The sequence below is a fragment of the Enterobacter sp. RHBSTW-00593 genome (assembly GCF_013784105.1).
In the GTDB taxonomy this organism is placed as follows: domain Bacteria; phylum Pseudomonadota; class Gammaproteobacteria; order Enterobacterales; family Enterobacteriaceae; genus Enterobacter; species Enterobacter ludwigii.
The window spans coordinates 4,640,798-4,698,468 of record NZ_CP056393.1 but is presented as its reverse complement, the minus strand read 5'-3'; the positions used below and the strand labels follow the sequence as shown (position 1 = coordinate 4,698,468).

40 protein-coding genes, 2 tRNA genes and 3 rRNA genes (2 of these 45 running past the window's edge) are annotated in these 57,671 nt (G+C 55.3%); 30 read left to right on the top strand and 15 right to left on the bottom strand.

Features of this window, described 5'->3' with window-relative positions; translation table 11 throughout:
• Window positions 1–600, top strand: the 3' portion of a protein-coding gene (gene tatD / locus HV242_RS22570) for a 3'-5' ssDNA/RNA exonuclease TatD (RefSeq protein WP_041162905.1). The gene continues 183 nt to the left of window position 1, outside the view; only the last 600 of its 783 coding nucleotides appear in the window; its start codon lies off the left edge, out of view; the stop codon is at window positions 598–600.
• Here the strand turns inward: tatD and rfaH are convergent.
• Window positions 597–1,088, bottom strand: coding sequence for a transcription/translation regulatory transformer protein RfaH (gene rfaH / locus HV242_RS22565; protein WP_020882871.1), 492 nt, complete (start codon window positions 1,086–1,088; stop codon window positions 597–599). The two genes, tatD and rfaH, sit on opposite strands and share 4 nt — an antisense overlap.
• A 170-nt stretch (window positions 1,089–1,258) precedes the next feature.
• Here rfaH and ubiD point away from each other — a divergent pair, with 170 nt between their 5' ends.
• The gene (gene ubiD / locus HV242_RS22560; protein ID WP_014172107.1) at window positions 1,259–2,764 is read left to right on the top strand and encodes a 4-hydroxy-3-polyprenylbenzoate decarboxylase; all 1,506 of its coding nucleotides are present in this window, start codon (window positions 1,259–1,261) and stop codon (window positions 2,762–2,764) included.
• A gap of 30 nt (window positions 2,765–2,794) precedes the next feature.
• On the top strand, window positions 2,795–3,496 hold the full coding sequence (fre, locus tag HV242_RS22555; protein WP_014172106.1) for an NAD(P)H-flavin reductase: 702 nt from the start codon (window positions 2,795–2,797) through the stop codon (window positions 3,494–3,496).
• Between the two features lie 182 nt (window positions 3,497–3,678).
• Here the strand turns inward: fre and fadA are convergent, their stop codons facing one another.
• Window positions 3,679–4,842, bottom strand: coding sequence for an acetyl-CoA C-acyltransferase FadA (fadA, locus tag HV242_RS22550; protein WP_014172105.1), 1,164 nt, complete (start codon window positions 4,840–4,842; stop codon window positions 3,679–3,681).
• Between the two features lie 9 nt (window positions 4,843–4,851).
• Entirely contained in the window at window positions 4,852–7,041 is a 2,190-nt protein-coding gene (gene fadB / locus HV242_RS22545) for a fatty acid oxidation complex subunit alpha FadB (RefSeq protein ID WP_050737761.1), read from the bottom strand.
• Between the two features lie 190 nt (window positions 7,042–7,231).
• On the opposite strand from fadB, the gene pepQ reads away from it, so the two are divergent.
• The 12 genes from pepQ (at window position 7,232) to HV242_RS22485 (ending at window position 19,792) form a co-directional block, all read left to right on the top strand.
• On the top strand, window positions 7,232–8,563 hold the full coding sequence (gene pepQ, locus HV242_RS22540; RefSeq protein ID WP_025202792.1) for a Xaa-Pro dipeptidase: 1,332 nt from the start codon (window positions 7,232–7,234) through the stop codon (window positions 8,561–8,563).
• Complete coding sequence (locus HV242_RS22535) at window positions 8,563–9,177, top strand: IMPACT family protein (protein ID WP_020882868.1); 615 nt, start codon at window positions 8,563–8,565, stop codon at window positions 9,175–9,177. Before pepQ ends, HV242_RS22535 begins: the two co-directional genes overlap by 1 nt.
• Window positions 9,178–9,218: 41 nt before the next feature.
• Entirely contained in the window at window positions 9,219–10,670 is a 1,452-nt protein-coding gene (gene trkH / locus HV242_RS22530; protein ID WP_025202793.1) for a Trk system potassium transporter TrkH, read from the top strand.
• Between the two features lie 10 nt (window positions 10,671–10,680).
• Complete coding sequence (hemG, locus tag HV242_RS22525) at window positions 10,681–11,226, top strand: menaquinone-dependent protoporphyrinogen IX dehydrogenase (protein WP_050737760.1); 546 nt, start codon at window positions 10,681–10,683, stop codon at window positions 11,224–11,226.
• 376 nt (window positions 11,227–11,602) lie between these two features.
• Window positions 11,603–13,142, top strand: a 16S ribosomal RNA gene (locus HV242_RS22520).
• Between the two features lie 70 nt (window positions 13,143–13,212).
• Window positions 13,213–13,289, top strand: a tRNA-Ile gene (locus HV242_RS22515).
• Window positions 13,290–13,327: 38 nt separating this feature from the next.
• Window positions 13,328–13,403: transfer RNA gene (locus HV242_RS22510), tRNA-Ala, on the top strand.
• A 180-nt stretch (window positions 13,404–13,583) separates the two neighbouring features.
• Window positions 13,584–16,489 (top strand): 23S ribosomal RNA (locus HV242_RS22505).
• A gap of 63 nt (window positions 16,490–16,552) precedes the next feature.
• A 5S ribosomal RNA gene (gene rrf / locus HV242_RS22500) occupies window positions 16,553–16,668 on the top strand.
• Together the 16S, 23S and 5S rRNA genes with 2 tRNA genes alongside form the textbook arrangement of a ribosomal RNA operon.
• Before the next feature lie 134 nt (window positions 16,669–16,802).
• A complete protein-coding gene (gene murB, locus HV242_RS22495) occupies window positions 16,803–17,831 on the top strand; it encodes a UDP-N-acetylmuramate dehydrogenase (RefSeq protein WP_050737721.1) in 1,029 nt (342 codons plus the stop codon).
• Window positions 17,828–18,790: a bifunctional biotin--[acetyl-CoA-carboxylase] ligase/biotin operon repressor BirA gene (birA, locus tag HV242_RS22490; protein ID WP_050737720.1), complete on the top strand. Its 963-nt coding sequence runs from the start codon at window positions 17,828–17,830 to the stop codon at window positions 18,788–18,790. The genes murB and birA overlap by 4 nt, the downstream gene beginning before the upstream one ends.
• A gap of 6 nt (window positions 18,791–18,796) precedes the next feature.
• Window positions 18,797–19,792: a glycosyl hydrolase family 8 gene (locus tag HV242_RS22485; RefSeq protein WP_050737719.1), complete on the top strand. Its 996-nt coding sequence runs from the start codon at window positions 18,797–18,799 to the stop codon at window positions 19,790–19,792.
• A gap of 45 nt (window positions 19,793–19,837) precedes the next feature.
• Here the strand turns inward: HV242_RS22485 and bcsG are convergent, their stop codons facing one another.
• The 3 genes from bcsG to bcsE are packed head-to-tail and all read right to left on the bottom strand — an operon-like array spanning window position 19,838 to window position 23,263.
• A complete protein-coding gene (bcsG, locus tag HV242_RS22480; protein ID WP_020884479.1) occupies window positions 19,838–21,517 on the bottom strand; it encodes a cellulose biosynthesis protein BcsG in 1,680 nt (559 codons plus the stop codon).
• A complete protein-coding gene (gene bcsF, locus HV242_RS22475) occupies window positions 21,510–21,707 on the bottom strand; it encodes a cellulose biosynthesis protein BcsF (RefSeq protein ID WP_025202797.1) in 198 nt (65 codons plus the stop codon). The genes bcsG and bcsF overlap by 8 nt, the downstream gene beginning before the upstream one ends.
• Window positions 21,701–23,263, bottom strand: a complete 1,563-nt coding sequence (gene bcsE, locus HV242_RS22470) for a cellulose biosynthesis c-di-GMP-binding protein BcsE (RefSeq protein ID WP_020884480.1) — start codon at window positions 23,261–23,263, stop codon at window positions 21,701–21,703. The genes bcsF and bcsE overlap by 7 nt, the downstream gene beginning before the upstream one ends.
• Window positions 23,264–23,436: 173 nt before the next feature.
• Between bcsE and bcsR the strand changes: the two genes are divergently transcribed.
• The 9 genes from bcsR to HV242_RS22425 all read left to right on the top strand — a co-directional run bounded on the left by bcsR (window position 23,437) and on the right by HV242_RS22425 (window position 39,300).
• Window positions 23,437–23,625 carry a cellulose biosynthesis protein BcsR gene (gene bcsR, locus HV242_RS22465; protein ID WP_020884481.1) on the top strand — a complete coding sequence of 63 codons (189 nt, stop codon included), beginning with the start codon at window positions 23,437–23,439 and terminating at the stop codon, window positions 23,623–23,625.
• 11 nt (window positions 23,626–23,636) lie between these two features.
• Complete coding sequence (gene bcsQ / locus HV242_RS22460; protein ID WP_025202798.1) at window positions 23,637–24,389, top strand: cellulose biosynthesis protein BcsQ; 753 nt, start codon at window positions 23,637–23,639, stop codon at window positions 24,387–24,389.
• A complete protein-coding gene (gene bcsA, locus HV242_RS22455; protein WP_047355815.1) occupies window positions 24,386–27,001 on the top strand; it encodes a UDP-forming cellulose synthase catalytic subunit in 2,616 nt (871 codons plus the stop codon). Before bcsQ ends, bcsA begins: the two co-directional genes overlap by 4 nt.
• Window positions 27,002–27,011: 10 nt before the next feature.
• On the top strand, window positions 27,012–29,432 hold the full coding sequence (gene bcsB, locus HV242_RS22450) for a cellulose biosynthesis cyclic di-GMP-binding regulatory protein BcsB (protein WP_032670490.1): 2,421 nt from the start codon (window positions 27,012–27,014) through the stop codon (window positions 29,430–29,432).
• Window positions 29,433–29,438: 6 nt separating this feature from the next.
• Complete coding sequence (gene bcsZ / locus HV242_RS22445) at window positions 29,439–30,545, top strand: cellulose synthase complex periplasmic endoglucanase BcsZ (RefSeq protein WP_020884485.1); 1,107 nt, start codon at window positions 29,439–29,441, stop codon at window positions 30,543–30,545.
• Window positions 30,527–34,009, top strand: coding sequence for a cellulose synthase complex outer membrane protein BcsC (bcsC, locus tag HV242_RS22440; protein ID WP_050737718.1), 3,483 nt, complete (start codon window positions 30,527–30,529; stop codon window positions 34,007–34,009). Before bcsZ ends, bcsC begins: the two co-directional genes overlap by 19 nt.
• A 119-nt stretch (window positions 34,010–34,128) precedes the next feature.
• A complete protein-coding gene (hmsP, locus tag HV242_RS22435) occupies window positions 34,129–36,135 on the top strand; it encodes a biofilm formation regulator HmsP (protein WP_025202803.1) in 2,007 nt (668 codons plus the stop codon).
• Window positions 36,136–36,294: 159 nt separating this feature from the next.
• Window positions 36,295–37,581 (top strand): dicarboxylate/amino acid:cation symporter, encoded by a 1,287-nt coding sequence (locus HV242_RS22430; RefSeq protein WP_014172087.1) that lies wholly within the window; start codon window positions 36,295–36,297, stop codon window positions 37,579–37,581.
• A gap of 225 nt (window positions 37,582–37,806) precedes the next feature.
• Complete coding sequence (locus tag HV242_RS22425) at window positions 37,807–39,300, top strand: M16 family metallopeptidase (RefSeq protein WP_025202804.1); 1,494 nt, start codon at window positions 37,807–37,809, stop codon at window positions 39,298–39,300.
• Window positions 39,301–39,343: 43 nt separating this feature from the next.
• Here HV242_RS22425 and kdgK read toward each other — a convergent pair whose 3' ends face one another.
• Window positions 39,344–40,273 (bottom strand): 2-dehydro-3-deoxygluconokinase, encoded by a 930-nt coding sequence (kdgK, locus tag HV242_RS22420; protein WP_050737717.1) that lies wholly within the window; start codon window positions 40,271–40,273, stop codon window positions 39,344–39,346.
• Between the two features lie 228 nt (window positions 40,274–40,501).
• Between kdgK and pdeH the strand changes: the two genes are divergently transcribed.
• Window positions 40,502–41,275 (top strand): cyclic-guanylate-specific phosphodiesterase, encoded by a 774-nt coding sequence (gene pdeH, locus HV242_RS22415; RefSeq protein ID WP_032679195.1) that lies wholly within the window; start codon window positions 40,502–40,504, stop codon window positions 41,273–41,275.
• Window positions 41,276–41,340: 65 nt separating this feature from the next.
• Window positions 41,341–43,383 carry an AsmA family protein gene (locus HV242_RS22410; protein WP_044867314.1) on the top strand — a complete coding sequence of 681 codons (2,043 nt, stop codon included), beginning with the start codon at window positions 41,341–41,343 and terminating at the stop codon, window positions 43,381–43,383.
• A gap of 60 nt (window positions 43,384–43,443) precedes the next feature.
• On the opposite strand, the gene HV242_RS22405 is transcribed toward HV242_RS22410, so the two are convergent.
• The 3 genes from HV242_RS22405 to HV242_RS22395 all read right to left on the bottom strand — a co-directional run bounded on the left by HV242_RS22405 (window position 43,444) and on the right by HV242_RS22395 (window position 47,003).
• Complete coding sequence (locus tag HV242_RS22405) at window positions 43,444–44,766, bottom strand: MFS transporter (RefSeq protein WP_014172082.1); 1,323 nt, start codon at window positions 44,764–44,766, stop codon at window positions 43,444–43,446.
• A 261-nt stretch (window positions 44,767–45,027) separates the two neighbouring features.
• Window positions 45,028–46,053 carry an inner membrane protein YhjD gene (gene yhjD / locus HV242_RS22400; RefSeq protein WP_020884492.1) on the bottom strand — a complete coding sequence of 342 codons (1,026 nt, stop codon included), beginning with the start codon at window positions 46,051–46,053 and terminating at the stop codon, window positions 45,028–45,030.
• Between the two features lie 50 nt (window positions 46,054–46,103).
• Entirely contained in the window at window positions 46,104–47,003 is a 900-nt protein-coding gene (locus tag HV242_RS22395; RefSeq protein WP_014172080.1) for a LysR family transcriptional regulator, read from the bottom strand.
• 119 nt (window positions 47,004–47,122) lie between these two features.
• Between HV242_RS22395 and HV242_RS22390 the strand changes: the two genes are divergently transcribed.
• Window positions 47,123–47,881 carry an SDR family NAD(P)-dependent oxidoreductase gene (locus HV242_RS22390; RefSeq protein ID WP_050737716.1) on the top strand — a complete coding sequence of 253 codons (759 nt, stop codon included), beginning with the start codon at window positions 47,123–47,125 and terminating at the stop codon, window positions 47,879–47,881.
• Between the two features lie 173 nt (window positions 47,882–48,054).
• Window positions 48,055–48,657, top strand: coding sequence for a response regulator transcription factor (locus HV242_RS22385; RefSeq protein ID WP_041162899.1), 603 nt, complete (start codon window positions 48,055–48,057; stop codon window positions 48,655–48,657).
• Here HV242_RS22385 and HV242_RS22380 read toward each other — a convergent pair.
• On the bottom strand, window positions 48,636–48,974 hold the full coding sequence (locus HV242_RS22380) for a lysozyme (RefSeq protein WP_014172077.1): 339 nt from the start codon (window positions 48,972–48,974) through the stop codon (window positions 48,636–48,638). The two genes, HV242_RS22385 and HV242_RS22380, sit on opposite strands and share 22 nt — an antisense overlap.
• Window positions 48,975–49,045: 71 nt before the next feature.
• Entirely contained in the window at window positions 49,046–49,585 is a 540-nt protein-coding gene (locus HV242_RS22375) for a GNAT family N-acetyltransferase (RefSeq protein ID WP_050737715.1), read from the bottom strand.
• 148 nt (window positions 49,586–49,733) lie between these two features.
• Between HV242_RS22375 and HV242_RS22370 the strand changes: the two genes are divergently transcribed.
• Entirely contained in the window at window positions 49,734–51,323 is a 1,590-nt protein-coding gene (locus HV242_RS22370) for an STY4199 family HEPN domain-containing protein (protein WP_032679187.1), read from the top strand.
• 60 nt (window positions 51,324–51,383) lie between these two features.
• Here the strand turns inward: HV242_RS22370 and HV242_RS22365 are convergent, their stop codons facing one another.
• The 3 genes from HV242_RS22365 to HV242_RS22355 form a co-directional block, all read right to left on the bottom strand.
• Window positions 51,384–53,033 (bottom strand): alpha,alpha-trehalase, encoded by a 1,650-nt coding sequence (locus tag HV242_RS22365; protein ID WP_020884498.1) that lies wholly within the window; start codon window positions 53,031–53,033, stop codon window positions 51,384–51,386.
• 271 nt (window positions 53,034–53,304) lie between these two features.
• Complete coding sequence (gorA, locus tag HV242_RS22360; protein ID WP_014172073.1) at window positions 53,305–54,657, bottom strand: glutathione-disulfide reductase; 1,353 nt, start codon at window positions 54,655–54,657, stop codon at window positions 53,305–53,307.
• 71 nt (window positions 54,658–54,728) lie between these two features.
• Window positions 54,729–55,571 (bottom strand): 23S rRNA (adenine(2030)-N(6))-methyltransferase RlmJ, encoded by an 843-nt coding sequence (locus HV242_RS22355; RefSeq protein WP_032679166.1) that lies wholly within the window; start codon window positions 55,569–55,571, stop codon window positions 54,729–54,731.
• Between the two features lie 214 nt (window positions 55,572–55,785).
• Here HV242_RS22355 and prlC point away from each other — a divergent pair, with 214 nt between their 5' ends.
• Window positions 55,786–57,671: the 5' portion of an oligopeptidase A gene (gene prlC, locus HV242_RS22350; RefSeq protein ID WP_063858529.1), read on the top strand. 157 nt of this gene lie beyond the right edge of the window; 1,886 of the gene's 2,043 nt are visible here — the first part of the coding sequence; its start codon is at window positions 55,786–55,788; its stop codon lies off the right edge, out of view.

Below are 57,671 nucleotides of genomic sequence, written 5' to 3'. Positions count from 1 at the left end.
CATCCTCATGACAGCAGCCAGTGGACGCCGCAGAGCGCTGAAATCATACACAGGCTGGCGAAAACCCCTGAAGTCGTGGCCATTGGCGAATGTGGTCTCGATTTCAACCGTAACTTTTCCACACCAGCCGAACAGGAAAACGCCTTCACCGCCCAGCTCGCCCTGGCGGCGGAGCTTGGAATGCCTGTGTTTATGCACTGCCGTGACGCGCATGAGCGCTTCCTCGCCTTACTGGAACCCTGGCTCGATAAACTGCCCGGTGCGGTACTGCACTGCTTTACCGGTTCACGGCAGGAGGCGCTGGATTGTCTGGAACGCGGGTTATATCTGGGCATTACCGGCTGGGTTTGCGATGAACGTCGCGGGCTTGAGCTTCGCGAGCTGTTGCCGGTGATCCCGGCGGACCGCTTGCTTGTTGAAACCGACGCACCTTATCTGCTGCCGCGAGATATGCAACCCAAACCGGCTTCTCGACGTAACGAACCGGCCTATCTGGGGCATATTCTTGAGAGCGTAGCGCGCTGGCGCGGAGAAGACCCGCACTGGCTGTGCGCACAGACGGATGACAACGTGCGTCGCCTGTTCGGGATAGACGTTTAAACTTTGCGGAAGTCGGTGTTTTTCACGCTCTGCAATACCTGCTTATTCAGCAGGTTGAGCAACAGCATGGAGCGTGCTTCACCGTCAGGCTCGGCGAAAATCGCCTGTAAGCCCTCGAAAGCCCCTTCAGTGATGACGACGCTGTCGCCTGCGTAGGGGGTTTCCGGATCGGTGATGCCTTCAGGTTGCTGGTACACCGAAAGCTGATGAATCACCGTTGACGGGACCGTGGCCGGGTGAGCGCCAAAACGCACAAAGTGGCTGACACCGCGTGTGGCGCTGATGGTCGTGGTGTGAATCACTTCCGGGTCGAACTCAACGAACAGATAGTTCGGGAATAATGGCTCACTGACGGTCGTGCGCTTCCCGCGCTGCATTTTTTCAAGCGTGATCACGGGTGTCAGGCAATTTACAGACTGACGTTCAAGATGTTCCTGCGCGCGCTGAAGTTGCCCGCGTTTGCAATACAGTAAATACCAGGCCTGCATAATCACTCTTTCCCTTAGTTCGGGGCGCAAGCATATCAAAACCCTGGCGGGATCGCTAAGTTGATTATAATGGGGGAAAAGGGAACAGAATGCATAAGTTCACGCTAATTTAACAAAAATACAGCATCAAGCAGGCTTACGCCGTATAATGAAGCGCTTACAGAGAGGCCATGACTAACTGCATGAAATACCACGATCTCCGCGACTTCCTGACGCTGCTGGAAAAGCAGGGCGAACTCAAACGCATTACACTTCCTGTTGATCCTTATCTGGAAATGACAGAAATTGCTGACCGCACCCTGCGTGCCGGTGGCCCCGCTTTACTGTTTGAAAACCCAAAAGGGTATTCGATGCCGGTGCTGTGCAACCTGTTTGGTACACCGCGCCGTGTGGCGTTGGGGATGGGACAGGAGGACGTCACGGCGCTGCGTGAAGTGGGGAAACTGCTGGCGTTTTTGAAAGAGCCAGAGCCACCGAAAGGTTTCCGCGATCTGTTCGATAAACTGCCGCAGTTTAAGCAGGTGCTAAACATGCCAACCAAACGTCTGCGCGGCGCACCGTGTCAGCAGAAAGTGCTGGAAGGCGATGCGGTGGATCTGACAAAAATTCCTGTCATGCAATGCTGGCCTGAAGATGCTGCGCCGCTTATCACCTGGGGGCTCACCGTCACGCGTGGTCCGCACAAAGAGCGACAAAATCTGGGTATTTACCGCCAGCAGCTGATTGGCAAGAATAAGCTCATCATGCGCTGGTTGTCACATCGTGGCGGCGCCCTGGATTTCCAGGAGTGGTGTGCTGAACACCCGGGCGAGCGTTTCCCGGTTTCCGTTGCGTTAGGCGCCGATCCGGCCACGATTCTGGGGGCGGTAACGCCAGTGCCGGATACGCTGTCCGAATATGCCTTTGCAGGCCTGCTGCGCGGAACCAAAACCGAAGTCGTGAAGTGTATTTCTAATGACCTTGAAGTTCCTGCCAGCGCGGAGATCGTTCTGGAAGGTTACCTTGAGCAGGGCGAAATGGCACCGGAAGGGCCATACGGTGACCACACCGGCTATTACAACGAAGTTGATAACTTCCCGGTGTTTACCGTCACGCACATCACCCAGCGTGAAGATGCGATTTACCACTCCACCTATACCGGACGTCCACCGGATGAACCGGCGGTACTGGGAGTGGCGCTGAACGAAGTGTTTGTGCCGATCCTGCAAAAGCAGTTCCCGGAAATTGTTGATTTTTACCTGCCACCGGAAGGGTGTTCGTATCGCCTGGCGGTGGTGACGATGAAGAAGCAATATCCTGGTCACGCTAAACGCGTGATGATGGGCGTATGGTCTTTCCTGCGCCAGTTTATGTATACCAAATTTGTTATTGTCTGCGATGATGATGTTAACGCCCGCGACTGGAATGACGTTATCTGGGCCATTACTACGCGAATGGATCCGGCGCGCGATACGGTGTTAGTCGAAAACACGCCGATAGATTATCTGGATTTTGCCTCGCCGGTCTCCGGCCTTGGCTCAAAAATGGGACTGGATGCCACAAACAAATGGCCCGGCGAAACCGAGCGTGAATGGGGTCGACCGATCAAAAAAGATCCTGCCGTGACCGCGCGTATTGACGCGATCTGGGATGAACTGGCCATAATGAATAACGGTAAACCTGAAACAGGCCGTTAAGCCCTATAGACTTCACGACAGAGAGAGCGAATGACAACCTTAAGCTGTAAAGTGACCTCGGTAGATGCTATCACCGACACCGTATATCGCGTCCGTTTAGTACCTGAAGCGGCATTCTCTTTCCGCGCCGGTCAGTACTTGATGGTCGTGATGGATGAGCGTGATAAGCGTCCCTTCTCTATGGCTTCTACGCCAGCAGAGCAGGAATTTATTGAGCTTCATATTGGTGCGTCTGAGCTTAACCTGTATGCGATGGCCGTCATGGACCGCATTCTGAAAGAACGTGAAATCGTGGTGGATATTCCTCACGGTGATGCCTGGCTGCGTGAAGATGAAGACCGTCCGCTGATCCTGATTGCGGGGGGAACGGGTTTCTCTTATGTGCGCTCTATCCTGCTGACGGCCCTGGCGCGTAACCCGGATCGCGATATCACCATCTACTGGGGCGGCCGCGAAGAGAAACATCTCTACGACCTCTCTGAACTGGAAGCATTAAGCGTCAATCATCCACACCTGCGCATTGAGCCGGTGGTGGAGCAGCCTGAAGAGGGCTGGCGTGGGCGCAGCGGTACGGTACTGACGGCGGTGCTGCAGGATCACGGCACGCTGGCGGGACATGATATCTATATTGCTGGCCGTTTTGAGATGGCGAAAATTGCCCGTGACCTGTTCTGCAACGAACGTGACGCGCGTGAAGACCGTCTCTTCGGCGATGCGTTCGCGTTCATTTAAATAAAAAACCCGCCCCTGACAGGCGGGAAGAACGGCAACTAAACTTTATCTCTTCGCCACTGGCGCCATAACTACGATGGCTGCGCGTGCTCACCCGAATCCCTTACTTCCGTAAGCGCATCGGGCGCCGCTCGCGTGCCGCCGTGTTCTGGCGACACTGGCTGTAAGAACCCCTCGAAGATTTACACTCGCTCAAATACCGTCGCGATACCCTGACCCAGCCCGATACACATCGTCGCCAGACCAAACTGAGCGTCTTTGCGTTCCATCAGGTTAATCAGCGTGGTGCTGATGCGTGCCCCGGAACAACCCAGCGGGTGACCGAGGGCGATCGCGCCGCCATTGAGGTTAATCTTGTCGTCTATCTGATCCATTAGGCCCAGATCTTTGATGCACGGCAGGATCTGCGCGGCAAAGGCTTCGTTCATCTCAAACAGATCGATATCACTGGTGGTTAAGCCTGCTTTTTTCAGCGCCAGCTTCGAGGCCGGCACCGGACCGTAACCCATAATGGACGGATCGCAACCCACCACCGCCATCGAACGCACCCGGGCGCGAGGCGTCAGGCCTAACTCGCGGGCACGGCTTTCACTCATCACCAGCATCGCGGCGGCCCCGTCAGATAGGGCAGACGAGGTGCCTGCCGTTACCGTACCGGTGACCGGGTCAAACGCCGGGCGCAGCGTAGAAAGGGTTTCTACAGTGGTTTCCGGGCGAATCACTTCATCGTAGCTGAACTGCTTCAAAACGCCGTCAGCATCGTGACCACCGGTTGGGATGATCTCATGCTTAAATGCGCCGGATTGCGTTGCGGCCCAGGCGCGTGCGTGGGAGCGCGCGGCAAAGGTATCCTGCATTTCGCGGCTGATGCCGTGGAGGCGGGAAAGCATCTCAGCGGTCAGGCCCATCATTCCCGCCGCTTTCGCCACGTTACGGCTCATACCCGGGTGGAAATCAACCCCGTGGCTCATCGGCACGTGGCCCATGTGCTCCACGCCGCCGACCAGACAGGCCTGTGCATCACCGGTCATGATCATGCGAGCCGCGTCGTGCAGCGCCTGCATTGACGAACCACACAGACGGTTAACGGTCACCGCCGGAACTGAATGCGGGATCTCCGCCAGCAGCGAAGCGTTACGAGCGATGTTAAAGCCCTGTTCGAGGGTTTGCTGTACACAGCCCCAGTAAATATCGTCGAGCGCAGCGGGATCCAGTGCCGGGTTACGCGCCAGCAGGCTACGCATCAGGTGCGCGGAGAGGTCTTCCGCGCGCACATTACGGAATGCACCGCCTTTTGAACGGCCCATCGGGGTGCGAATCGCATCAACAATGACAACCTTTTCCATTGTGACTCCTTAAGCCGTTTTCAGCTCGCCAACCGGACGGGCTGGCTCAACTGCTGGGTAATAGGGTTCGTTATGGCGCGCTTTGTTACGCAGACCTTCCGGCACGTTATACAGCGGGCCGAGGTGCTGGTACTGCTGAGCCATATCGAGATAACGGGCGCTGCCGAGCGTATCCAGCCAGCGGAACGCGCCGCCGTGGAACGGAGGGAAGCCGAGGCCGTACACCAGTGCCATATCCGCTTCTGCCGGGCTGGCGATAATGCCTTCTTCCAGGCAACGCACCACTTCGTTGATCATTGGAATCATCATTCGGGCGATGATTTCATCGTCGGTGAAGTCACGTTTCGGCTGGCTGACGTCGGCCAGCAGGCCATCCACCGCCGCGTCTTCTTCTTTCTTCGGCTTGCCTTTGCTGTCTTCTTTATAGCGCCAGAAGCCCAGGCCGTTTTTCTGACCAAAGCGGCTGGCGTCAAACAGGGCGTCAATCGCGTCGCGGTAATCTTTCTGCATGCGTTGCGGGAAGCCTGCCGCCATCACCGCCTGGGCGTGGTGTGCGGTATCAATGCCGACCACATCCAGCAGATACGCTGGACCCATCGGCCAGCCGAACTGTTTTTCCATCACTTTGTCGACTTTACGGAAATCCGCACCGTCGCGCAGGAGCTGGCTGAAACCGGCGAAGTACGGGAACAGCACGCGGTTGACGAAGAAGCCCGGACAGTCGTTGACCACGATCGGGGTTTTGCCCATTTTGCTGGCCCATGCCACGACTTTGGCGATCGTTTCGTCAGAGGTTTTTTCCCCACGGATCACTTCGACAAGTGGCATACGGTGCACCGGGTTAAAGAAGTGCATACCGCAGAAGTTTTCCGGGCGCTTCAGAACGCCTGCCAGTTCGCTAATCGGGATGGTGGAGGTGTTTGAGGCCAGTACGGTATCAGGACGAACCTTCTCTTCGGTTTCCGCCAGCACCGCTTTTTTGACTTTCGGGTTCTCAACGACCGCTTCAACGACCACATCCACACGGTCGAAACCGCTATAGTCCAGGGTCGGGTGGATTGTCGAGATCACCCCTGAGAGTTTCAGACCGTCAATTTTGCCGCGTTCCAGCTGTTTATTCAGCAGCTTGGCCGCTTCGGTCATGCCCAGCGTCAGGGATTTCTCGCTGATGTCTTTCATCACCACAGGCACGCCTTTCCAGGCCGACTGATAAGCGATGCCGCCGCCCATAATGCCTGCACCGAGTACCGCCGCATGTTTTGGCGTCTCAACATTTTTGGTCAGCTGTTTCGCCTTACCTTTCACGAATTGATCGTTCAGGAAGATGCCCACCAGTGCGCGAGCTTCATTAGTGTGCGCCAGCGGAACAAAGCTTTGGTTTTCCAGTTTCAGCGCTTCATCACGGCCAAAGCGGGCCGCGGCTTCAATCGTTTTAACGGCGGTAATGGGCGCGGGGTAGTGTTTGCCTGCCGTCTGCATCACCATCCCTTTGGCGATGGTGAAGCTCATGGCGGCTTCAATTTTGCTGAGTTTCAACGGTTCAAGCTTCGGCTGACGTTTGGCTTTCCAGTCGAGGTCGCCATTAATGGCCTGATGGAGAATGGCGAGGGAGCCTTCAATCAGTTTTTCTGGTTTAACCACACCGTCCACCAGGCCTATTTTCTGCGCCTGTTCCGCCCCGACATCTTTACCGGCGGCGATGATCTCCAGGGCGCTATCGGCACCCAGCATGCGTGGCATACGTACGGAACCGCCAAAGCCTGGCATGATGCCCAGTTTTGTTTCCGGCAGGCCGATGCGCAGGTCTGGCGTGGCCAGGCGATAGTCGGTCGCCAGCACGCACTCGCAGCCGCCGCCCAGCGCGTAGCCGTTAACGGCGGAGACTGTCGGAACAGGCAGATCTTCCAGACGATTAAAGACGCTGTTGGCAAAGTGCAGCCACTGGCTCAGCTGTTCTTCCGGGACCTGGAACAGTGAAAGGAATTCGGTGATATCTGCACCGACAATAAAAGCCGCTTTGTTTGAGCGCAGCAGCAGCCCTTTTAATTCAGATTGTTTTTCAAGCACATCCAGCGCCTGGCCAAGACTGGCCACCGTCGCGGTATCAAGCTTGTTGACTGAGCCGGGGGCATCGAACACCAGTTCGGCAATGCCATCTTCCAGCCAGTTGAGGTACAGGGTGTCGCCTTTGTAGAGCATGTCAGTCTCCTGAATCCAGCAAGTGGATCTGGTCATACCAGATGAGACGGAGTGTGGGATTTATGTTAATAAAATGCAAATTTCTCATTAAGAAATTGCTGCATTGATCACGGTCGGTGGAAATCACGCAGTCGGAGTCAGGTGTGCTAAGATGCGATGACTTGAGCTCAGAAAAATGAAAGGAAGAAAGATGGACTCACTGGCTTCGCTTTATAAAAATCATATCGTTACCCTACAGGAACGTACCCGTGATGTACTGGCGCGCTTTAAGCTGGATGCGCTGTTAATCCACTCCGGAGAGCTGATTAACACCTTCCTGGATGACCATGCGTATCCGTTTAAGGTCAACCCGCAGTTCAAAGCCTGGGTGCCGGTCACGCAGGTCCCAAATTGCTGGTTGCTGGTGGACGGGGTGAACAAGCCGAAACTGTGGTTCTATCTGCCTGTCGATTACTGGCACAACGTTGAGCCGCTGCCGACCAGCTTCTGGACGGAAGAAGTGGACGTTATCGCTTTACCAAAAGCCGATGGCATTGGCAGCCTCCTGCCAGCCGGGCGCGGCAACATTGCTTATATTGGCCCGGTTCCTGAGCGTGCGCTCGGTCTGGATATTCCGGCGGATAAACTCAATCCGAAAGGGGTTCTGGATTATCTGCACTACTATCGCGCTTATAAGACCGACTACGAACTTTACTGCATGCGTGAAGCGCAAAAAACGGCGGTAAACGGTCACCGTGCTGCGCATGAAGCGTTCCAGTCTGGCATGAGCGAGTTCGATATTAACCAGGCGTATCTGACCGCCACCGGCCACCGTGACACTGATGTCCCTTACAGCAACATCGTCGCGCTGAATGAGCATGCGTCCGTTCTGCACTACACCAGGCTCGATCACCAGGTGCCATCCGAGTTGCGCAGTTTCCTGTTGGACGCTGGGGCAGAGTACAACGGCTATGCGGCCGACCTGACCCGCACCTGGGCGGCAAATGCGGATACCGATTTTGCACAGTTGATTAAAGACGTTAACGATGAGCAACTGGCGCTTATTGGCACCATGAAAGCGGGAACCAGCTATGTGGATTACCACATCCAGTTCCATCAGCGCATCGCTAAACTGCTGCGTAAGCACCAGATCGTGAAAGACATGAGCGAAGAGGCGATGGTGGAAAACGATCTGACCGGGCCGTTCATGCCGCACGGTATTGGTCACCCGCTGGGTCTGCAGGTTCATGATGTTGCCGGTTTTATGCAGGACGATACCGGTACGCACCTGGCCGCGCCGTCTAAATATCCTTACCTGCGCTGCACGCGTATTCTTGAGCCGCGTATGGTGCTGACCATCGAGCCGGGTATCTACTTTATCGAATCGCTGTTAGCGCCATGGCGTGAAGGCCCGTTCAGCAAGCACTTCAACTGGGACAAAATTGAAGCGCTGAAACCGTTTGGCGGTATTCGTATCGAAGACAACGTGGTGATCCACGAAAACGGTATTGAGAATATGACGCGAGACCTGAAGCTGGCCTGATGGATAGCTGGCTGATACCGGCTGAACCGGTCACCTTTGTTGAGGAAATTAAGAAGAGTCGATTCATTACGCTGCTGGCACATACCGACGGCGTTGAGGCGGCAAAAGCGTTTGTTGAGTCCGTTCGCGCGCAGCACCCTGACGCACGTCACCATTGCGTGGCATGGGTGGCAGGGCCGCCGAACGATTCACAACAGCTGGGGTTTTCCGATGACGGTGAACCGGCAGGCACAGCCGGTAAACCCATGCTCTCCCAGTTGATGGGCAGCGGCGTGGGTGAAATCACCGCCGTGGTCGTTCGCTACTACGGCGGTATTTTATTAGGCACGGGTGGACTGGTTAAAGCGTATGGCGGTGGGGTTCAGCAGGCACTGAATATGCTGATTACCACCCGCAAAACGCCGCTCACCGAATATACTTTATTGTGCGATTACGGCCAGTTATCCGGCATTGAGGCATTGCTAAAGCAGTTTAACGGCGTCATCGCGCACAGTGACTATCAGGCAATGGTGCAACTGCGCGTGGCGCTTCCGCAGGCGGAACTGGCTGCTTTTTCAGCAAAGCTGGCGGATTTTAGTCGCGGTTCGTTGCAATTGCTGCCGATTGAAGAATAATCCCCACCTCACTTTTTTGAATACCAAAGGAAGCGGCAGAGATGCATTTTCGTGCCATTACCCGAATCGTTGGACTGCTGGTCATACTTTTTTCCGGGACGATGATTCTCCCAGGACTGGTAGCGCTTATCTACCGGGACGGTGCGGGGCGGGCATTTACCCAGACCTTCTTTGTCGCGCTGGCGATTGGCTCTCTGCTGTGGTGGCCAAACCGTCGTCAAAAGGGTGAGCTGAAATCTCGCGAAGGGTTTCTGATTGTTGTTCTGTTCTGGACAGTGCTGGGAAGCGTGGGTGCGCTACCCTTTATCTTCTCTGAGCAGCCTAATCTGACCGTCACGGATGCGTTTTTTGAATCGTTCTCGGGTTTAACGACGACCGGGGCGACCACGCTGGTCGGGCTGGATTCCTTACCGCATGCCATTCTCTTTTATCGCCAGATGCTGCAATGGTTCGGGGGGATGGGGATCATCGTCCTGGCAGTGGCCATCCTGCCTATTCTCGGCGTCGGGGGGATGCAGCTCTACCGTGCGGAAATGCCGGGCCCACTGAAAGATAACAAGATGCGCCCGCGCATAGCCGAGACGGCGAAAACCCTGTGGCTTATCTATGTCTTACTGACGGTCGCCTGTGCGTTAGCGTTATGGTTTGCCGGGATGCCTGCATTCGACGCTATCGGGCACAGCTTTGCGACGATCGCCATCGGCGGGTTCTCGACCCACGATGCCAGCGTGGGTTACTTCGACAGCCCCACCATTAACACGATCATTGCCATCTTCCTGCTGATTTCCGGCTGTAACTACGGTCTGCACTTCTCCTTACTCAGCGGGCGTAGCCTGAAGGTGTACTGGCGTGACCCGGAGTTTCGCATGTTCATTGGTGTCCAGCTTACGCTGGTCATCATCTGTACCGTGGTGTTGTGGTTCCACGATGTCTATAACTCCGCGTTGACTACGTTAAATCAGGCGTTCTTCCAGGTGGTGTCGATGGCAACCACCGCCGGTTTTACAACGGACAGTATTGCACGCTGGCCACTGTTCCTGCCGGTGCTGCTGCTGTGTTCTGCGTTCATCGGGGGTTGTGCGGGGTCGACGGGCGGTGGCCTGAAGGTGATTCGTATTCTGCTGTTGTTTAAGCAGGGGAACCGTGAACTTAAACGTCTGGTCCACCCGAATGCGGTTTACAGCATCAAACTGGGTAACCGTGCCCTGCCGGAACGTATTCTTGAAGCGGTGTGGGGGTTCTTCTCGGCCTATGCGCTGGTCTTCATCGTCAGTATGCTGGCGATTATCGCGACGGGGGTGGATGATTTCTCTGCCTTTGCTTCCGTCGTAGCAACGTTGAATAACCTCGGGCCTGGCCTGGGAGTTGTGGCGGATAACTTTGCCAGTATGAACCCGGTTGCGAAATGGATCCTCATCGCCAACATGCTGTTTGGTCGTCTGGAGGTCTTTACGCTGCTGGTGCTGTTCACCCCAACATTCTGGCGCGAGTAAGGAGTCGTCGGTGAAAACACTTATTCTTTTCTCTACGCGGGATGGGCAAACGCGTGAGATTGCCTCATATCTGGCTTCAGAATTAAAAGAGCTGGGGATTTACTCTGATGTGGTGAACCTGAACCGCACGGAGCAGATAGCCTGGCAGGATTACGACCGTGTGGTTATTGGCGCGTCTATTCGTTACGGGCATTTCCATCCGGCGCTGGATCGTTTTGTGAAAAAGCATACGGCAGTGCTCAATAAACTGCCTGGGGCTTTTTACTCGGTCAATCTGGTGGCGCGTAAACCTGAGAAACGTACGCCGCAGACCAACAGCTATACGCGCAAGTTTCTGTTGAGCTCTCCGTGGCAGCCGGACATCAGCGCCGTCTTTGCCGGCGCGCTGCGTTATCCGCGCTATCGCTGGTATGACCGCTTTATGATTCGCCTCATTATGAAGATGACCGGTGGCGAAACCGATACGCGCAAAGAGGTGGTGTATACCGACTGGTTGCAGGTCGCCAGTTTTGCGCGGGAGATCGCACATTTATCAGGCGATTCGCGGCTTAAATAGGCGTGAAGTTTGAAAAGTGAGCGAACGAAAAGTTTTTTGTATTTTGTGCTTGTCACTTCAGAATAACTCCCTATAATGCGCCTCCACTGACACGGAACAACGGCACACACGCCGCCGGGTTAGCGGGGTTCAGAGATGAACACCAATAGAGGAAAGCAAAAATAAATGCTTGACTCTGAATCGGGAAAGCGTAATATGCACACCCCGCGCCGCAGCGAAAACGAAGCGGCACTGCTCTTTAACAATTTATCAGACAATCTGTGTGGGCACTCAAAGTGACATGGATTCTTAATGTCTTCGGACAAAAAATGAATACCAAGTCTCTGAGTGAACATACGTAATTCATTACGAAGTTTAATTCACGAGCATCAAACTTAAATTGAAGAGTTTGATCATGGCTCAGATTGAACGCTGGCGGCAGGCCTAACACATGCAAGTCGAACGGTAGCACAGAGAGCTTGCTCTCGGGTGACGAGTGGCGGACGGGTGAGTAATGTCTGGGAAACTGCCTGATGGAGGGGGATAACTACTGGAAACGGTAGCTAATACCGCATAACGTCGCAAGACCAAAGAGGGGGACCTTCGGGCCTCTTGCCATCAGATGTGCCCAGATGGGATTAGCTAGTAGGTGGGGTAACGGCTCACCTAGGCGACGATCCCTAGCTGGTCTGAGAGGATGACCAGCCACACTGGAACTGAGACACGGTCCAGACTCCTACGGGAGGCAGCAGTGGGGAATATTGCACAATGGGCGCAAGCCTGATGCAGCCATGCCGCGTGTATGAAGAAGGCCTTCGGGTTGTAAAGTACTTTCAGCGGGGAGGAAGGTGTTGTGGTTAATAACCGCAGCAATTGACGTTACCCGCAGAAGAAGCACCGGCTAACTCCGTGCCAGCAGCCGCGGTAATACGGAGGGTGCAAGCGTTAATCGGAATTACTGGGCGTAAAGCGCACGCAGGCGGTCTGTCAAGTCGGATGTGAAATCCCCGGGCTCAACCTGGGAACTGCATTCGAAACTGGCAGGCTAGAGTCTTGTAGAGGGGGGTAGAATTCCAGGTGTAGCGGTGAAATGCGTAGAGATCTGGAGGAATACCGGTGGCGAAGGCGGCCCCCTGGACAAAGACTGACGCTCAGGTGCGAAAGCGTGGGGAGCAAACAGGATTAGATACCCTGGTAGTCCACGCCGTAAACGATGTCGACTTGGAGGTTGTGCCCTTGAGGCGTGGCTTCCGGAGCTAACGCGTTAAGTCGACCGCCTGGGGAGTACGGCCGCAAGGTTAAAACTCAAATGAATTGACGGGGGCCCGCACAAGCGGTGGAGCATGTGGTTTAATTCGATGCAACGCGAAGAACCTTACCTACTCTTGACATCCAGAGAACTTAGCAGAGATGCTTTGGTGCCTTCGGGAACTCTGAGACAGGTGCTGCATGGCTGTCGTCAGCTCGTGTTGTGAAATGTTGGGTTAAGTCCCGCAACGAGCGCAACCCTTATCCTTTGTTGCCAGCGGTCCGGCCGGGAACTCAAAGGAGACTGCCAGTGATAAACTGGAGGAAGGTGGGGATGACGTCAAGTCATCATGGCCCTTACGAGTAGGGCTACACACGTGCTACAATGGCGCATACAAAGAGAAGCGAACTCGCGAGAGCAAGCGGACCTCATAAAGTGCGTCGTAGTCCGGATTGGAGTCTGCAACTCGACTCCATGAAGTCGGAATCGCTAGTAATCGTAGATCAGAATGCTACGGTGAATACGTTCCCGGGCCTTGTACACACCGCCCGTCACACCATGGGAGTGGGTTGCAAAAGAAGTAGGTAGCTTAACCTTCGGGAGGGCGCTTACCACTTTGTGATTCATGACTGGGGTGAAGTCGTAACAAGGTAACCGTAGGGGAACCTGCGGTTGGATCACCTCCTTACCTTAAAGAACCTGCCTTTGTAGTGTCCACACAGATTGTCTGATGAAAAACAGCAGTAAAAAACCTCTACAGGCTTGTAGCTCAGGTGGTTAGAGCGCACCCCTGATAAGGGTGAGGTCGGTGGTTCAAGTCCACTCAGGCCTACCAAATCTGTCATGCAGATTTGAAGAGGTTGGTCATACGATGGGGCTATAGCTCAGCTGGGAGAGCGCCTGCTTTGCACGCAGGAGGTCTGCGGTTCGATCCCGCATAGCTCCACCATCTTTTACTGCGAAAACAAGAAAACTTCAGAGTGAACCTGAAAAGGTGCACTGCGAAGTTTTGCTCTTTAAAAATCTGGATCAAGCTGAAAATTGAAACGACACACATGTTATGTGTGTTCGAGTCTCTCAAATTTTCGCAAGTCGATGGTGAATCGAAAGAAACATCTTCGGGTTGTGAGGTTAAGCGACTAAGCGTACACGGTGGATGCCCTGGCAGTCAGAGGCGATGAAGGACGTGCTAATCTGCGAAAAGCGCCGGCGAGGTGATATGAACCTTTGACCCGGCGATGTCCGAATGGGGAAACCCAGTGTGATTCGTCACACTATCGTTAACTGAATACATAGGTTAACGAGGCGAACCGGGGGAACTGAAACATCTAAGTACCCCGAGGAAAAGAAATCAACCGAGATTCCCCCAGTAGCGGCGAGCGAACGGGGAGCAGCCCAGAGTCTGAATCAGCTTGTGTGTTAGTGGAAGCGTCTGGAAAGTCGCACGGTACAGGGTGACAGTCCCGTACACGAAAGCACACAGGCTGTGAACTCGAAGAGTAGGGCGGGACACGTGGTATCCTGTCTGAATATGGGGGGACCATCCTCCAAGGCTAAATACTCCTGACTGACCGATAGTGAACCAGTACCGTGAGGGAAAGGCGAAAAGAACCCCGGCGAGGGGAGTGAAAAAGAACCTGAAACCGTGTACGTACAAGCAGTGGGAGCCTCTTTTATGGGGTGACTGCGTACCTTTTGTATAATGGGTCAGCGACTTATATTCTGTAGCAAGGTTAACCGTATAGGGGAGCCGAAGGGAAACCGAGTCTTAACTGGGCGTTAAGTTGCAGGGTATAGACCCGAAACCCGGTGATCTAGCCATGGGCAGGTTGAAGGTTGGGTAACACTAACTGGAGGACCGAACCGACTAATGTTGAAAAATTAGCGGATGACTTGTGGCTGGGGGTGAAAGGCCAATCAAACCGGGAGATAGCTGGTTCTCCCCGAAAGCTATTTAGGTAGCGCCTCGTGAATTCATCTTCGGGGGTAGAGCACTGTTTCGGCTAGGGGGCCATCCCGGCTTACCAACCCGATGCAAACTACGAATACCGAAGAATGTTATCACGGGAGACACACGGCGGGTGCTAACGTCCGTCGTGAAGAGGGAAACAACCCAGACCGCCAGCTAAGGTCCCAAAGTCATGGTTAAGTGGGAAACGATGTGGGAAGGCACAGACAGCCAGGATGTTGGCTTAGAAGCAGCCATCATTTAAAGAAAGCGTAATAGCTCACTGGTCGAGTCGGCCTGCGCGGAAGATGTAACGGGGCTAAACCATGCACCGAAGCTGCGGCAGCGACACTATGTGTTGTTGGGTAGGGGAGCGTTCTGTAAGCCGTTGAAGGTGTCCTGTGAGGGGTGCTGGAGGTATCAGAAGTGCGAATGCTGACATAAGTAACGATAAAGCGGGTGAAAAGCCCGCTCGCCGGAAGACCAAGGGTTCCTGTCCAACGTTAATCGGGGCAGGGTGAGTCGACCCCTAAGGCGAGGCCGAAAGGCGTAGTCGATGGGAAACAGGTTAATATTCCTGTACTTGGTGTTACTGCGAAGGGGGGACGGAGAAGGCTATGTTAGCCGGGCGACGGTTGTCCCGGTTTAAGCATGTAGGCGGAGGTTCCAGGTAAATCCGGTTCCTTGTTAACGCTGAGGTGTGATGACGAGGCACTACGGTGCTGAAGTAACAAATGCCCTGCTTCCAGGAAAAGCCTCTAAGCATCAGGTAACATCAAATCGTACCCCAAACCGACACAGGTGGTCAGGTAGAGAATACCAAGGCGCTTGAGAGAACTCGGGTGAAGGAACTAGGCAAAATGGTGCCGTAACTTCGGGAGAAGGCACGCTGATATGTAGGTGAAGCCCCTGCGGGTGGAGCTGAAATCAGTCGAAGATACCAGCTGGCTGCAACTGTTTATTAAAAACACAGCACTGTGCAAACACGAAAGTGGACGTATACGGTGTGACGCCTGCCCGGTGCCGGAAGGTTAATTGATGGGGTTAGCGGCAACGCGAAGCTCTTGATCGAAGCCCCGGTAAACGGCGGCCGTAACTATAACGGTCCTAAGGTAGCGAAATTCCTTGTCGGGTAAGTTCCGACCTGCACGAATGGCGTAATGATGGCCAGGCTGTCTCCACCCGAGACTCAGTGAAATTGAACTCGCTGTGAAGATGCAGTGTACCCGCGGCAAGACGGAAAGACCCCGTGAACCTTTACTATAGCTTGACACTGAACACTGGTCCTTGATGTGTAGGATAGGTGGGAGGCTTTGAAGCGTGGACGCCAGTCTGCGTGGAGCCAACCTTGAAATACCACCCTTTAATGGCTGGTGTTCTAACGTAGACCCGTGATCCGGGTTGCGGACAGTGTCTGGTGGGTAGTTTGACTGGGGCGGTCTCCTCCCAAAGAGTAACGGAGGAGCACGAAGGTTAGCTAATCCTGGTCGGACATCAGGAGGTTAGTGCAATGGCATAAGCTAGCTTGACTGCGAGAGTGACGGCTCGAGCAGGTGCGAAAGCAGGTCATAGTGATCCGGTGGTTCTGAATGGAAGGGCCATCGCTCAACGGATAAAAGGTACTCCGGGGATAACAGGCTGATACCGCCCAAGAGTTCATATCGACGGCGGTGTTTGGCACCTCGATGTCGGCTCATCACATCCTGGGGCTGAAGTAGGTCCCAAGGGTATGGCTGTTCGCCATTTAAAGTGGTACGCGAGCTGGGTTTAGAACGTCGTGAGACAGTTCGGTCCCTATCTGCCGTGGGCGCTGGAGAATTGAGGGGGGCTGCTCCTAGTACGAGAGGACCGGAGTGGACGCATCACTGGTGTTCGGGTTGTCATGCCAATGGCACTGCCCGGTAGCTAAATGCGGAAGAGATAAGTGCTGAAAGCATCTAAGCACGAAACTTGCCCCGAGATGAGTTCTCCCTGAGACTTTAAGTCTCCTGAAGGAACGTTGAAGACTACGACGTTGATAGGTCGGGTGTGTAAGCGCAGCGATGCGTTGAGCTAACCGATACTAATGAACCGTGAGGCTTAACCTTACAACGCCGAAGATGTTTTGGCGGTGAGAGACGATTTTCAGCTGATACAGATTACAGAATTTGCCTGGCGGCTTTAGCGCGGTGGTCCCACCTGACCCCATGCCGAACTCAGAAGTGAAACGCCGTAGCGCCGATGGTAGTGTGGGGTCTCCCCATGTGAGAGTAGGGAACTGCCAGGCATCAAATAAGTGAAGAGGCCATCCGAAAGGATGGCCTTTTTGCGTTTTTATCCCTTCCTCGTTGCTCTAAACTAATCACCTATCCCCCCGTATATACGGTAAACTATCCCGGTTTTTGTCTCAGGATAGCGTCTATGAATCACTCCCTTAAGCCCTGGAATACCTTTGGCATTCAACGTAATGCTAATAAAATTGTACGTGCCGATACTGCACAGCAGCTGCTGGATGCCTGGCAAAGCGCAACAGAACAAGACGAACCTGTACTGATTCTGGGCGAAGGAAGTAATGTCCTGTTTCTCGATGATTTTGCGGGAACGGTGATCGTTAACCGCATCATGGGAATTGATGTGGAAGAGCGCGCCGATAGCTGGCATCTGCACGTTGGCGCCGGTGAAAACTGGCATCATCTGGTGCAATACACCCTGGACAAAGGGATGCCAGGACTGGAAAACCTTGCCCTTATCCCTGGCTGCGCCGGATCATCCCCCATTCAAAATATCGGTGCCTATGGCATCGAACTGAAACACGTTTGTGAATACGTCGATTGTATTGAGCTGGCGACCGGCGCGGCTCAGCGTTTAACCGCTGAACAGTGCCGTTTTGGCTACCGTGACAGTATTTTCAAGCATGAATATCAGGATCGCTACGTGATTGTCGCCGTAGGCCTGCGTCTGGCAAAAAACTGGCAGCCGGTGCTGACCTACGGTGATTTAACGCGTCTCGATCCCGAAACGGCGACTGCCCGTGACGTCTTTGACTCGGTGTGCCATATGCGCACGACCAAACTTCCTGATCCTAAAGTGAATGGAAATGCGGGAAGCTTCTTCAAAAACCCGGTTATCAGCAGCGAAAACGCACAAGCGTTTCTTGCAGGTTGGCCTGCCGCACCCCATTACCCACAGGCGGATGGTAGCGTGAAGCTGGCCGCGGGCTGGCTTATCGATCAATGTCAGTTAAAAGGCGCCTCCGTGGGCGGTGCGGCCGTTCATCGCCAGCAGGCTCTGGTGCTGATTAATCAAAACGATGCGACCAGCGAGGATGTTGTCCAGTTGGCCCATCACGTCCGTCAGCAAGTGGGCGAAAAATTTAACGTCTGGCTGGAGCCAGAGGTCCGCTTCATTGGCCGTACGGGTGAAGTGAATGCCGTGGAGGTTATCGCGTGAAGGACAATACTATCCCTTTAACCCTGATAAGCATTCTTGCCGACGGTGAATTCCATTCCGGCGAGCAGCTGGGTGAACACCTGGGCATGAGCCGTGCCGCCATTAACAAGCATATCCAGACCCTCCGCGACTGGGGTGTCGATGTCTTTACGGTACCCGGAAAAGGCTACAGCCTGCCGGAGCCGATTCAACTGCTGAATGAAGCGCTGATCCGCAGCCAGGTAGAGCATGGCAATGTTGCGGTCTTGCCGGTGATCGATTCGACCAACCAGTACCTTATGGATCGACTCAGCGAATTATCTTCCGGGGATGCCTGTGTAGCCGAGTACCAGCAGGCCGGGCGTGGCCGTCGAGGCCGCAAGTGGTTTTCGCCATTTGGTGCCAACCTCTATCTCTCCATGTACTGGCGTCTGGAGCAGGGTCCCGCTGCTGCTGTTGGCCTGAGTCTGGTCATCGGGATTGTGATGGCGGAAGTGCTGCACGATCTGGGTGCTGATAAGGTGCGGGTGAAATGGCCAAACGATCTTTATCTGAACGATCGTAAACTTGCCGGTATTCTCGTTGAATTAACGGGTAAAACAGGCGACGCGGCGCAAATTGTCATTGGTGCAGGCCTCAATATGGTGATGCGCAATGTACAAAATGACGTGGTGAATCAGGCGTGGACCAACCTGCAGGAAGCGGGGATCACCATCGATCGCAACACCCTTGCCGTGCGTATGATTAAAGAATTACGCAGTTCGCTTTCGCTCTTTGAACAAGAGGGGCTGGCATCCTTCCTGTCCCGTTGGGAAAAGCTGGATAACTTTATTAACCGTCCGGTGAAATTGCTGATTGGTGATAAAGAGATCTACGGTATTTCCCGCGGCATCGACGCACAGGGCGCGTTGCTCCTGGAGCAGGATGGCGTGATCAAACCCTGGGTGGGCGGTGAGATTTCACTGCGCAGCGCGGAATAACCCATTATGCGAAAACCCGCATGCGCCGCTCTGGCCGTCATGATGAGTTTACTGTTCTCCCCCCTCTCTCAGGCGTGCCAGGCCTGGGAGAGTTACAAAGCACGCTTCTTTACGCCGGAAGGGCGGATTGTCGATACCGGCAACGGTAATGTTTCGCATACTGAAGGCCAGGGCTTCGCCATGCTGATGGCGGTGGCTAACGACGATAAAACCACGTTCGATAAGCTCTGGAAATGGACTGACAGTACGCTGAAGAACAAAGAAAATGGTCTGTTTTACTGGCGTTATAACCCTGCCGAGTCCAACCCGATTGCTGACAAAAATAACGCCGCCGATGGCGATGTCCTTATTGCCTGGGCGCTGTTGAAAGCGGATACGCGCTGGCATGACAAACAGTACAGCGCCGCATCGGATGCGATAACGAAAGCACTCATTAGCCACACCGTGACCCGTTATGCGGGTTACCGCGTGATGCTGCCCGGCGTTAAGGGGTTTACCCTCGACGGTGAGATCGTGCTAAACCCCTCTTATTTCGTCTTCCCGGCCTGGCAGGCCTTTGCCAGCCGCAGCCATTCGCCGGTCTGGGGCAAGTTGATTCAGGATGGCCATCGCTTGCTGGCAAAAATGGGATCGGGTAAAGCCAGACTTCCCACGGACTGGGTCTCACTGGGCTCTACGGGCACGCTGTCCCCGGCCAAAGCCTGGCCGCCACGGATGAGCTACGACGCGATCCGCATTCCACTTTACCTGGCCTGGTCTGATAAGAAGAGCCCGCTGTTAACGCCGTGGCGAGCCTGGTTCGGTCAGTTCCCCCGCGAACAAACTCCCGCATGGGTAAACGTGACGACCAATGAATATGCGCCTTACATGATGGAAGGGGGGCTGCTGGCGGTACGTGATTTAACGATGGGACAGCCATCCGGAGAACCCGAGATCACTGCAAAGGATGATTACTACTCCGCAAGCCTGAAAATGCTTGTATGGCTTGCTGAGCAGCCATAACGGAACGGGTGAGCCCTCTCCCCTGGGGGGAGAGGGAAATGCGGTTTACTGCGGATAAGGTACCCAGTCTCCACCGTTCAGGCGAACGTATGGTTTGTTCTGATACTGAATCACGACCGCGTTCGCGTTCTCAGAGACTTCGGCAGTTTGCGGCAGGTTACTGGTGAGCTGATCCCAGTTCACGCTGTCTTCCACAAACAGTTTGCCGTCAACCGCGCGGGCAACCAGTTCTGAAATGGCCAGATAGCTGGTTGGCTGAGCGATCTCAATCGGTGCGCCCTGATGAGGTGCCTTCATACCAAAGAATTTAATGCCTGCCGGTACGTTGGTAATAGACGGGCTAGGGATATCACGCAGACCTGACACCTGCATTCTGTCGCCTTTCAGCGCGGCGCCGTGTTCAGGTACCACAACCACCATCACTTTACGGCCCGATTTATCCAGCTCCGTAAAGAACGCGTCCAGTTCATCGAAGAATTTCTGCGCACGAACTTTATAATCGGCCGTTTTGCTCACGCCAGGGAAGTGGTTACCATCGTGAAGCGGCAGCGTGTTGTAGAACGTTGCACTGCGCGGATTACTGTCTTTTTCGATGGTCTTCAGCCAGCGTTGCAGCACGGCGGTATCGTCATAAACAGGTGAACCGTCAAAGCCCAGCAGAGTGACCGGCAGTCCGGTTTGATCCATCAGCTGTGCCTGCATACCACCCTGTTCGCGTACCTCTTTCAGGAAGTTACCGAACTGGCCGTTATGTCCCAGCATCAGATGCTGCGTGAAGCCCAGTTTTGAGAGGTTATCGAACAGATAACACTGGTTGCCGGCGGGTTGATACAGGTTCTTATGCGATGTCTGACCGCAGCTTGCGCGAAGCAGGCGAATTGCTGCCGGGCCGCTGTACGAGGTGGCAGAGTTAAAGTCTTTAAACTGGATGTCGAAATGGGACCACAGCGGGTGAGACATCAAACCCGCGGCATCGACGTCAGCCCAGGAGAGGGAACAGATGTTGATCACCAGCAGCTCAAACGGCTGAGCATCCGCCGGCAGGGCTTCCGGGAATTTGGTCTGACGTTTATCTTCCGCGGTATAGAAGCTGGAGAGCCAGGCGTTCAGGTTAGTGGACGTCGGCGGTGCGGTCTGCGTCGGGATATCGCCGACCACAGGCGTATCACCTGCCGTCGTGACGGTTGCCGCTGCACTTCCCCCGGTAGTGGTCACCGTGGTCGTGGGTTGACCCGCGGGCCACAGGGAGAAGTCTGGACCCGCAAGCGTCAGCACGTTCAGCCAGATCATAATGGCGACGACAAATACCGTGACGCGGATCCATTGTGACAGGAACAGCCAGGCCACCAGCAGCACAAAGACGGCACCTATCATTTGCCAGTTAATAAAGCGCTCGGTCAGGTCAAGGACATAGCTGGCGCTAAACCCTGCCACCTGCGAACCCTGACTCATAATGCTGTCCGGTCCCGGCAGCCAGGTGTCATGCCAGAACAGAGCAAAGCCGACAGGGATAGCAATCCAGTGACGCAAGCGATGCAGCCTGATATTGGGCAAAGGCATCAGCAGGAAAGCCATAAACACCAGGTTGAGCAGGGGATGGAAATTCAGATAGCCTGCCCACAGCAGACCAAACTTCACCAGAAAGTAGAAGTTCCAGCCGGAAAGGCCGCGCCAGTATTGCCAGAGCGGCGATGGTGACGAAGCGGTATAGGTAGAATTAGTCATGTTTTCGGTCTGCCTTGACGTGTGATGCCCGTGTCAGTGTTCCGGCTGGTTTTACATAGCGAGGTTTTACAAACAGCACTCTGGCCGTATCGCGGATACGGCGTATGGAATGGCGTGCATAGTAGCCAAGCGGGAAAAAGATCAGCGCACAGAATACGACCAGTTGAATGATATCGCTGATATTCATGATGGTGCGTTCTCCCCATTCTCAGTTAACAGGCGAAGGGGTTCCGGTATTCGCCGCCAGACGTGTCCGTCATGTCGGGCGTTGAGAATCGGTTTGGCATCGCTCTTCACGGTGAGCGGTTTCGCCCATTGTTCAGGCTCGAGGGCGCGCATCTGCACCAGCTCTGCACTGATAGAATTATCTTCGAACCAGATCATACGGTTTGAGAAAATATCCCCGGTTGGCAGCGGGAAGATATGGTTAAGGGCGGTATCAAGATCGTTTATCCGGCAGAAAGACAAGAACAGCACCAGGCGGTTGTCGCCAATGGTCATAATGTCTCCTGTGCGGTTCGGGCGGCATAACGTGAGCGCCTGTTCAACGCGGATACCCGGTACCGGGCGCAGGGCAACCATCACCCCTTTCCCGTCTGCAGGAAGCAGCGTGTTGCTCATCATGTTGCCGACGGCGTCGCAGAAGGTATCCCATTTCTGGTATCCGCGCAGCTTCATCGGCTGCGTCATGGAGAGCAGGGTGGAGATATCTTCCGGTACGTGACGGTTGAACTGCTGGCCCTGAACGCTTTCGAGAAGCGTCAGGCAGCGTGATAACGGCGCATTCCACGGAATCACCATATTGGCACCGCAGCCCAGAAGCAGGCGCTCATCCGTGGCGCGAAGGCTGGTGTTATTTTCGCGCACCACTATTTTTAAGGCGCTTCCGCGCTGGCGACGTAAGGTGTGGATCTGTCGCGCCAGCGTTTCAATCTGGTTATTTTGCATGAGCGAAAAAACAATGGTTGCTGCCTGGGTTGTGCGAGCTTCATTAAAAAGCGCTTCGTTAGAATCAAATAACGACCAATTTTCCGAGAGCGCAGGCGCCCCCTCTAAAACGGCAATATGGCTCAGGATTCGTTTTTCATCGCTGCGCGGTTGCACCACGGTTTCTTCCTGCTGCGCCAGGTGCCATTCGCCCTCAATATGTTTAAGGGTGAGCTGTTGTCTGGCGCTTACGCCTTTTTCATTACACCAGAACGCAATATCGTAGAGATAGCTGTCTGCCTGGTTCCGAAGACTCGCCAGACCAAACAGGGAGCGATATTCGCCCATTAAAAGGGAAAACAGTTTGTCGTTATTACTGCCAGGATTGACTATCAATAGCGTGCAATTTTGAAATTTTGCCCATTTATTGATTTTTTCCAGCCAGGGCAGTAGTTTTTCAGCAGGGATATTTTGCAGGGCGTTATTTGAGCATTTCAGAATCACCAGATAGTGATCCGGATCAATAGAGCACTGAATGTCGCGGGACAAAAAGTATAGACTATCGGCCTCCGCAGGCATGGAAAATAATCGCACCGTCTGCGGACCGCGATCGTTTTCAAGGGTGATAATTTTCTTTGGCTCTTCGCCCATGCTCACGACGGCCACGCGGGAATCCTTGCCCTGAGCGGCAATTGTCTTGTTTACCAGACTGATAGCATCTTCATTACGATCCGTATTAATCCACCAGACTCCTCCGACTGGCATGTGGCTCAATTCGTCCCATAATGACTGGATGCCAATAGAAAATATGGAGTCCACGGTGTCCCTCTTTTCGTTTAATTTCTCTGTATCTCAGTTTACTAGCGAAAGCGTAGAAATAAACCTAACATTGAAATTAAAGAACATCAGATTTAGCATGTAAATGAAATTTGATAGGGCAGGAAGCCTCGCTACTTCTGATTGTGCGATTTTACTCAAAGGGATGGAATAGAATGGATAATAACGAACCCGGCACCCCAGTCGACTCAACCCTGGGTTACACATTCCAGAACGACTTTCTGGCGCTGACGCAGGCGTTTTCATTACCTGAAATAGATTACACCGACATTTCCCAGCGGGAACAGTTGGCCGCGGCTATTAAACGTTGGCCGCTATTAGCTGAATTTGCCCAACAACAATAAGGGAGCCATTGATGGCCATACTTGGATTACAGGGCGTCCGTGGTGGAGTAGGTACAACATCCGTTACCGCGGCGCTGGCGTGGTCATTACAGCTTTTAGGTGAATCGGTATTGGTGATTGACGCCTGTGCCGATAATTTGCTGCGCATGTCGTTTAATGTCGACTTTACGCGTACAGAGGGTTGGGCTCGCGCGCTGCTTGATGATAAAGACTGGCGCGATGCGGGTATGCGTTATACCTCGCAGCTTGATGTACTGCCCTTTGGCCAATTGACCACTACCGAGCGTGAAAATGAAGCTGCCTATCAGCGTCTGTTTTCCCAGTTCACCGTCGCGCTGCAGGAGCTGAAAGAAAAAGGCCATTATAAGTGGATCCTTCTGGATCTGCCGCACGGCGCCGGCACGCTGACCCGACAGCTTATGGCGCAGTGCGATCGCGTGCTGTCGATTGTGAACGTCGACGCGAATTGCCATATCCGTCTGCATCAGCAAGGGTTGCCTGAAAATGGTCATATCCTGATTAATGATTTACGCATTGGCAGCCAGATCCAGGACGACCTGTATCAGGTTTGGCTGCAAAGCCAGCGCCGTCTGCTGCCGATTGTTATCCATCGTGATGAGGGCATGGCGGAATGCCTGGCCTCCAAACAGCCACTCGGTGAATACCGCAGCGATTCCCTGGCGGCAGAAGAGATCCTGACGCTGGCGAACTGGTGTCTGCTGCACTTTGCCAAAGGGGCAGAGCCTGCAGGGAGTTCTGTATGAGCCGTCTCGCCAGCTGGTTACTCATCCCGCCGGTCAGTTCGCGTCTGAGCGAACATTACCGGCATTTTCGCCGGCACGGAGCTTCGGCATTCAGCGCCGCGCTCGGCTGCTTCTGGATGATTCTGGCCTGGACGTTCATTCCTCTCGAACACCCGCGCTGGCAGCGCATTCGTGCGCAGCACAGTGAGTTATATCCGCATATTCATCCCGATCGCCCGCGACCCTTGGATCCGGCGCGTTATATCATTCAGGCTGTCTGGCTGGTGGCCACGTCGTCCCGCTCAGAACACAAAGCGCCGCGCTGGCGCAGCTTCTCCCGCGTGCAACATTTACGTGAGCGCTATCACCAGTGGCTGGACAGTTTGCCTGACCGCGTGGGTGACAAGACCAGCCATCTGGATAACCATAAAGAGCTCGGGCATCTGCACCCGGGCTTGCGGCGTTTTATACTCGGCGTAATCGTCGTTTTCTCGCTCATTCTGGCCCTGGTCTGTATTACGCAGCCCTTTAACCCTCTGGCACAGTTCACCTTCCTGATCCTGCTGTGGGGCGTGGCATTGCTGGTGCGCCGTATCCCGGGACGCTTCTCCGCTCTGATGCTGATAGTGCTGTCGCTGACCGTCTCCTGTCGCTACATCTGGTGGCGTTACACCTCAACGCTCAACTGGGATGACCCTGTCAGCCTGGTGTGCGGTCTGGTTCTGCTGTTTGCGGAAACGTACGCCTGGGTTGTACTGGTGCTGGGGTATTTCCAGGTCATCTGGCCGCTCAACCGTCAGCCGGTTCCGCTGCCAAAAGACACGTCACAATGGCCGTCTGTCGATCTCTTCGTGCCGACCTACAACGAAGACCTGAGCGTGGTAAAAAACACGATTTACGCCGCGCTGGGTATCGACTGGCCGAAAGATAAACTCAAAATCTGGGTCCTGGATGATGGCGGCCGCCCGGCGTTCCGCCAGTTCGCGGAAGAGGTGGGTGTTGAGTACATCGCCCGTACCACGCATGAACACGCCAAGGCCGGGAACATCAATAACGCCCTCAAGTATGCCAAAGGTGAGTTTGTCTCAATCTTTGACTGCGACCACGTGCCGACGCGCTCGTTCCTGCAGATGACGATGGGCTGGTTCCTGAAGGAGAAAGAGCTGGCGATGATGCAGACGCCGCACCACTTCTTCTCGCCAGATCCGTTTGAACGTAACCTTGGCCGTTTCCGTAAGACCCCTAACGAAGGCACGCTGTTCTATGGCCTGGTGCAGGACGGGAACGACATGTGGGATGCGACCTTCTTCTGCGGTTCCTGTGCGGTTATCCGTCGTAAACCGCTGGATGAGATCGGTGGCATTGCCGTCGAAACGGTCACCGAAGATGCGCATACCTCGCTGCGCCTGCACCGTCGGGGCTACACCTCCGCGTATATGCGTATTCCGCAGGCCGCGGGTCTGGCAACGGAATCTCTCTCGGCGCACATCGGCCAGCGTATTCGCTGGGCGCGCGGCATGGTGCAGATTTTCCGTCTCGATAACCCCCTGATTGGAAAGGGGCTGAAACTCGCGCAGCGTCTGTGCTACGTCAACGCCATGTTCCACTTCCTGTCCGGTATCCCTCGCCTCATCTTCCTGACCGCGCCGCTGGCGTTCCTGCTTCTTCACGCCTATATCATCTACGCGCCTGCGCTGATGATTGCGCTGTTTGTTCTGCCGCACATGATCCACGCGAGCCTGACGAACTCGAAGATTCAGGGTAAATACCGCCATTCGTTCTGGAGTGAAATCTACGAAACGGTGCTGGCCTGGTACATCGCGCCGCCGACGATGGTGGCGCTGATCAACCCGCACAAAGGTAAATTCAACGTCACTGCGAAGGGCGGTCTGGTGGAAGAGGAGTATGTCGACTGGGTCATCTCCCGGCCGTACATCTTCCTGGTGTTGCTGAATATCGTGGGCGTGATTGCCGGTATCTGGCGCTACTTCTACGGCCCGGAAAACGAGATCCTGACCGTGTTCGTGAGTATGGCATGGGTGTTCTACAACCTGATTATCCTCGGCGGCGCGGTTGCGGTGTCGGTGGAGAGCAAACAGGTCCGCCGTGCGCATCGCGTGGAAATCTGCATGCCTGCGGCAATCGCCCGTGAAGATGGTCACCTCTTCTCCTGTACCGTGCACGACTTCTCAGACGGTGGTCTGGGGATAAAAATCAACGGTCAGGCGAAGGTGCTGGAAGGGCAGAAGGTTAACCTGCTGCTGAAGCGCGGCCAGCAGGAGTACGTCTTCCCGACGCAGGTGGTGCGTGTAGCCGGTAATGAAGTCGGTCTGCAGCTGATGCCGCTGACGAAAAAGCAACATATTGATTTTGTGCAGTGTACGTTTGCCCGCGCGGACACGTGGGCTCTCTGGCAGGACAGCTTCCCGGAAGATAAACCTCTGGAAAGCCTGCTGGATATTCTGAAGCTGGGGTTCCGTGGCTATCGTCACCTTGCAGAATTTGCCCCGTCGTCGGTGAAATTAATTTTCCGGTCCCTTACTTCGCTGGTTTCCTGGATCGTATCGTTCGTTCCTCGTCGTCCCGAGCGGGATGAGGCGAAGCAGGCGGACCCGGTTATGGCTCAACAATGATGATAACGCGATGAAAACTAAACTTTCCTGGTTATGTGCAGTGGCAATGGGGGTAAGTGCGCTCCCCACAACGATGGCTAACGCAGCACCCGATAACGCAGCGGCAACGCCTGCTCCGACGGTACCTGTGGTCGCCCAGGCGACCGATCCGGTTATCACCGCGGCACCCGGTCAAACGGAAAACGTCATTCCGAACCAGCCTACGGACGGCAACACCCTGCCGGCAGACAGCAATGTCGTCGGTCAGGTGATGCCGGGCGTACAGGGAGCAAACGCGCCTATTGTCGCGGAAGATGCCCCGTCACGGGACGTGAAGCTGAGCTTTGCGCAGATTGCGCCGCCGCCGGGCAGCATGGTGTTGCGCGGTATTAACCCTAACGGCGGAATTGAGTTCGGTATGCGCAGCGATGAGGTTGTCTCTCACGCCATGCTGAACCTTGAATACACGCCATCACCGTCGCTGTTGCCGGTACAGTCTCAGCTGAAGGTTTACCTGAATGATGAGCTGATGGACGTCCTGCCCGTCACAAAAGAGCAACTGGGTAAGAAAACACAGGCCCAGGTGCCGATTAACCCTCTTTTCATCACCGACTTTAACCGCATACGTCTGGAGTTTGTCGGTCACTACCGTGACGTCTGTGAGAACCCTGCCAGCAATACCCTGTGGGTAGACGTAGGACGCAACTCTTCGCTGCAGATGACCTACCAGTCGCTGGCGCTGAAAAACGACCTCTCGTCGTTCCCGGTTCCGTTCTTTGATCCGCGTGATAATCGTCAGTTAGTGCTGCCAATGGTGTTTGCGGCGTCTCCGGACGTCACCGAGCAGCTGGCGGCCACCATTGTGGCATCGTGGTTTGGTTCACGTTCCGGCTGGCGCGGGCAGAACTTCCCGGTGATGTACGACAAAATGCCGGACAGAAACGCGATCGTGTTTGCGACCAACGCGAAACGTCCTGCCTTCCTGCGCGATCACCCGGACGTAAAAGCGCCGACCATTGAGATGATGAGCCACCCGGATAACCCGTACGTGAAGCTGCTGGTGGTCTTCGGGCGTGATGATAAAGACCTGGTGCAGGCGGCCAAGGGCATTGCCCAGGGTAACGTTCTGTTCCGTGGAAACAGCGTGGTGGTGGATGAGGTTAAACCGCTGCTGCCGCGTAAACCTTATGACGCACCAAACTGGGTGCGTACTGACCGTGCCGTCACGTTTGGCGAACTGAAAACGTATGAAGAACAGCTGCAGGCGACGGGGCTTGAGCCAGCCCCAATTAGTCTGTCACTGAATCTGCCGCCAGACCTGTACCTGTTGCGCACCAACGGCATTGATATCAATCTGAGCTACCGTTACACCGCGCCGGCAACCAAAGACAGCTCGCGCATGGATATCAGCCTGAACAACCAGTTCCTGCAATCTTTCAGTCTGACAAGCACGCAGGATACTAACCGACTGATGCTCCGTCTGCCGGTGTTGCAGGGGCTGCTGGACGGGAAAACGGACGTCTCTATTCCGGCGCTGAAGCTTGGGGCGATCAACCAGCTGCGCTTTGATTTCCAATACATGAACCCGATGCCCGGCGGCTCAGTGGATAACTGCATCACCTTCCAGCAAGTACAGAACCACGTTGTGATTGGTGATGAGTCAACCATCGACTTCTCGAAGTATTATCACTTCCTTGCCATGCCGGACCTGCGTGCATTTGCCAATGCCAGCTTCCCGTTCAGCCGTATGGCCGATCTCTCTGAATCCATTGTCGTCATGCCAAAAGCGCCAAATGAGGGCCAGGTGACGACCCTGCTGGACACCATGGCGTCCGTGGGTGCGCAGACCGGATTACCGGCAATTAACGTCACGTTGACTGACGATGGTAGCCAGATCCAGAACAAAGACGCGGACATCATGGTCATCGGTAACATCCCGGATAAGCTGAAGGATGACAAGCGTATCGATCTGCTGGTCAAAGCGGCGCAGTCCTGGGTTAACACGCCACTGCGTCAGACCGAGTTCCCGAGCATTATGCCGGATATCAACGATCGTCAGGCCAGCGTGCAGACAACCGTTACGTCTCAGGGACCAATGGCCGCGGTGGTTGGCTTCCAGTCACCTTACAACGAGCAGCGTAGCGTAGTGGCGCTCCTGGCGGACAGCCCGCGTGGGTATGCGTTACTCAACAGCGCGATGAACGACAGCGGCAAACGTGCCGCGATGTATGGTTCGGTGGCGGTGATCCGCGAGTCTGGGGTCAATAGCCTGCGCGTGGGCGATGTGTACTACGTGGGCCATCTGCCGTGGTTCGAGCGTCTATGGTATGCGCTGGCTAACCATCCGGTTCTGCTGGCTATCCTGGCCGCCGTCAGCGTGGTGTTGCTGGCGTGGGTGCTGTGGCGTCTGCTGCGTATCATCAGCCGTCGTCGCCTTAACCCGGATGAGTAATAGGTGATGAAAGCGTTTCGCTGGTGTGTGTTAGCAGCGTTGATGCTGGCGGCGATCCCTCTTCGCGCCGCCTGCACCTGGCCTGCCTGGGAGCAGTTTAAAAAGGATTACATCAGTGAGAGCGGGCGTGTCATTGATCCCAGCGACACGCGCAAAATCACCACGTCGGAAGGGCAAAGCTATGCGTTGTTCTTTGCCCTGGCCGCGAACGATCGCAAAGCCTTTGATCAATTGCTGACGTGGACGCGCGACAACCTGGCCGGGGGCAATCTGAACGATAATTTGCCCGCCTGGCTATGGGGTCAGAAAGACCACGACAACTGGGCGATAATCGATACCAACTCCGCCTCGGATGCCGATGTCTGGATTGCCTGGTCACTGCTTGAGGCGGGCCGGCTGTGGAAACATCCGGACTATACCCGCACGGGTAAGGCGCTCCTTAAACGCATTGCCCATGAGGAAGTGGTGAAAGTACCGGGACTCGGCTCCATGCTGCTGCCCGGGAAGGTCGGTTTTGCCGAGGAGAAAGCCTGGCGCTTTAACCCCAGCTATCTTCCTCCGCAGATAGCGAGCTATTTCACGCGCTTTGGTGCCCCGTGGACGACCCTTCGTGAAACCAATCTGCGCTTGTTGCTGGAAACGGCGCCAAAGGGGTTTTCGCCGGACTGGGTGCAGTATCAGAAAAACAGAGGCTGGCATTTGCAGCAGGATAAATCGCTGGTGGGCGGCTACGACGCCATCCGCGTCTACCTCTGGGTCGGAATGATGAGTGACAAAGACGCCCAGAAAGCCCGGTTGCTTACGCGCTTCCGGCCGATGGCGACAATGACAACGAAACACGGTGTACCGCCGGAAAAAGTGGATGTGGCGAGCGGGAAGCCTGCGGGCAAGGGGCCGGTCGGCTTTTCCGCTGCGATGCTGCCTTTTTTACAGCAGCGTGATGCGCAGGCGGTACAGCGCCAGCGCGTTGCAGATAATTTTCCCGATAATAATGCCTATTACAGCTACGTACTGACTCTCTTCGGGCAAGGATGGGATCAGCATCGTTTTCGCTTCACCGCTCAAGGTGAATTAATACCGGACTGGGGCCAGGAATGCGCAACTTCACAGTAAATCTTCTCAGTTTATCGCTTAGCCTGGCACTGATGCCGCTGGCTCAGGCCGCTAACTCCCCGCAGCAGCAACAGCTGCTGCAACAGGTGCGGCTGGGTGAATCGACGCAGCGTGAGGATTTGGTTCGTCAGTCGCTCTACCGCCTTGAGCTGATTGACCCGAACAACCCCGACGTCATTGCGGCGCGCTTTCGTTACTTGCTTCGTCAGGGTGATAACGCCGGTGCGCAAAAAGAGCTGGATCGTCTGAAAGGGATCGCGCCGGGCTCCAGTGCGTATCAGTCCTCGCGCAATACGATGCTGCTTTCTACGCCTGAAGGCCGTCAGCAGTTACAGCAGGCCCGGTTACTGGCTACAACGGGTCATACTCAGGAGGCCATTGCGGCCTATGACAAGCTTTTTGACGGTAATCCGCCGGGCGGTGACGTGGCGACGGAATACTGGAATGTTGTGGCGAAAGATCCTGCCCGCCGTGGTGTCGCCATTAACCAACTGAAGAAAATTAACGCCAGCAGTCCGGGCAATACGCAGCTGCAGGGCACGCTGGCACAGCTGCTGTTCCAGACCGGTCGTCGCGATGAAGGCTTTGCGGTGTTGCAGGAGATGGCCAAATCCAGCAATGGCCGCAGCCAGGCATCTGATATGTGGTATGAGCAGATCAAAGATCAGCCTGTCAGTAACGCCAGCGTCAGCGCGCTGCAAAAATACCTGAGCGTCTTCAGCGACGGCGACAGCGTAGCGGCGGCGCGTACTCAACTTGATACGCAGCAAAAACAGCTCGCCGATCCAACCTTCCGTGCGAAAGCACAAGGGCTGGCGGCGGTGGATGCCGGGCAGGGCGATAAGGCGGTGGCGGATCTGCAAAAAGCGGTCAGCGCAAATCATGCCGACAGCGAAGCCGTGGGCGCGCTTGGACAGGCGTACTCTCAGAAAGGCGATCGCGCCCGCGCGGTGGCGCAGTTTGAAAAGGCGATCGCCCTCGATCCGCAGAGCGATAACCGCGGCAAATGGGACAGTTTGCTGAAAGTTAACCGCTACTGGCTGCTGATCCAGCAGGGTGATACCGCCCTGAAAGCGAACAATACGGCGCAGGCGGAACGTTATTACCAGCAGGCGCGTACCCTCGACAATACCGACAGTTATGCGGTGCTGGGGCTGGGAGATGCCGCAGCGGCGCGTAAAGACACGGCTGCGGCGGAACGTTATTACCGTCAGGCGCTGCGTATGGACAGCGGTAACAGCAATGCCGTTCGTGGCCTTGCCAATGTTTATCGTGCGCAGTCCCCGGAAAAGGCCTCGCAGTTTATCCAGTCGCTCTCTGCCAGCCAGCGCCGAAGCATTGATGACATTGAACGTAGCCTGACCAACGAGCAGCTGTCAGCCCAGGCGGAACAGCTGGAAAACCAGGGCCAATACGCTCAGGCGGCGGAAATTCAGCGTCGTCGTCTGGCACTCTCTCCGGGCGACGTCTGGATAACCTACCGTCTGTCGCGCGATCTCTATAGCGCGGGCCAGCGCAGTCAGGCGGATAACCTGATGCGCCAGCTTGCCAGCCAGAAACCGTCCGATCCGGAACAGGTGTATGCCAGTGGGCTGTATCTCTCCGGAAACGATCAGGACCGGGCCGCGCTCACGCATCTGGAGACGCTTCCGCGCAGCCAGTGGAACGCCAATATTAAGGAGCTTGCCGACCGCCTGCAGAGTAACCAGACGCTGGAAACGGCAAACCGACTGCGCGACAGCGGCAAAGAGCAGGAGGCGGAAAACCTCCTTCGCCAGCAGCCGTCCTCTACCCGTATCGACTTAACCCTTGCGGACTGGGCGCAGCAGCGTGGCGATCTGGAGGCCGCGAAAACGGCTTACAACACCGTGCTGGAGCGTGAACCGCAGAACGAAGATGCGATCCTCGGTCTGACCGAAGTGTATAGCGCCCAGGGCAACAAAGAGGCAGCCCGTGCCGCGCTGGCAAAACTGCCTGCCGCGCAAAACGGAGAGCCGCTGTCGCTCAATATGCAGCGCCGGATCGCGATGGCGCAGGCAGGCCTTGGGGATTCCGCCGCCGCAGAGCAGACGTTCAGCAAGATTATTCCTCAGGCGAAATCACAGCCTGCATCTATGGAAAACGCGCTGGTATTACGTGATGCCGCCCGTTTCCAGACGCAAAATGGTCAGCCTCAGCAGGCACTGGAAACGTATAAAGATGCGATGGTGTCGTCAGGCGTCACGACGACACGTCCGGCTGACAATGACAGCTTTACCCGCCTGACGCGTAACGACGAAAAAGACGACTGGCTGAAACGCGGCGTGCGTAGCGACGCCGGTGATTTGTACCGTCAGCAGGATGTTAACGTCACGCTGCAGCATGATTACTGGGGCTCCAGCGGCACCGGCGGCTATTCCGATCTTAAAGCGCATACCACCATGTTACAGGCGGATGCACCACTGGCGGATGGCCGTATGTTCCTGCGTAGCGATTTGGTCAATATGGATGCCGGGTCCTTTTCCACCGATAACGGTACCTACGATCCGAAATGGGGCACCTGTTACGAAACGCCGTGTAGTGGCAACACGCATCAGTCAGCAAATGGCGCGAGTATTGCCGTGGGCTGGCAGAATAAAACCTGGGCGTGGGATATTGGTACCACGCCGATGGGCTTTGACGTTGTCGACGTGGTCGGCGGTGTAAGCTACAGCAGCGACCTGGGGCCAATCGGTTACACCGTTAACGCTCATCGTCGCCCGATCTCCAGTTCTCTGCTCGCCTTTGCCGGGCAAAAAGATACCAACACCGGCACCACCTGGGGCGGCGTGCGCGCAACCGGCGGTGGCGCGAGCATCAGTTATGACAAAGGTGAGGCGCACGGCGTCTGGTCGAGCCTGAATGCGGAAACGCTGACGGGTAAAAATGTGGAAGATAACTGGCGCGTCCGCTGGATGACCGGTTACTACTACAAGCTCATCAATAAAAACAATGAGCGTCTGACCGTCGGCGTGAGCAACATGCTCTGGCACTACGATAAAGATCTGAGCGGTTATACCCTGGGTCAGGGCGGTTATTACAGCCCGCAGGAGTATGTCTCCTTCGCGTTGCCTGTCACCTGGCGTAAACGTACCGAGAACTGGTCCTGGGAGCTGGGCGGATCGGTGTCATGGTCTCATTCTAAAACTAACGACGTGATGCGCTATCCCATTCAGGGACTGATTCCGACCGATGAGCCCGGTCGCTACACCGACAGAGGCGAAATGGAAACCGGCAGCAGCTCCTCAGGTACGGGTTATACCGCACGGGCCATTATCGAGCGCCGGGTCACGTCCAACTGGTTTGTGGGCGTCGGTGTGGATATTCAGGAAGCAAAAGATTATACCCCAAGCCACGCACTGCTTTATGTACGCTACTCTGCTGCAGGCTGGCAGGGCGATATGGACTTACCGCCGCAGCCGCTGATCCCTTACGCGGACTGGTAATCGGATTTAACTTAATCCATTTGTAAGTCTCTCTTAAAAGTACAGCAATCGGGTATACTCAGGCGCACCAGGTTTACACCCTGGTGCGCCCTGCGCTTCGAGTTTTGTGGAGAGTCATTTTGCGTGTCAGCCGTTCCTTAACTATCAAACAGATGGCGATGGTTTCTGCCGTCACAATGCTGTTTGTACTCCTTTTTTGCGTAATTTTGCTGTTTCATTCCGTACAGCAGAATCGCTATAACACGGCTTCGCAATTAGAAAGTATTGCCCGCTCGGTGCGTGGCCCGCTCTCTGCCTCTATTTTGAAAGGGGATATTCCCGAAGCGGAAACCATTTTAAAACGCATTCAGCCTGCCGGTGTCGTGAGCCGCGCAGACGTGGTGTTACCCAATCAGTTTCAGGCGCTGCGGATGAGTTTTATCCCCGAGCGACCGGTCCCCATGATGGTGATGCGACTGTTTGAACTGCCGGTGCAGATTTCGCTACCGGTCTATTCGCTTGAGCGTCCCGCGAATCCACAGCCGTTGGCCTACCTTGTTCTGCAGGCGGACTCGTACCGCATGTACAAATTCGTCATGAGCTGGGTTGTCACGTTAGTGACCACTTGCTTACTTATGACACTTATTCTGAGCGTGGCGCTGACCTGGTGTATTAACCGTCTGATTGTGCATCCGCTACGCCGGATTGCCCGGGAGTTGAACACGCTTTCACCGCAGGACCAGGTGGGGCATCAGCTTCCGCTGCCGCGTCTTCATCATGACGACGAGATTGGCATGCTGGTACGCAGCTATAACCTCAACCAGCAGCGGATGCAGCGCCAGCAGGATGAGCTGAACAGCAGCGCCACGCGCTTCCCGGTGTCGGAGCTGCCCAATAAAGCCTTCCTGATGGCGATGCTGGAACAGACTGTTGCCCGCCAGCAAACCACCGCGCTGATGGTGATCGCCTGTGAAACCCTGCAGGACACCGCCGGCGTGCTCAAAGAGAACCAGCGTGAAATGCTGCTCCTGACGCTGGTGGAGAAAGTGAAGTCCGTGCTGGCCCCGCGCATGGTGCTGACCCAGGTCAGCGGGTATGACCTGGTGGTGATTGCCAACGGCGTGAAAGAGCCGTGGCATGCGATCACATTAGGTCAGCAAGTACTCACTGTCATTAATGAGCGGCTGCCGATTCAGGGCATCCAGCTTCGTCCAAGCGCCAGCATCGGTATTGCGATGTACTACGGAGACTTAACGGCGGAACAGCTTTACCGTCGTGCTTTCTCGGCGGCGTTTACCGCCCGGCGCAAAGGGAAAAATCAGATCCAGTTCTTCGACCCGGAACAGATGGAAAGGGCGCAGCAGCGCCTGACGGAAGAGAGCGACATTTTGACCGCGCTGGATAACCGTCAGTTTGCCCTCTGGCTCCAGCCGCAGGTGAATTTGCTGACGGGCGAGGTGATCAGCGCGGAAGCGCTGCTGCGCGTGCAGCAGCCGGATGGTTCATGGGAATTGCCGGAAGGGCTCATTGAGCGCATTGAATCCTGTGGCCTGATGGTCACCGTCGGTTACTGGGTGCTGGAGGAGTCGTGCCGACAGCTTGCTGCCTGGCAGGAACGAGGCGTGACGCTCCCGCTGTCGGTCAACTTGTCCGCCCTGCAGCTGATGCATCCGACCATGGTGTCTGAGATGCTGGAGCTGATCCATCGTTACCGGATCAAGCCTGATACGCTAACGCTGGAAGTCACGGAAAGCCGGCGTATTGACGATCCTAATGAGGCGGTCGCGATTCTGAAACCGCTGCGTAATGCCGGTATACGCATCGCGCTGGACGATTTCGGTATGGGCTATGCCGGGCTGCGTCAGCTCCAGCATATGAAAACCCTGCCGGTGGATGTGCTGAAAATCGACAAAGCCTTTGTTGAAGGGTTGCCGGAAGACAGCAGCATGGTCCAGGCCATTATCCAGCTGGCCCGCAGCCTGAAACTGCAGCTGATTGCCGAAGGGATTGAGACAGACGCGCAGCGCACCTGGCTGGCTGAAGCGGGCGTGGAGGGCGGACAGGGCTTCCTGTTTGCACCGGCTGTTCCGTCGGATGTCTTTGAACAACGCTACCTTTCCGGTGGGGACAATAGCGCAAACGTGTAATTTTGTTGCTGGCTTGTGCGAGCCAGCTCAAAGTTCTTAACATTTGTGTTTCAAATTTGAACTGGGTTTATTTCTGTCCTGTTATACGGGTGTTATTTTAAAGCCGCAGGTTAACCATAACCTTACAAAGCCTGTGGTTTTTCTTCCCAAGGACACCCTATGAAAACCTCACTCTTCAAAAGTCTCTATTTTCAGGTCCTGACAGCCATCGCAATCGGTATTTTGCTTGGTCACTATTACCCTGAACTTGGCGCACAAATGAAACCGCTTGGCGACGCATTCGTTAAGCTCATCAAAATGGTCATCGCCCCGGTGATCTTCTGTACCGTCGTGACGGGCATCGCTGGCATGGAAAGCATGAAGGCGGTCGGCCGTACCGGTGCAGTGGCGCTTCTCTATTTCGAAGTGGTCAGTACCCTTGCGCTGATTATTGGTCTTATCATCGTGAACGTGGTGCAGCCCGGCGCGGGGATGAACGTTGACCCATCAACGCTGGATGCCAAAGCGGTCGCGGTGTACGCCGATCAGGCGAAGGACCAGGGGGTAGTGGCCTTCCTGCTGGACGTTATCCCAGGCAGCGTCATTGGTGCATTTGCCAGCGGCAACATTCTGCAGGTGCTGCTGTTTGCCGTCATGTTTGGCTTTGCCCTGCACCGTCTGGGCAACAAAGGCCAGCTGATCTTTAACGTCATTGAAAGCTTCTCGCAGGTCATCTTTGGCATCATCAATATGATCATGCGCCTGGCGCCTATTGGGGCCTTCGGTGCGATGGCATTCACCATCGGTAAGTACGGCGTGGGTACCCTGGTGCAGCTGGGTCAGCTCATCATCTGCTTCTATATCACCTGTATTCTGTTCGTGGTGGTGGTGCTGGGCTCAATCGCCCGCGCGGCAGGGTTCAGCATTTTCAAATTTATCCGTTATATCCGCGAAGAGCTGCTGATTGTTCTGGGGACCTCTTCATCCGAATCGGCCCTGCCGCGCATGCTCGATAAGATGGAAAAGCTGGGCTGCCGTAAATCGGTGGTGGGGCTGGTCATCCCGACGGGCTACTCCTTCAACCTTGATGGCACCTCGATATACCTGACAATGGCGGCCGTGTTTATCGCTCAGGCGACCAATAGCCATATGGACATTTTCCATCAGGTTACCCTGCTGGTGGTGCTCCTGCTCTCGTCTAAAGGGGCCGCAGGTGTTACTGGCAGTGGCTTTATCGTGCTGGCGGCCACCATTTCCGCGGTCGGACACCTGCCGGTGGCGGGGCTGGCGCTGATTCTCGGTATTGACCGCTTTATGTCTGAAGCCCGTGCCTTAACCAACCTCGTAGGTAACGGTGTGGCAACGGTAGTCGTGGCAAAATGGGTGAAAGAGCTGGATCACAAAAAGCTCGACGATACGTTAAATAATCGCCAGTCAGACAGCAAAACTCCTGGTTTATCCTCTTAATATTGTCACAAATGCCCGCATTCCCTTGTCGGGATGCGGGCTCCTGCGCATAATAACTGTTCGTACCTGTCATAATTCGACAAGATTTTTTTGGGTATATTTCACTTCTGACCGTGACGTTTTGTAGAACACGCGGTCTAATCGACGTGTTTTCATCGTCATCTTTTAGAGTGAAACGCGTCGCGAGACACTCTCTTTAACCAGGAATGTTGATCAGGGGTTCACATGCAGGGCACAAAAATTCGACTCTTAACCGGCGGTTTGCTGATGATGGCAGCAGCCAGTTATGTGCAGGCAGATGCGCTCCAGCCAGACCCGGCCTGGCAACAAGGGACACTAGCGAACGGTTTTCAGTGGCAGGTTTTAGCCACCCCACAACGTCCGAGTGACCGTGTTGAAATCCGTCTGTCTGTTAATACCGGCTCCCTCACGGAAAGCACTCAGCAAACCGGTTTTAGCCATTTTATTCCCCGACTGGCGCTCACGCAGAGCGGCAGTTTGCAAGCAGTTCAGGTGCGTTCGCTCTGGCAACAGGCCATTGATCCGAAACGCCCGCTTCCGCCGGCTGTGGTCTCGTATGACTACACCATGTTCAACCTGAGCCTGCCAAATAACCGTAACGACCTGCTCAAAGAAGCCCTTACGTATCTCGCCGATGCGTCGGGCAATCTGGCGATTACGCCGGAAACCGTTAACTATGCGCTGAGCAACAGTGACATGGTTGCCACCTGGCCTGTGGACACCAAAGAGGGCTGGTGGCGTTACCGCCTGAAGGGTTCAACGCTGCTTGGGCATGACCCGGCCGAGCCGCTGAAACAGCCGGTGGACGCTGAGCAGGTAAAATCGTTCTACCAGAAATGGTACACCCCGGACGCGATGACGCTTATCGTGGTGGGGAATGTGGACAGCCGTGCGGTGGTGGAGCAGATCAACAAAGCGTTTGGCGAACTGAAAGGCAAACGCGAAACACCGGCCCCTGTCCCAACGCTCTCTCCACTGCGTGCAGAGCCTGTCAGCATTATGACGGATACCGTTCGTCAGGATCGCCTCTCCGTCATGTGGGATAACGCCTGGCAGCCAATTCGTGAGTCAGCGGCGCTGCTGCGCTACTGGCGTGCCGATCTGGCACGTGAAGCGCTGTTCTGGCACGTTCAGCAGACGCTCAGCAAGAATAACGTGAAGAATATCGGTCTCGGCTTTGACTGCCGCGTGCTGTTCCAGCGTGCACAGTGTGCCATTAACGTTGAATCGCCGGGCGATAAGCTGAATGCGAATCTGGGCGTGGTGGCAAAAGAGCTGGCAAAAGTGCGCAAAGAGGGCCTGTCGGAAGAAGAGTTCAATGCGCTGGTCGCACAGAAAAAACTTGAGCTGCAGAAGCTGTTTGCAACGTATGCCCGCGCCGATACCGACATTCTGATCAGCCAGCGTATTCGCTCACTGCAGAATCAGGTGGTGGATATTGCGCCGGAGCAGTACCAGAAGCTTCGTCAGGACTTCCTGGAGGGGTTGACCGTCGATATGTTGAATCAGGACTTACGTCAGCAGCTGTCGCAGGAAATGGCGTTGATTCTTCTGCAGCCGAAAGGCGAGCCGGAATATGACATGAAGGAACTTCAGTCGACCTGGAATACCATTATGGCCTCCACGCCGCAGCCATCGCAGGCTGCTACGGCAGATGATTTGCATCAGGACGCAACGGATATCCCGCAGGGGCAGTAATGCCCCTCATGCAAAACCCTCTCCCTGTCGGAGAGGGTTTTTTTTACTGTGGCATTGCCTCACGCGGAATAATTGCCCCGCGATACTGGATCACGGTGCTCGCCGTCAGGTGTCCACGCTGGGCTGCCGCTTCAGGCGTCCCGCCCGTCAGACGCACCGCCAGATAGCCCGCACTGAATGAATCTCCCGCCGCCGTCGTATCAATCACTTTCTCTTTCGGCAATGTCACCGCAGGAACGTCGATGACGGCTTCACCTGCGATGGCGACCAGACATGAATCAGCCCCGCGCTTAATCACCACTTCACTTACGCCGGCGGCCTGCGTACGCGCAATCACCTCATCAACGGGTTTCTCACCCCACAGCGCATCTTCATCATCGAGCGTCAGGAAGGCGATATCGGTGCATTGCAGTATCTGCTGATAAACCTGCTGCGTCTCTTCACGGCTGGCCCACAGGCGCGGACGGTAGTTATTATCGAAAATAACCTTGCCGCCATTGGCGCGGCATTCACGCAGTAACGACAGCAGCTTTTCACGGCTGGCTGAGCTTAAAATAGCCAGGCTAATCCCGCTTAGATAAAGATAATCAAAGGTGGCTAACGCTTCGCAGATGGCAGCCGCAGCGTCGCTCTCCAGCCAGAATTTGGCCGCGGCTTCGTTACGCCAGTAGTAGAAGGTCCGCTCGCCGGTATCGTCGGTTTCAATGTAGTAAAGCCCCGGCAGGCGGTTTTCCATACGCTGTATCATCGAGGTGTCCACCTGCTCACTCTGCCAGGCTTCCAGCATTTGCTGGCTGAAACTGTCCGTCCCCAGGGCGGTGACGTAGTTCACGGTAAGGGCCTCAGGGGCAACCTGACGGGCAATATAAACGGAGGTGTTTAACGTATCGCCACCAAAACCGCGGCTGACTTCCGCGCCTTTTTGTGACAGCTCAATCATGCATTCGCCAATCACGGCAATTTTCTTGGTCATAATCGTGAACCTGAACAGAGTAATTTTCGGTAGTGTGCGCTGAGTGAATTATGCGGTCAACTATATTAAAACGACGTTCCATTATTTTATTTGAGCCAGCGCGTGTTCCTGTTAATTTCTGCCCGCTTAATTTCATTTTCCGGGTGAATTGAACATAAAGTTCTCAATTGCCGGGCCGATAACCCTTTGACGAGTCCAGAAAGGCCATCCAACAACAGGACATCTGAAATGAAGTCAGAGCAGGTTATCCAGCGGCTGAGCACTACGCCTGAGGCAAGTATTGAGAACTTGCAGGAGCATCGCTACTGGCTGCAATGTGAGCGTGCGTACACCTATCAGCCGATCTACCGAACGGACGGTCGACTGATGGCTATTGAAATTTTGACCGTCGTGACGCACCCGTCAAACCCCTCACAGCGTATCGCACCGGACCGCTATTTTGCCGAAGTTGCCGTGCGCCAGCGCCTGGATGTGCTGGAAGAACAGCTCCGTATGCTGGCAACCAAACAGGCCTTTTTCGAACAGCACGCCATCCTCGCCTCGGTCAACGTCGATGGACCCACCCTGCTGGCGCTGCGCCAGAACGCGAAATTACAGGAGCTGATCGCCTCCTTACCGTGGATGCGCTTTGAGCTGGTGGAGCATGTTCGTCTGCCACAGGACTCATCATTTGCCTCGATGTGCGAATTCGGCCCGCTGTGGCTGGATGACTTTGGCACCGGGATGGCGAACTTCTCTGCCCTCAGCGAAGTGCGTTACGACTACATTAAAGTGGCCCGCGACCTGTTCATTATGCTGCGCCAGACCCCGGAAGGGCGGAATCTGTTTACGCTGTTATTACAGCTGATGAACCGCTACTGCCAGGGCGTGATAGTGGAAGGTGTGGAAACGCTGGATGAGTGGCGTGATGTGCAAAATTCTCCCGCGGCGGCGGCACAAGGCTATTTCCTCTCTCGTCCGGTCCCAATGGATACCCTCGATTCCGTGATAACGATCCTCTGATCTGCCCGCTTCCCTTTGTCTGAACTATAGTTTTACAGGTAAGGTCATCAGGAAAGGGGATAACAATGACAAAAACAACCAGGGTAATCGCCTGGACAGCAGGGATTTTATTGTTGTTGATCGTGGTCGCCGTCGTCATTATCGCGACGTTTGACTGGAACCGCCTTAAGCCGACCATCAACCAGAAAGTCTCCACCGAACTCAATCGCCCCTTCGCCATACGCGGCGATCTCGGGGTGGTGTGGGAACGCCAGAAAGAGGAGACCGGCTGGCGAAGCTGGATCCCCTGGCCGCATGTCCACGCCGACGACATCATTCTCGGCAACCCGCCGGATATTCCTGACGTGACAATGGTGCATTTGCCCCGCGTAGAAGCCACGCTGGCCCCGTTAGCGCTACTGACCAAAACGGTTTACCTGCCGTGGATCAAGCTTCAGCAGCCCGATGCGCGTCTGATCCGCCTTTCCGAAAAGAACAACAACTGGACGTTTGATCTCGCCAGCAGCGACGAAAAAGATCCCAATGCGCAGCCCTCATCATGGTCATTCCGTCTCGACAATATTCTCTTCGATCGCGGGCGGATCGCCATCGACGACAAGGTTAGCAAGGCTGATATTGAGATCCTGGTCGATCCGTTGGGCAAACCGCTGCCGTTTAGCGAAGTGACCGGCGCAAAAGCGAAGGGCGATAATGCCAAAGCCGGGGATTATGTTTTCGGCCTGAAGGCCGAAGGGCGCTACAAAGGGCAGCCCCTGACCGGCACTGGCAAAATTGGCGGCATGCTGGCGCTTCGAAGCGACTCGACGCCGTTTCCTGTGCAGGCGGATTTCCGCTCCGGGAACACGCGGGTGGCCTTCACCGGGACCGTCAACGACCCTATGAACATGGGGGGCGTTGATCTGCGGCTGAAATTTGCCGGTGATTCGCTGGGTGAACTGTATGAACTCACTGGCGTCCTGCTGCCAGATACGCCACCGTTTGAGACGGACGGGCATCTGGTGGCAAAAATCGACACGGAAAAATCGTCGGTATTTGATTATCGCGATTTCAATGGCCGTATTGGCGACAGCGATATCCATGGCTCGTTGACCTACACCACCGGAAAACCGCGTCCGAAACTGGAAGGCGATGTGGAGTCTCGTCAGCTGCGGCTGGCCGATTTGGGGCCGCTGATCGGGATTGATTCCGGTAAAGGCACGAAATCAAAAGAGGTGAAGAAAGATCGCCAGCCGGCGGGGAAAGTCCTGCCTTACGATCGCTTTGAGACCGATAAGTGGGACGTAATGGATGCGGATGTTCGCTTTAAAGGGGGCAAAATCGAACATGGCAGTACGCTGCCGATCAGCAATCTTTCGACCCATATCCTGCTTAAAAATGCCGATTTACGCCTGCAGCCGCTGAAGTTTGGCATGGCGGGTGGGACCCTCTCATCGAACATTCACCTCGAAGGCGATAAAAAGCCGATGCAGGGGCGTGCCGATATTAAGGCCCGCCGGCTCAAACTGAAAGAGCTGATGCCGAACGTGGAATTGATGCAGAAAACCCTGGGTGAAATGAACGGCGATGCCGATATCCGCGGCGTGGGGAATTCTGTGGCTGCACTGCTCGGGAGCAGTAACGGTAACCTGAAGCTTCTGATGAACGACGGGCTGGTGAGCCGCAACCTGATGGAGATCCTGGGGCTGAACGTCGGGAACTACGTCATCGGGCAAATCTTCGGTGATGATGAGGTGCGGGTGAACTGTGCGGCGGCCAACCTGGATCTGGTCAACGGCGTGGCGCGCCCGCAGATTTTTGCCTTCGATACGGAGAATGCGGTTATCAACGTGACCGGCACCGCCAGTATGGCCTCCGAGCAGCTTGATTTAACCATCGATCCGGAAAGTAAGGGGATTCGTATCATCACCCTGCGTTCGCCGCTCTACGTGCGTGGGACCTTTAAAAATCCGCAGGCGGGTGTGAAACCCGGTCCGCTGATTGCGCGCGGCGCGGTGGCGGCAGCACTCGCGACGCTGGTTACGCCAGCGGCGGCGCTGTTGGCGTTAATTTCGCCGTCAGAAGGGGATGCGAATCAGTGCCGGAACATTTTGTCGCAGATGAAAAAATAACGTGCGGCTTTCGGGACCTTTACCCTCTCCCTGGGGGAGAGGGTATCAGGCCGCGGTGAATTACAGAGACTGGTGCTTCGTCTCGTGGGTCAGCAGAAGGGCAATCAGCGTCAACGCTGCCATGGCGGCCAGGTAAACGCCCACGTAGAACAGGCCATAATTTGCCTGCAGCCAGGTGGCGATATAAGGCGCAACGGACGCACCCAGAATAGAGGCAACGTTATAGGAGAACGACGCGCCGGTATAACGCACTTCCGTCGGGAACAGCTCTGGCAGCAGCGCGCCCATCGGGCCGAAGGTCAGGCCCATCAGGCTCAGACCAATGAGCAGGTACGCCATCACCAGCGCAGGGCTACCTGAACCCAGCAGCGGCGGGAAGACGAACAGGGCAAACAGAATGATCAGCGTGGTGATAACAATCATGCTTGAGCGACGACCAAACTTATCCGCCAGCAGGCCGGCAATCGGCACCATGACGCCAAACCCAATGACCGCCATCATCAACATCCACAGCACTTCGTTACGCGGCAGGCCGAGCCCAACCGGCGCGGCGGCTGTGCTGAACGTCATTGAATAGACCGTCATGATATAGAACAGCGTGTAGGTCGCGAGCATGATAAACGTGCCCAGTACCGTCACGCGGACGTGTTTAGTCAGCAGCGTACCCAGCGGCACTTTTACCTGTTTTTTCGCGGCGGCAACTTTAGCGAAAACCGGCGTTTCGTGAAGCGACACGCGGACATACAGGCCAATCAGCACCAGCACGGCGGAGAAGACGAACGGAATACGCCAGCCCCAGCTCATGAACTGTTCGTCCGTCAGCAGCCAGGAGAGCAGCAGGAAAGTCCCGTTCGCAAAGAAGAAGCCAATCGGTGCGCCAAGCTGCGGGAATGAACCGTACAGCGCGCGTTTGCGTGCCGGTGCGTTCTCCGTGGCCAGCAGCGCCGCACCCCCCCATTCACCGCCCAGCCCCAGACCCTGACCAAAACGCGCCAGCGCCAGCAGCATCGGGGCCAGAATACCAATGGTTTCGTAGGTAGGCAGCAAGCCGATAGCGACGGTGGAGATCCCCATCGTCAGCAGCGAGGCTACCAGCGTGACCTTACGGCCGATGCGATCGCCGAAGTGTCCAAACAGGGCAGAGCCAATCGGACGCGCAACAAACGCGATCGCAAAGGTAGCCAGAGACTGCAGCGTGGCTGCCGTCGGGTCACCCTGCGGGAAGAAAATATGCGGGAAGACAATGACCGCTGCGGTGGCATAAATGTAAAAGTCGAAGAACTCAATGGCGGTGCCAATCAGCGAGGCGACGACAACTTTGTTTCGCGAGTTAACCGGCGCGGTTTCCGCGCCGGAGTCGAGTGTTGTGGCTGTTGCTTGCATAATATTTTCTTATTTTTAGTCGGACGAAAGGCCATATTACGCACAGCAAAAGCGACATTTCAATCTGTAACAAAGCCGCGCACTGGTGATAAAAGCAACAAAAAGCGGATAATGTTCAGGCCAGACAAAACACTTCTATGAAATGCTTCACAGTTTTCAAATATCAGCTGATAAAACTGGTTTTTGGTTAAATAAAAGTTACGGACTGGATTTATATGCTGAAATGATGAATCGGGCTGAAGTTTCAGCCCGGGAGAGACGTTATCGGTGTGTTTTACCCGGCATGCGCGGGTCGTCTTTGTACTCGGCGGTGGCAATCCATGCCGCGCAGAACAAGGTCAGGCGGGCGAAGAAGTAGAAGAACGCCATCAGCCCCAGCACCGAGCCAAACGCCGCGCCAGAAGGGGATTTCACCAGCGATGGCAGAGTGTAAGTCATCACAATTTTGATCACTTCAAAGCCTATCGCCGCAATCAATGTGCCGCGGATCAGCGCCTTTTTACGCGGACGATGGCGGGGCAAGCGCCAGAAGATCCAGAAGAACAGCAGATAGTTGGCGAAGATGGAAATAGCCAGTCCAATGCCGCGCCACGCGGGCTTCAGCCACTCGATGTAATCCAGATAGAGCGCAGAGATAATCATCTGCTGCGCCGAACCGGCGACGGAGGTGATGGAGAGCGTCACAATCAGCGCGACGAGCAGGCCAATCAGCGAAACAAAGTCGCGAAGATACTTAACCCAGATTTTCTCCTGGTCCTGAGGCTTACGCTCCCACACCTCGCGCGACTGGGCACGAATGGCCTCGCGGAGGTTGCCCATCCAGTTAATTCCGGAGTAAAGGGCAATCAACAGACCGACGATACCCACCGTCGTACGTTGCTGTACGGCGGTATTAATGGTGTTTTTGAGCGTGGTGGCGAGGGTCGGATCACTGACGTTATTCAGGATTTTATTGAAGATATCCTGCAGCAGCGTTGGGTGTGACGCGAGCACAAAACCGGCTGCGGCAAAAGACACCATCAGGATCGGGATCATCGATAAAAAAGAGAAATAGGTGATGGCAGCCCCAAACTGGTTACCCATGCGGTCATTAAACCGCTCTGTTGCGCGTATCAGGTGCGCAATCATGGGGAACTGCTGTATCCGCTCTGCCAGGCTGGTGACAGTCCCCAGCGCTTTGCTGGCGGTGCCTGGCATTTTTACTTCTTCAGGCCCGGTTTCCATCTTCTGGATGGGTTCGTAATCTAAATGTTGGGTAGGTCGTTGCGGGTTGTTTTCCGGCGTCACGCGACTTTTCCTTTTCGTTTGGCTGGATGTTATTGAATTATAGCTTGCGACTAATCCACGTAAGCTTTTGTGAGTGCAGTCAGCCACTCCATAAACAGATGTACCCGACGGGAGAGGTTGCGCCGGTGGGGATAAATCAGCGATACCGGCATCGGTTCCGCCCGGTACTGCGGGAGAACTTCAATCAACTTCCTGGTGCGCAGAGCGTCACGCACGCCAACGCGCGGCACCTGGATAATACCCAGTCCGGCGATGCAGGCCGCCTGATACGTTTCTGTGCTGTTGACGGTCAAAACCCCGCCCGTTTTCACCCACTGCGTCGACGTGCCGTTATAAAACTCAAAGCCCTGGGGACGTGTTCCCAGCGTGGCGGCGTAGTGAATGACGGCGTGTGAACCCAAATCTTCCAGCGTTTCCGGATAGCCAAAACGCGTGACATAATCCGGGCTGGCGCAGTTAATCACCGACAGCTTGCCCAGCGGGCGGGCGATAAGTCCCGAGTCTTTGAGCGCGCCGACGCGTACCACACAATCAAACCCTTCACGAATAACATCCACCAGGCGATCGCTGCTGCTAAGTTCCAGCTCGATGCCCGGATATTGCTGCAGAAAAGCAGGCAGTTTGGGGATGACTAAATTTCGAGCAACGCTGACGGGCATATCCACGCGTAACCGACCGCTGATGGTGGAGGGGTCATGCTGGAACATACCGTCCAGTTCATCCAGGTTTGTCAGAAGATCTTTTGCCCGCTCGTAATACACCATGCCGTCCTGCGTCAGGCTTACGCGACGCGTGGTTCGGTGCAATAGCTGGGTTCCCAGTCGGTTTTCCAGCGCCTGAATTTGCCGCGAAACACTGCCTTTCGGCAGCGTCAGTGACTCCGCCGCCCGGGAAAAACTCTCCAGTTCCGCGACACGAACAAACAGCTGCATTGCGTGAATTTTATCCATAGACGAAGCTCATTGTTGTTGCAATTGAAACAGTGAAGCGCTCTGCGACATCTTTATTGATCTTCTATCACCTAATAAGCTCTTTCTCAATCTCCACAACAGTCAAAACGAGGTTTCTTATGTCTGAACGTATTGCATTAGTCACAGGTGGTAGCCGTGGTCTGGGTAAAAACGCGGCGTTGAAGCTCGCAGCAGACGGAACGGGAATTATCCTGACCTATAACCGAAGCCAACAGGACGCGCTGGATGTTGTGCGCGAAATTCAGCAAAAAGGCGTTAACGCGGCCGCATTGCAGCTCAACGTCGGAGATGTTGCCAGTTTCGACCTTTTTGCCGCTCAGCTTCAGGAAACCCTTAATACCGTATGGCAGCGTGAAACCTTTGATTATTTATTAAACAACGCCGGGACGGGCTTGTACGCGCCCTATGCCGAGACAACGGAAGCCCAGTTTGATGAGGCGCTGAATATCCATTTCAAAGGGCCTTTTTTCCTGACGCAGCGTTTGCTTCCCTTGCTGAACGACGGTGGGCGGATCCTGAACGTCTCCAGCGGGCTGGCCCGTTTTACGCAACCCGGTTCCGGCACCTATGCGGCAATGAAAGGGGCGATGGAAGTGCTGACCCGCTACCAGGCGAAAGAGCTGGGCGCGCGCGGTATCTCCGTCAATATCATTGCTCCCGGTGCGATAGAAACCGACTTTGGCGGCGGACGCGTGCGTGACAACGCGCAGCTTAATCAGATGCTGGCATCGCAGACGGCGCTCGGGCGCGTAGGGCTGCCGGATGATATCGGTGATGCCATTGCGGCGCTGCTCAGCGATAAACTGGGCTGGATGAATGCGCAACGTATTGAAGTGTCAGGTGGTATGTTCCTGTGATGCCTTCGCTTAAGGGGAAGGAACCTCTTAAGGAAATCCTCAAATTGAATGTGTCCAGATACTGGGAGATATAAATAACACTGGTGGATTTGTAACGTCTCCGTTCATTGAGTTTTTTCTTAAATAATGCCTCTGTAGAATCTCCCTTCGCGACTCTCAGAGGGAGAAAAACGATGCGGGTAATTATGTTTGACAGGCAGTCCCTGTTTATTCACGGAGCGATACACAGTCTTCAGAAATTAATTCCGGAAATAAATATTACGGGAAGCTGTCAGGCAGAAGATTTACGGGCGCAAATTTCAGCGTCACCTTCGGCTATCGTCATGATTGACGGGAATTTAATTGAGGATGAGGGGATCGCCTGGCTGGAAGCGATCATGCAGCGTTTCCCGACGATACGCGTGGTAATGGTTCTGGCTAAAAAAGAGGCCCGCTGGGTTGAACAATTGCTGCAGCGAAACGTGATGGCCATTGTTCCCCGCAATGCGCACCCGGAGCGCTTTTCCGCGGTGCTGGATTCGGTCTCCCGAGGAATGGTGTGCTTCCCCGGTGAGTGGGTGAGGCAACCGTCGGCGCCGCAGGCGTTATTATCCTTAAGCGAACGCCAGCGCGAAGTCCTGAAATTACTGGCGGCGGGGGAGTCCAACAAAGAGATCGGGCGCAATCTCAACATCAGCGCCGCCACGGTGAAAGCGCACCTGGAAGCGCTTTTCCGCCGCCTGGAGGTGAAAAACAGAACCCAGGCCGCGATGTACTATACCCGGGCGACGGCCTGAAGAATTGCGGTCGGGAGTGAGGTCGTCTCACCGAAACTGAGCATCATCAACACCAGCGCGTCGTGCTGCTGTTGGGTTAACGGGCGTTTAAATTTTTCCCGCAGCAGCGTTTCGCACAGCTGAATATCATCGTGAAGTAAATATTCAGCCTGTAGCGGCGTGATAAGACGCTGAAAACATTCGCCCTGGCGAATAACATGGCCATAGCCAATAACCCATAAACCGTTTTCATCACGATATTTCTCCAGAGAAAGCCCCTGGTGTTTTTTTATTAACGCAATGGCGGCAGAAGATATCTTCAGCGCATGACCTTTCATATTCGTTTCCTCTTAATGGCAATATTGTAGAGGAAACGACGCACGCGAAATATCCGCCAAATGGCTATAGATCAGGAATGATTGCTGAGATATTCCTGCTTCAATAAACCAAACAGCCAGTCATTATGCCATTGTCCGCCAAGGTAATAACTCTCGCGTAACTCGCCTTCCAGATGAAAGCCCGTTTTTTCCAGCAGGCGTCTGGAGGCAATATTCCCCGCCGTGACGGTGGCGGTGAGGCGGCGGATGCCGCCCTGATGAAAGGCGTAACCGCACAGCGCCTGCAGCGATTCGAAGCCGTAACCTTTCCCCTGGGCCGCAGGTGCAAAAAGAAAACCCACTTCCGCGCAATCGTCATCGCGATGAATATAACCGGTGACGCCGAGCGGTACGCCGGAGGTGGCGTCACGCACAACGAGGCAAAGCCAGTGCGCGCTGCCCGGCGTCCAGGGCGTCAGACGAGATTCGAACGCCTCGCGGATCGCCTCCACGGGGCGATCTTCCGCGACAAAACGCATCACCTCCGGGTCGTGCTGTAACGCCAGGAAAAAGGGCCAGTCATGGTCTTGCAGCGGTGAACAGATAAGACGCGATGTCGTTAAGACAGGCATTCAGATTCTCCTGAAACATTTAAAATGATTTTCGTGGTGTCACTTTATTTCAACAGAAAGTCAGGTATGGTTAACCTCGTATAAATAAAAAGAAAAACGGCCATTACGGGCCCATTCTGGTTGTCTTCGTTGTCGCTTAAGGAAAACAATGACTCTCAGCACAGCACACCCTATCCGCGAACAGTTCGAACACTGTCTGGCGGTTATTCGCCAGGCCTCGGTTGAAATTTTACTTCTCCTGAATGTACATGTTTCTGAGGGAAAAGATCCACGCTGGTTTCTGGAACAACTGGACAGCGCGCGTTTAGGCCTGGGGGGCTGGAATGCGGTTGCGAAGACGCTCAATTTGAATGACGCGGAGATGTCCGAATTCACGCTGCAATTGCGTCTGCTTCAGCAGCGTGTTCCTCAGTACGAAAGCGGTCAGGATGTCAGTGAAAACCAGCTGATTGCCGCGATGCGGTTTGTGACCACGCTGGAGCACCTTCGTTTGCAACAGCCTCTTCTGACCTACAGCACCGAAGTGGCGCCTGGCAGTGAACTCCAGCAACAACAGGCGCACAAGCAGGTGCGTACGATTGAGTTGATGATAAAAGGGCTCATCCAGCAGGCCTGGCCCGATCAGGTGCGGCTGAATAACCATCTTAAAACCCTGTTTAACGCGGACCGCGTGCGGCGCTGGCTGAAGCTTGGTGACATCAATGATGTGCTGAGCGGCATGATGTTCAGTGAGCTGGCACAGATGCTGGTGGATAAAAAAGAGTTCAGCCGCTACTACGCCTCGCTGTTTAGCGATCCGTCAATGCTCACGCTGATGGTGGAACCGCGGAAAACCCTGCAAACCTTCCTCGATGATATTCGGCAAATCCGCAACAATATTACCGTGCAGAAGGCGTTAAGTTCGGCGCAAATCCAGCTGCTGGATAACTACTACACGCAGATCACCCGACCGGTTCAACGTGCTTTTGAAGAGGGGAGAACCCGCGTCAACCCAGCCGGACTGATGGCGGTGGATGCCAGCGAGCTGCATGCTTTCTGGGAAAAGGCGCAGAAAATGGATCGCGTGACCGGCGGGGATCTCTTTGAGGTTCGTGACACGATTGAAAAACCGACCCAGCGCGCACCGCGCACGCCAGAACAGCGTGAGCAGCTTATTTCCGGCGCGTTATGGGGGGCGGTTGGCGTGATGGTGATTGCCATTGTGGCGGGCGGCTTCTGGCTGGTAACCAGCAGTAAACCCCAGCCTGCAGCCGGGAACGTTGCAGAAACGGCCCAGCCTCAGGAGATGCGCGAAACCCCGTCCTCGCGCGAGACGCTGTCGCGCATGGGCGTGACCTGGGACGAGAATAATTTCCGCTCGGCGATTAACCGCAATGATACCCGGGTGGCACTGCTGTTTTTGCAGGGAGGGATGGACTGGAAGCTCTCCTGGACGGAAGAGGCGATGTCGGCTGACTATGACGACGTTCTGGAGCTGATGTTGCGCTACCGACAGAACATGGTGGAACAGAAGCCGTGCCGGCGCTTTATCAACACGCTCAGCCATGCCATGTCGAATGGCGAGTCCCTGACGTCAATGCGTAAACAGTATCTGAAGGCGTTTTGCACCGTGCCTGCCGTGGTGAAGCGCCAGCAGCATGATCTGGATTTGGCGACGCGTCGGGCACAATCACAGCCAGATGCCACCACAAAAAAATGGCAGTCCATCCAGACCGCCATTTATGAAGTGATTCGTTAATCCTGTCTTCTCCCTCTCCCGGCAGGAGAGGGATGGATACGGGCATCAGACCGCAGAAGGTCACGGCTCCCCATACAACCCTATCAACCGCCGTACCACGCCGTTAGTCCAGCCGAAGCCATCCTGCAGCGGGTACTCACCCCCGCCCCCTTCGCGCGGCGTACTGCTGGCGATGTGATATTTCTCAATCAGCTTATGGTGGGCTTTATAGAAATGATTCACCGTCTGCAGCCAGCTCCAGGCAATCTCATCGCCCAGCGAGTCATTGCCGTACTGTTTGAAGCCCTGAATCGCCATCCACTGCAGCGGCGCCCAGCCGTTGGGTTTATCCCACTGCTCGCCGGTTTCGTACTCGGTGGCCAGAATCCCGCCCGGCGTCAGCAGACGTGCTTTTACCGCATCCGACAAGCGTTCAGCCTGCTCGTGAGTCGCCATGCCAACGTACAGCGGCACAATGCTCGCCGCTGAGAACAGCGCCATGACCTCGCGGCGCCAGTCGTAGTCACGGTAACAGCCATTCTCGTCATCCCACAGATACCGGTTCACCGCGGCGCGGCGATCGCTGGCTTTCTGGCGGAACAGTTCCGCGGTCTCTTTATCCCCTTTCGATGCCGAAATATTGGCGATCGCGCTTTCCAGCTTGAACAGGAACGCGTTCAAATCGATAGGGATAAATTGCGTGGTGCGGATGCTGGCAAGTCGGCCAGGCTCCCGCAGCCAGCGCGAGGAGTAATCCCATCCGGAGGCCGCGCCTGCGCGCAAATCGCGATAAACCTCATTCGGCGGACGGCCAGAGTGACGGGCGGTTTCCACATCCTCAATCCATGATTCATCGCGCGGCGTGTCACGGTCGTCCCAGTAGCGGTTTAACAGCGAGCCATCCGGCATACGCACCGCACTGCGATAGGCCTGATTAAGCAGCAGCGATTCCGCCCCGTCCATCCAGAAGGCATGCTCCATTTTGAGGTGTTCAAGGTAGCGCTTTGCACCGCGCACACCATCCTCTTCAAACAGCTCCACCATCAGGGCAAATACCGGCGGCTGGGAGCGGCTGAGATAATAGGTACGGTTACCGTTCGGGATATGGCCGTAGCGTTCAATCAACCACGCGAAGTTATCCGCCATACATTTCAGCAGATCGTTACGTCCGCTCTCTGCCAGACCCAGCATAGAGAAGTAGGAATCCCAGTAATAGGTCTCACTAAAACGCCCGCCGGGCACGATATAGGCCTGCGGCAGCGCCAGCAGAGAGGACCAGGGGATGTGGTCCTGCGGCTCGCGCGTCAGCACGGGCCACAGGCTGTCAATGTGCTCTTTTAGCGACAGGCCGGGGTCGGAGACATATTCCGTGGTATAGGTCTCTGGCAGCCAGAAGTGGTTCTCCACGAACCGGCGCAGGTCGAAATCCCGGTGGCGCCTGACCTTGCGATAGCGGATCAGAATATCCAGAGGATCCATCTTCGGGGCACAGTCGGGGAAGGTTTTGCTGTCCGCAAACAGCCGTGTCGACTGCACGTGCTCGAACAGTTCCAGATAGCGATCGGCGGGCGTCAGAGCATCAGAGGCGGGTAGCCCCTCAATCATTTCGGGTTCCGGCTCCGCCTCAATCATTTCATCCAGTTTTAACTCGCAGGGATCGGTCTCGTAGCGCAGCTCTTCTGCAATCTCGAACTCGATGTTCTCGGCAGCCTGTAGTTTCTGGTTGAACATGGCGATAAGGACCTCCGGTTGTGTGTTCAAAATAACAGTTTTTTCCGGGCGTCTTATAAGCGTAGACATTCGCTTCGGTGTTGGCTGAGGGAAATGTGCGGTTGATCACGTTTTTAAACGCGGGGTATTTGCGGAGTTAAAACAGTAATTGCCTGAAAAATAAAGGCTAAAAGGGATTTTTAGACAGATTTATGGGGCAAATAATTCAGAGCATTCGTTGTGCAACGATTTATGTCTGAAACAAACGCCCCTCCGCAGAGGGGCATTTTGCTTAACGCATGGTGACAAATTCTTCGGCCGCTGTCGGGTGGATCGCAACGGTGTTATCGAAGTCTTTCTTGGTGGCACCCATTTTTAGCGCCACGGCGAAGCCCTGCAGGATCTCGTCCATGCCAAAGCCAATGCCGTGGATACCGACAATCTTCTCTTCCGGACCCACGCAGACCAGCTTCATGCGGCATGGCTGACGGTGAGAGGTGACGGCGGTATACATCGCGGTGAACGCGGATTTATACACTTTCACCTGGTCATCGCCATACTGCTCGCGCGCCTGAGGTTCTGTTAAGCCCACTGTGCCGATTGGCGGGTGGCTGAAGACCACGGTCGGAATGTTACTGTAGTCCAGATGCTCTTCCGGTTTGTTGTTAAACAGACGCTCAGAGAGGCGACGGCCCGCGGCAACCGCAACCGGCGTCAGTTCGACCGCACCGGTGTTATCGCCCACCGCGTAAATGCCCGGAACGCTGGTGTTCTGGAATTTATCGACAACGATATACCCTTTCTCATCGGTTTTAACGCCCGTCGCCGCCAGGTTGAAGTTGTCGTTAGCCGGTTCACGACCAATCGCCCAGATCAGGCAATCCACAGTCTGGCTACGGCCATCTTCCAGCTCAAGCGTCAGGCTACCGTCTGCATTTTTCACGACCGCTTTTGGCACGGCGTGGGTGTGCAGCGTTGGGCCTTCGGTATTCATCACTTCGACCAGCGTATCGACGATCAGCGGGTCAAAGTTGCGCAGCGGCGCGTGTTTACGCACGAACAGGTGCGTTTCTGCGCCCAGGCCATTAATCACACCGGCCAGTTCTACGGCGATGTATCCCGCGCCCACCACGGCAACACGTTCTGGCAGAGCAGGCAGCTCGAAGAAACCGTCGGAGTCGATACCGTATTCCACACCGGGAATATCCGGGTGGCTCGGACGCCCGCCGGTCGCGATCAGGATGTGATCGGCAGTGATCGTCTCACCGTTAACGTCGATCGTCTTCGCGTCAACAAAGCGCGCAAAACCATGAATAACATCGACGTTGTTCTTGCCCAGCACATTGTCGTACGAGGTATGAATACGGTCGATATAGGCTGTACGGCTGGCGATCAGCTTGTTCCAGTCAAAGTTATTGATGGTGGTGTCAAAGCCGTAATCCGGGCCATACATATGGATTGCTTCACGGATTTGGGCCGCATGCCACATCACTTTCTTCGGTACACAACCCACGTTGACGCAGGTGCCGCCCAGCGCTTTGGCTTCGATCAGCGCACATTTCTGGCCATACATGGCCGCGCGGTTGATGGAGGCGATGCCGCCGCTGCCGCCGCCGATTGCGATGTAGTCATAATGCTTAGTCATAGCTTTTATCCTTAATCGTGAATTGCCGCGATTGTATACCTGAAATCAATAGTTTCCACCGATGACTGCGATTACTCCGGCACGATCCAACTGACGGTGGCATGGCCCGTTCCGGCCGGCACCAGCGTCTTGTGCAGCCACGGCAGCACGTTGTTCATCTGCGCTTCGAGCTTCCATGGCGGGTTGATCACAATCATGCCGGAAGCGGTCATGCCGCGCTGGTCGCTGTCCGGGCGCACGGCCAGTTCAATTTGCAGCATTTTGCGGATACCGGTCGCTTCCAGGTCTTTGATCATGCGTTTAATTTGCGCGCGCAGCACCACCGGATACCACAGGGCATAGGTGCCCGTCGCAAAACGTTTGTAGCCGTCGTTAATACCGCTCACTACCGCCTGATAGTCGGTTTTGATCTCATAAGGCGGGTCGATCAGCACCAGACCGCGACGGGATACCGGCGGCAGTTTGGCCTTCAGCTGCTGGTAGCCATCCGCCTTTTCCACACGGGCGCGGCTGTCTTTCTGGAATTCAGAACGCAGCAGCGGGAAGTCGCTTGGGTGCAGCTCGGTCAGCTGAAGGCTGTCCTGCTCGCGCAGCAGCTGGCGGGCAATCAACGGCGAGCCAGGGTAGTAGCGCAGCTGGCCGTTGCGGTTAAAATGATTCACCACACCAATGTAGGGCTCCAGCTCTGCCGGCAGGTCGTCCTGCTGCCAGATGCGGGCGATCCCTTCCAGGTATTCCCCGGTGCGTTCGGCATGTTCGCCGCTCAGCTGATAACGTCCCGCGCCCGCGTGGGTGTCCAGATAGAGAAACGGTTTATCTTTCTCTTTGAGTGATTCAATGATCAGGCTCTGAACGGTGTGTTTAAGGACGTCGGCGTGGTTGCCTGCGTGAAAGCTGTGGCGATAACTGAGCATGAATGATTGTGTTCCAGGTAGTAAACGTAGGCCTGATAAGCGTAGCGCCATCGGGCAAAAATAGAGCGTATCGCCACAGTATACAGAAAAGTTTATCCTGCCGCGAAAGCGCAACGTCTGGCATTGAAATCCTCTACACTTATCCCCATTCTAGATCGCATATGCACAGCGCCGGATGCGCGCTTCATTCATCTTATTCAACAGGACAGCGTTTATGACCAATCCATTACTGACGCCTTTTTCGTTGCCACCGTTTTCTAAAATCCGCCCTGAGCATGTGGTTCCAGCCGTAACACAGGCGCTGGACAACTGCCGTGCGGCGGTAGAAAGCGTGGTGGCGCAGGGCGCGCCGTACACCTGGGAAAATCTGTGTCAGCCGCTGGCCGAAGTGGATGACGTGCTGGGACGCCTCTTCTCCCCGGTAAGCCATCTGAATTCAGTGAAAAACAGCCCGGAACTCCGTGAAGCGTATGAACAAACCCTGCCGTTGCTCTCTGAGTACAGCACCTGGGTTGGTCAACACGAGGGGCTGTACAAAGCCTATCGCGACCTGCGCGATGGCGACCACTATGCCGAACTCAATACCGCGCAGAAAAAATCGGTCGATAACGCTCTGCGTGATTTCGAACTCTCCGGCATTGGTTTGCCGAAAGAGAAACAGACCCGTTACGGTGAAATTGCGGCCCGTCTGTCTGAGCTGGGCAACCAGTACAGCAACAACGTGCTGGACGCGACCATGGGCTGGATGAAGCTGATTACCGACGAAGCCGAGCTGGCCGGTATGCCGGAAAGCGCGCTGGCGGCGGCGAAAGCGCAGGCCGAAGCGAAAGAGCAGGAAGGCTTCCTCTTAACCCTGGACATCCCGAGCTACCTGCCGGTCATGACCTACTGCGACAATCAGGCGCTGCGCGAAGAGATGTACCGTGCGTACAGCACCCGCGCCTCCGATCAGGGCCCGAATGCCGGTAAGTGGGATAACAGCCCGGTGATGGCTGAAATCCTCGCGCTGCGTCACGAGCTGGCACAGCTGCTGGGCTTTGAGAGCTACGCCTCCAAATCCCTCGCCACCAAAATGGCGGAAAATCCACAGCAGGTCCTCGATTTCCTGACTGACCTGGCGAAACGTGCGCGTCCGCAGGGCGAGAAAGAGCTGGCACAGCTGCGCGCCTTCGCGAAAGCGGAATACGGTGTCGACGAGCTGCAGCCGTGGGATATCGCCTGGTACAGTGAAAAACAGAAACAGCACCTTTACAGCATCAGCGATGAGCAGCTGCGCCCTTACTTCCCGGAAAACAAAGCCGTTAACGGTCTGTTTGAAGTGGTTAAACGCATTTACGGGATCACCGCCAAAGAACGTACCGACATCGACGTCTGGCATCCGGACGTGCGCTTCTTCGAACTGTATGACGAGAAGAACGAGCTGCGCGGGAGCTTCTACCTGGATCTGTACGCTCGCGAGAACAAACGCGGCGGTGCATGGATGGATGATTGCGTCGGGCAGATGCGTAAAGCGGACGGCTCCCTGCAGAAGCCGGTGGCGTACCTGACCTGTAACTTCAACCGTCCGGTGAATGGCAAGCCTGCACTGTTTACCCATGACGAAGTGATTACCCTGTTCCACGAGTTCGGCCACGGCCTGCACCATATGCTGACCCGTATCGAAACCGCAGGCGTTGCCGGTATCAGCGGTGTGCCATGGGATGCGGTCGAACTGCCAAGCCAGTTTATGGAAAACTGGTGCTGGGAGCCGGACGCGCTGGCGTTCATCTCCGGCCATTACGAAACCGGCGAGCCGCTGCCGAAAGAACTGCTGGATAAAATGCTGGCGGCGAAAAACTACCAGGCGGCGATGTTTATCCTGCGTCAGCTGGAGTTCGGCCTGTTCGACTTCCGTCTGCACGCCGAGTTTAGTCCGGAGCAGGGGGCGAAAATCCTCGAGACGCTGGCCGAGATTAAAAAGCAGGTCGCCGTTATTCCTGGCCCAACCTGGGGCCGCTTCCCGCACGCGTTCAGCCATATCTTCGCGGGCGGCTATGCGGCAGGCTATTACAGCTACCTGTGGGCCGACGTGCTGGCGGCGGATGCGTTCTCTCGCTTTGA

Bases quoted from the DNA above. Each gene is read 5' to 3' on its own strand.
- HV242_RS22375 (WP_050737715.1), bottom strand. From the start codon at position 49,585: ATGCCTGTCTTAACGACATCGCGTCTTATCTGTTCACCGCTGCAAGAC.
- fre (WP_014172106.1), top strand. From the start codon at position 2,795: ATGACAACCTTAAGCTGTAAAGTGACCTCGGTAGATGCTATCACCGAC.
- bcsR (WP_020884481.1), top strand. From the start codon at position 23,437: ATGGATAATAACGAACCCGGCACCCCAGTCGACTCAACCCTGGGTTAC.
- bcsA (WP_047355815.1), top strand. From the start codon at position 24,386: ATGAGCCGTCTCGCCAGCTGGTTACTCATCCCGCCGGTCAGTTCGCGT.
- bcsZ (WP_020884485.1), top strand. From the start codon at position 29,439: ATGAAAGCGTTTCGCTGGTGTGTGTTAGCAGCGTTGATGCTGGCGGCG.
- bcsG (WP_020884479.1), bottom strand. From the start codon at position 21,517: ATGACTAATTCTACCTATACCGCTTCGTCACCATCGCCGCTCTGGCAA.
- pepQ (WP_025202792.1), top strand. From the start codon at position 7,232: ATGGACTCACTGGCTTCGCTTTATAAAAATCATATCGTTACCCTACAG.
- HV242_RS22385 (WP_041162899.1), top strand. From the start codon at position 48,055: ATGCGGGTAATTATGTTTGACAGGCAGTCCCTGTTTATTCACGGAGCG.
- HV242_RS22485 (WP_050737719.1), top strand. From the start codon at position 18,797: ATGCGAAAACCCGCATGCGCCGCTCTGGCCGTCATGATGAGTTTACTG.
- HV242_RS22390 (WP_050737716.1), top strand. From the start codon at position 47,123: ATGTCTGAACGTATTGCATTAGTCACAGGTGGTAGCCGTGGTCTGGGT.
- kdgK (WP_050737717.1), bottom strand. From the start codon at position 40,273: ATGACCAAGAAAATTGCCGTGATTGGCGAATGCATGATTGAGCTGTCA.
- bcsC (WP_050737718.1), top strand. From the start codon at position 30,527: ATGCGCAACTTCACAGTAAATCTTCTCAGTTTATCGCTTAGCCTGGCA.
- HV242_RS22355 (WP_032679166.1), bottom strand. From the start codon at position 55,571: ATGCTCAGTTATCGCCACAGCTTTCACGCAGGCAACCACGCCGACGTC.
- fadB (WP_050737761.1), bottom strand. From the start codon at position 7,041: ATGCTCTACAAAGGCGACACCCTGTACCTCAACTGGCTGGAAGATGGC.
- HV242_RS22535 (WP_020882868.1), top strand. From the start codon at position 8,563: ATGGATAGCTGGCTGATACCGGCTGAACCGGTCACCTTTGTTGAGGAA.
- HV242_RS22365 (WP_020884498.1), bottom strand. From the start codon at position 53,033: ATGTTCAACCAGAAACTACAGGCTGCCGAGAACATCGAGTTCGAGATT.
- trkH (WP_025202793.1), top strand. From the start codon at position 9,219: ATGCATTTTCGTGCCATTACCCGAATCGTTGGACTGCTGGTCATACTT.
- fadA (WP_014172105.1), bottom strand. From the start codon at position 4,842: ATGGAAAAGGTTGTCATTGTTGATGCGATTCGCACCCCGATGGGCCGT.
- HV242_RS22395 (WP_014172080.1), bottom strand. From the start codon at position 47,003: ATGGATAAAATTCACGCAATGCAGCTGTTTGTTCGTGTCGCGGAACTG.
- HV242_RS22425 (WP_025202804.1), top strand. From the start codon at position 37,807: ATGCAGGGCACAAAAATTCGACTCTTAACCGGCGGTTTGCTGATGATG.
- bcsB (WP_032670490.1), top strand. From the start codon at position 27,012: ATGAAAACTAAACTTTCCTGGTTATGTGCAGTGGCAATGGGGGTAAGT.
- HV242_RS22370 (WP_032679187.1), top strand. From the start codon at position 49,734: ATGACTCTCAGCACAGCACACCCTATCCGCGAACAGTTCGAACACTGT.
- pdeH (WP_032679195.1), top strand. From the start codon at position 40,502: ATGAAGTCAGAGCAGGTTATCCAGCGGCTGAGCACTACGCCTGAGGCA.
- HV242_RS22380 (WP_014172077.1), bottom strand. From the start codon at position 48,974: ATGAAAGGTCATGCGCTGAAGATATCTTCTGCCGCCATTGCGTTAATA.
- HV242_RS22410 (WP_044867314.1), top strand. From the start codon at position 41,341: ATGACAAAAACAACCAGGGTAATCGCCTGGACAGCAGGGATTTTATTG.
- rfaH (WP_020882871.1), bottom strand. From the start codon at position 1,088: ATGCAGGCCTGGTATTTACTGTATTGCAAACGCGGGCAACTTCAGCGC.
- HV242_RS22430 (WP_014172087.1), top strand. From the start codon at position 36,295: ATGAAAACCTCACTCTTCAAAAGTCTCTATTTTCAGGTCCTGACAGCC.
- murB (WP_050737721.1), top strand. From the start codon at position 16,803: ATGAATCACTCCCTTAAGCCCTGGAATACCTTTGGCATTCAACGTAAT.
- gorA (WP_014172073.1), bottom strand. From the start codon at position 54,657: ATGACTAAGCATTATGACTACATCGCAATCGGCGGCGGCAGCGGCGGC.
- HV242_RS22405 (WP_014172082.1), bottom strand. From the start codon at position 44,766: ATGCAAGCAACAGCCACAACACTCGACTCCGGCGCGGAAACCGCGCCG.
- bcsQ (WP_025202798.1), top strand. From the start codon at position 23,637: ATGGCCATACTTGGATTACAGGGCGTCCGTGGTGGAGTAGGTACAACA.
- ubiD (WP_014172107.1), top strand. From the start codon at position 1,259: ATGACTAACTGCATGAAATACCACGATCTCCGCGACTTCCTGACGCTG.